Annotated in this window: 51 protein-coding genes and 1 other RNA gene (2 of these 52 running past the window's edge); 25 read left to right on the top strand and 27 right to left on the bottom strand. The window is 69.0% G+C overall.

Translation table 11 applies throughout. From position 1 onward, the window contains the following. The 5 genes from fsa to ACF66B_RS00510 form a co-directional block, all read left to right on the top strand. Window positions 1-584, top strand: the 3' portion of a protein-coding gene (gene fsa, locus ACF66B_RS00530) for a fructose-6-phosphate aldolase (protein WP_111428751.1). Its footprint begins 67 nt before the window's first position; the window shows 584 of its 651 coding nt (coding positions 68-651); its start codon lies beyond the left edge, outside the window; the stop codon is at window positions 582-584. Window positions 585-614: 30 nt separating this feature from the next. Next, the gene (locus ACF66B_RS00525; RefSeq protein ID WP_111428960.1) at window positions 615-1,340 is read left to right on the top strand and encodes a DUF484 family protein; all 726 of its coding nucleotides are present in this window, start codon (window positions 615-617) and stop codon (window positions 1,338-1,340) included. A gap of 35 nt (window positions 1,341-1,375) precedes the next feature. Next, the gene (locus ACF66B_RS00520; RefSeq protein WP_111428961.1) at window positions 1,376-2,278 is read left to right on the top strand and encodes a tyrosine recombinase XerC; all 903 of its coding nucleotides are present in this window, start codon (window positions 1,376-1,378) and stop codon (window positions 2,276-2,278) included. Between the two features lie 93 nt (window positions 2,279-2,371). Beyond that, the gene (locus tag ACF66B_RS00515) at window positions 2,372-2,995 is read left to right on the top strand and encodes a pyridoxamine 5'-phosphate oxidase family protein (protein ID WP_111428752.1); all 624 of its coding nucleotides are present in this window, start codon (window positions 2,372-2,374) and stop codon (window positions 2,993-2,995) included. 156 nt (window positions 2,996-3,151) lie between these two features. After that, entirely contained in the window at window positions 3,152-4,636 is a 1,485-nt protein-coding gene (locus tag ACF66B_RS00510; RefSeq protein ID WP_111428753.1) for an ankyrin repeat domain-containing protein, read from the top strand. Here the strand turns inward: ACF66B_RS00510 and ACF66B_RS00505 are convergent. The 3 genes from ACF66B_RS00505 to ACF66B_RS00495 form a co-directional block, all read right to left on the bottom strand. Further along, on the bottom strand, window positions 4,620-5,588 hold the full coding sequence (locus ACF66B_RS00505) for an MBL fold metallo-hydrolase (protein WP_111428754.1): 969 nt from the start codon (window positions 5,586-5,588) through the stop codon (window positions 4,620-4,622). The genes ACF66B_RS00510 and ACF66B_RS00505 overlap by 17 nt on opposite strands. 172 nt (window positions 5,589-5,760) lie before the next feature. Further along, an RNA gene (gene ffs / locus ACF66B_RS00500) (signal recognition particle sRNA small type) lies at window positions 5,761-5,859 on the bottom strand. Window positions 5,860-5,930: 71 nt separating this feature from the next. Continuing rightward, a complete protein-coding gene (locus tag ACF66B_RS00495; protein ID WP_111428755.1) occupies window positions 5,931-6,767 on the bottom strand; it encodes a universal stress protein in 837 nt (278 codons plus the stop codon). A 138-nt stretch (window positions 6,768-6,905) separates the two neighbouring features. On the opposite strand from ACF66B_RS00495, the gene ACF66B_RS00490 reads away from it, so the two are divergent. Then, the gene (locus tag ACF66B_RS00490; RefSeq protein WP_111428756.1) at window positions 6,906-7,121 is read left to right on the top strand and encodes a hypothetical protein; all 216 of its coding nucleotides are present in this window, start codon (window positions 6,906-6,908) and stop codon (window positions 7,119-7,121) included. A gap of 225 nt (window positions 7,122-7,346) precedes the next feature. Here ACF66B_RS00490 and ACF66B_RS00485 read toward each other — a convergent pair whose 3' ends face one another. Together ACF66B_RS00485 and ACF66B_RS00480 are read right to left on the bottom strand one after the other, a co-directional pair. Next, window positions 7,347-7,862, bottom strand: coding sequence for a GNAT family N-acetyltransferase (locus tag ACF66B_RS00485; protein ID WP_111428757.1), 516 nt, complete (start codon window positions 7,860-7,862; stop codon window positions 7,347-7,349). A gap of 40 nt (window positions 7,863-7,902) precedes the next feature. Continuing rightward, window positions 7,903-8,802 (bottom strand): LysR family transcriptional regulator, encoded by a 900-nt coding sequence (locus ACF66B_RS00480; RefSeq protein WP_111428758.1) that lies wholly within the window; start codon window positions 8,800-8,802, stop codon window positions 7,903-7,905. A gap of 108 nt (window positions 8,803-8,910) precedes the next feature. On the opposite strand from ACF66B_RS00480, the gene ACF66B_RS00475 reads away from it, so the two are divergent. Both ACF66B_RS00475 and ACF66B_RS00470 read left to right on the top strand, forming a co-directional pair. After that, the gene (locus tag ACF66B_RS00475; protein WP_111428759.1) at window positions 8,911-10,035 is read left to right on the top strand and encodes an alanine racemase; all 1,125 of its coding nucleotides are present in this window, start codon (window positions 8,911-8,913) and stop codon (window positions 10,033-10,035) included. Between the two features lie 161 nt (window positions 10,036-10,196). Beyond that, window positions 10,197-10,634: a PACE efflux transporter gene (locus ACF66B_RS00470; protein WP_111428760.1), complete on the top strand. Its 438-nt coding sequence runs from the start codon at window positions 10,197-10,199 to the stop codon at window positions 10,632-10,634. Window positions 10,635-10,734: 100 nt separating this feature from the next. Here the strand turns inward: ACF66B_RS00470 and ACF66B_RS00465 are convergent, their stop codons facing one another. The 4 genes from ACF66B_RS00465 to ACF66B_RS00450 form a co-directional block, all read right to left on the bottom strand. Then, window positions 10,735-11,535 carry an FRG domain-containing protein gene (locus ACF66B_RS00465; protein ID WP_111428761.1) on the bottom strand — a complete coding sequence of 267 codons (801 nt, stop codon included), beginning with the start codon at window positions 11,533-11,535 and terminating at the stop codon, window positions 10,735-10,737. Between the two features lie 321 nt (window positions 11,536-11,856). Beyond that, window positions 11,857-12,663 (bottom strand): iron chelate uptake ABC transporter family permease subunit, encoded by an 807-nt coding sequence (locus tag ACF66B_RS00460; RefSeq protein WP_111428962.1) that lies wholly within the window; start codon window positions 12,661-12,663, stop codon window positions 11,857-11,859. A 2-nt stretch (window positions 12,664-12,665) separates the two neighbouring features. Beyond that, a complete protein-coding gene (locus ACF66B_RS00455) occupies window positions 12,666-13,424 on the bottom strand; it encodes a metal ABC transporter ATP-binding protein (RefSeq protein ID WP_111428762.1) in 759 nt (252 codons plus the stop codon). Then, window positions 13,421-13,912 (bottom strand): Fur family transcriptional regulator, encoded by a 492-nt coding sequence (locus ACF66B_RS00450; RefSeq protein WP_111428763.1) that lies wholly within the window; start codon window positions 13,910-13,912, stop codon window positions 13,421-13,423. The genes ACF66B_RS00455 and ACF66B_RS00450 overlap by 4 nt, the downstream gene beginning before the upstream one ends. Before the next feature lie 108 nt (window positions 13,913-14,020). Between ACF66B_RS00450 and ACF66B_RS00445 the strand changes: the two genes are divergently transcribed. The 7 genes from ACF66B_RS00445 to ACF66B_RS00415 all read left to right on the top strand — a co-directional run bounded on the left by ACF66B_RS00445 (window position 14,021) and on the right by ACF66B_RS00415 (window position 20,790). Further along, the gene (locus tag ACF66B_RS00445; RefSeq protein WP_111428764.1) at window positions 14,021-15,046 is read left to right on the top strand and encodes a metal ABC transporter solute-binding protein, Zn/Mn family; all 1,026 of its coding nucleotides are present in this window, start codon (window positions 14,021-14,023) and stop codon (window positions 15,044-15,046) included. Window positions 15,047-15,121: 75 nt separating this feature from the next. Then, entirely contained in the window at window positions 15,122-15,778 is a 657-nt protein-coding gene (locus tag ACF66B_RS00440) for a DUF1007 family protein (RefSeq protein WP_111428765.1), read from the top strand. Beyond that, the gene (locus tag ACF66B_RS00435; RefSeq protein ID WP_111428766.1) at window positions 15,769-16,674 is read left to right on the top strand and encodes a hypothetical protein; all 906 of its coding nucleotides are present in this window, start codon (window positions 15,769-15,771) and stop codon (window positions 16,672-16,674) included. The genes ACF66B_RS00440 and ACF66B_RS00435 overlap by 10 nt, the downstream gene beginning before the upstream one ends. A 115-nt stretch (window positions 16,675-16,789) precedes the next feature. After that, window positions 16,790-18,067 carry a phosphopyruvate hydratase gene (eno, locus tag ACF66B_RS00430; RefSeq protein WP_111428767.1) on the top strand — a complete coding sequence of 426 codons (1,278 nt, stop codon included), beginning with the start codon at window positions 16,790-16,792 and terminating at the stop codon, window positions 18,065-18,067. Between the two features lie 33 nt (window positions 18,068-18,100). Continuing rightward, a complete protein-coding gene (locus tag ACF66B_RS00425) occupies window positions 18,101-18,739 on the top strand; it encodes a thiamine phosphate synthase (RefSeq protein WP_111428768.1) in 639 nt (212 codons plus the stop codon). Between the two features lie 89 nt (window positions 18,740-18,828). Further along, window positions 18,829-19,578 (top strand): SDR family NAD(P)-dependent oxidoreductase, encoded by a 750-nt coding sequence (locus tag ACF66B_RS00420; protein ID WP_111428769.1) that lies wholly within the window; start codon window positions 18,829-18,831, stop codon window positions 19,576-19,578. Window positions 19,579-19,791: 213 nt separating this feature from the next. Continuing rightward, window positions 19,792-20,790: an AraC family transcriptional regulator gene (locus ACF66B_RS00415; protein WP_111428770.1), complete on the top strand. Its 999-nt coding sequence runs from the start codon at window positions 19,792-19,794 to the stop codon at window positions 20,788-20,790. Here ACF66B_RS00415 and ACF66B_RS00410 read toward each other — a convergent pair. From ACF66B_RS00410 to peaA, 6 genes are read right to left on the bottom strand one after another with little or no spacing between them, the layout of a single operon-like run. Beyond that, complete coding sequence (locus ACF66B_RS00410; protein ID WP_111428771.1) at window positions 20,685-22,439, bottom strand: ABC transporter ATP-binding protein; 1,755 nt, start codon at window positions 22,437-22,439, stop codon at window positions 20,685-20,687. The genes ACF66B_RS00415 and ACF66B_RS00410 overlap by 106 nt on opposite strands. Beyond that, window positions 22,436-23,101, bottom strand: coding sequence for a S8 family serine peptidase (locus ACF66B_RS00405; RefSeq protein ID WP_392663640.1), 666 nt, complete (start codon window positions 23,099-23,101; stop codon window positions 22,436-22,438). The genes ACF66B_RS00410 and ACF66B_RS00405 overlap by 4 nt, the downstream gene beginning before the upstream one ends. Further along, window positions 23,098-24,183, bottom strand: a complete 1,086-nt coding sequence (peaD, locus tag ACF66B_RS00400; RefSeq protein WP_111428772.1) for a quinohemoprotein amine dehydrogenase subunit beta — start codon at window positions 24,181-24,183, stop codon at window positions 23,098-23,100. Before peaD ends, ACF66B_RS00405 begins: the two co-directional genes overlap by 4 nt. 4 nt (window positions 24,184-24,187) lie before the next feature. Next, on the bottom strand, window positions 24,188-24,514 hold the full coding sequence (gene qhpC, locus ACF66B_RS00395; protein WP_111428773.1) for a quinohemoprotein amine dehydrogenase subunit gamma: 327 nt from the start codon (window positions 24,512-24,514) through the stop codon (window positions 24,188-24,190). Then, window positions 24,511-25,944: a quinohemoprotein amine dehydrogenase maturation protein gene (peaB, locus tag ACF66B_RS00390; RefSeq protein ID WP_111428774.1), complete on the bottom strand. Its 1,434-nt coding sequence runs from the start codon at window positions 25,942-25,944 to the stop codon at window positions 24,511-24,513. Before peaB ends, qhpC begins: the two co-directional genes overlap by 4 nt. Before the next feature lie 9 nt (window positions 25,945-25,953). Then, window positions 25,954-27,510, bottom strand: coding sequence for a quinohemoprotein amine dehydrogenase subunit alpha (gene peaA, locus ACF66B_RS00385; RefSeq protein WP_111428775.1), 1,557 nt, complete (start codon window positions 27,508-27,510; stop codon window positions 25,954-25,956). A 229-nt stretch (window positions 27,511-27,739) separates the two neighbouring features. Between peaA and ACF66B_RS00380 the strand changes: the two genes are divergently transcribed. Further along, window positions 27,740-29,029: a pilus assembly protein CpaD gene (locus tag ACF66B_RS00380; RefSeq protein ID WP_111428776.1), complete on the top strand. Its 1,290-nt coding sequence runs from the start codon at window positions 27,740-27,742 to the stop codon at window positions 29,027-29,029. 945 nt (window positions 29,030-29,974) lie between these two features. Here ACF66B_RS00380 and ACF66B_RS00375 read toward each other — a convergent pair. Then, the gene (locus ACF66B_RS00375) at window positions 29,975-30,622 is read right to left on the bottom strand and encodes a glutathione S-transferase family protein (protein WP_111428777.1); all 648 of its coding nucleotides are present in this window, start codon (window positions 30,620-30,622) and stop codon (window positions 29,975-29,977) included. After that, window positions 30,622-32,304 carry an AMP-binding protein gene (locus ACF66B_RS00370; protein ID WP_111428778.1) on the bottom strand — a complete coding sequence of 561 codons (1,683 nt, stop codon included), beginning with the start codon at window positions 32,302-32,304 and terminating at the stop codon, window positions 30,622-30,624. Before ACF66B_RS00370 ends, ACF66B_RS00375 begins: the two co-directional genes overlap by 1 nt. A 120-nt stretch (window positions 32,305-32,424) precedes the next feature. Here ACF66B_RS00370 and ACF66B_RS00365 point away from each other — a divergent pair, with 120 nt between their 5' ends. The 7 genes from ACF66B_RS00365 to ACF66B_RS00335 all read left to right on the top strand — a co-directional run bounded on the left by ACF66B_RS00365 (window position 32,425) and on the right by ACF66B_RS00335 (window position 40,372). Beyond that, complete coding sequence (locus ACF66B_RS00365; protein WP_111428779.1) at window positions 32,425-33,057, top strand: TetR/AcrR family transcriptional regulator; 633 nt, start codon at window positions 32,425-32,427, stop codon at window positions 33,055-33,057. Then, the gene (locus ACF66B_RS00360) at window positions 33,039-34,202 is read left to right on the top strand and encodes an isovaleryl-CoA dehydrogenase (RefSeq protein WP_111428780.1); all 1,164 of its coding nucleotides are present in this window, start codon (window positions 33,039-33,041) and stop codon (window positions 34,200-34,202) included. Before ACF66B_RS00365 ends, ACF66B_RS00360 begins: the two co-directional genes overlap by 19 nt. Next, window positions 34,199-35,809, top strand: a complete 1,611-nt coding sequence (locus tag ACF66B_RS00355) for a carboxyl transferase domain-containing protein (protein ID WP_111428781.1) — start codon at window positions 34,199-34,201, stop codon at window positions 35,807-35,809. Before ACF66B_RS00360 ends, ACF66B_RS00355 begins: the two co-directional genes overlap by 4 nt. 14 nt (window positions 35,810-35,823) lie before the next feature. Further along, a complete protein-coding gene (locus tag ACF66B_RS00350) occupies window positions 35,824-37,806 on the top strand; it encodes a biotin carboxylase N-terminal domain-containing protein (protein ID WP_111428782.1) in 1,983 nt (660 codons plus the stop codon). A gap of 3 nt (window positions 37,807-37,809) precedes the next feature. Next, on the top strand, window positions 37,810-38,688 hold the full coding sequence (locus tag ACF66B_RS00345) for a hydroxymethylglutaryl-CoA lyase (RefSeq protein ID WP_111428783.1): 879 nt from the start codon (window positions 37,810-37,812) through the stop codon (window positions 38,686-38,688). After that, window positions 38,685-39,473: a crotonase/enoyl-CoA hydratase family protein gene (locus tag ACF66B_RS00340; RefSeq protein WP_111428784.1), complete on the top strand. Its 789-nt coding sequence runs from the start codon at window positions 38,685-38,687 to the stop codon at window positions 39,471-39,473. Before ACF66B_RS00345 ends, ACF66B_RS00340 begins: the two co-directional genes overlap by 4 nt. Window positions 39,474-39,577: 104 nt before the next feature. After that, window positions 39,578-40,372, top strand: coding sequence for an aldolase/citrate lyase family protein (locus ACF66B_RS00335; RefSeq protein ID WP_111428964.1), 795 nt, complete (start codon window positions 39,578-39,580; stop codon window positions 40,370-40,372). A gap of 24 nt (window positions 40,373-40,396) precedes the next feature. On the opposite strand, the gene ACF66B_RS00330 is transcribed toward ACF66B_RS00335, so the two are convergent. From ACF66B_RS00330 to ACF66B_RS00285, 10 genes are all read right to left on the bottom strand, one after another. Continuing rightward, entirely contained in the window at window positions 40,397-41,992 is a 1,596-nt protein-coding gene (locus ACF66B_RS00330) for an efflux transporter outer membrane subunit (RefSeq protein ID WP_111428785.1), read from the bottom strand. Between the two features lie 20 nt (window positions 41,993-42,012). Then, a complete protein-coding gene (locus ACF66B_RS00325; RefSeq protein WP_111428786.1) occupies window positions 42,013-43,158 on the bottom strand; it encodes an HlyD family secretion protein in 1,146 nt (381 codons plus the stop codon). 48 nt (window positions 43,159-43,206) lie between these two features. Continuing rightward, entirely contained in the window at window positions 43,207-43,566 is a 360-nt protein-coding gene (locus ACF66B_RS00320; RefSeq protein ID WP_111428787.1) for a DUF3302 domain-containing protein, read from the bottom strand. A 161-nt stretch (window positions 43,567-43,727) separates the two neighbouring features. After that, window positions 43,728-44,156 carry a glyoxalase superfamily protein gene (locus tag ACF66B_RS00315; RefSeq protein WP_111428788.1) on the bottom strand — a complete coding sequence of 143 codons (429 nt, stop codon included), beginning with the start codon at window positions 44,154-44,156 and terminating at the stop codon, window positions 43,728-43,730. Beyond that, window positions 44,153-45,529, bottom strand: a complete 1,377-nt coding sequence (locus tag ACF66B_RS00310; protein WP_111428789.1) for an MATE family efflux transporter — start codon at window positions 45,527-45,529, stop codon at window positions 44,153-44,155. Before ACF66B_RS00310 ends, ACF66B_RS00315 begins: the two co-directional genes overlap by 4 nt. A gap of 209 nt (window positions 45,530-45,738) precedes the next feature. After that, window positions 45,739-46,740 (bottom strand): C45 family autoproteolytic acyltransferase/hydolase, encoded by a 1,002-nt coding sequence (locus ACF66B_RS00305; protein WP_392663629.1) that lies wholly within the window; start codon window positions 46,738-46,740, stop codon window positions 45,739-45,741. Between the two features lie 8 nt (window positions 46,741-46,748). Further along, window positions 46,749-48,233: a biotin carboxylase gene (locus tag ACF66B_RS00300; protein WP_392664781.1), complete on the bottom strand. Its 1,485-nt coding sequence runs from the start codon at window positions 48,231-48,233 to the stop codon at window positions 46,749-46,751. Further along, window positions 48,230-51,010 carry an aminotransferase class I/II-fold pyridoxal phosphate-dependent enzyme gene (locus tag ACF66B_RS00295; RefSeq protein WP_111428791.1) on the bottom strand — a complete coding sequence of 927 codons (2,781 nt, stop codon included), beginning with the start codon at window positions 51,008-51,010 and terminating at the stop codon, window positions 48,230-48,232. Before ACF66B_RS00295 ends, ACF66B_RS00300 begins: the two co-directional genes overlap by 4 nt. 32 nt (window positions 51,011-51,042) lie before the next feature. Then, window positions 51,043-52,035, bottom strand: a complete 993-nt coding sequence (locus ACF66B_RS00290; RefSeq protein WP_111428792.1) for a carbon-nitrogen hydrolase family protein — start codon at window positions 52,033-52,035, stop codon at window positions 51,043-51,045. A gap of 385 nt (window positions 52,036-52,420) precedes the next feature. Continuing rightward, the gene (locus ACF66B_RS00285; RefSeq protein ID WP_111428793.1) at window positions 52,421-53,245 is read right to left on the bottom strand and encodes a MerR family transcriptional regulator; all 825 of its coding nucleotides are present in this window, start codon (window positions 53,243-53,245) and stop codon (window positions 52,421-52,423) included. A gap of 122 nt (window positions 53,246-53,367) precedes the next feature. Here ACF66B_RS00285 and ACF66B_RS00280 point away from each other — a divergent pair, with 122 nt between their 5' ends. Continuing rightward, window positions 53,368-54,669, top strand: coding sequence for a 4-aminobutyrate--2-oxoglutarate transaminase (locus ACF66B_RS00280; RefSeq protein ID WP_111428794.1), 1,302 nt, complete (start codon window positions 53,368-53,370; stop codon window positions 54,667-54,669). A 164-nt stretch (window positions 54,670-54,833) separates the two neighbouring features. Then, window positions 54,834-55,868, top strand: the 5' portion of a protein-coding gene (locus ACF66B_RS00275; RefSeq protein ID WP_111428795.1) for an NAD-dependent succinate-semialdehyde dehydrogenase. It continues 441 nt past the right edge of the window; only the first 1,035 of its 1,476 coding nucleotides appear in the window; it begins with the start codon at window positions 54,834-54,836; the stop codon falls past the right edge of the window.

Raw genomic sequence — 55,868 nt, 5'->3', positions numbered from 1 at the left:
ATGGCGTGACCACCAACCCGAGCCTCATCAAGAAATCCGGCCGTGATTTCAAGGAGGTCGTGAAGGAGATCTGCGACATCGTACCAGGCCCCGTAAGCGCGGAAGTCGTTTCGCTCACCTATGACGACATGATCGTGGAGGGCAACAAGCTCGCCGAGATCGCACCCAACATCGCGATCAAGGTGCCGCTGACCTGGGACGGGCTGAAGGCCTGCCGGACCTTCACGCAGGCGGGCAAGATGGTGAACGTCACCCTCTGCTTCTCCGCCAACCAGGCGCTTCTGGCCGCCAAGGCGGGCGCGACCTTCATCTCGCCCTTCATCGGCCGGCTCGATGACATCAACCTCGACGGGATGCAGCTCATCCAGGACATCCGGCAGATCTACGACAACTACGGCTTCGAGACCGAGATCCTCGCCGCCAGCATCCGCGGCGCCAACCACGTGAGCGAAGCCGCGCTCGCCGGCGCCGATATTGCCACCTGCCCGCCGAGTGTGCTCAAATCGCTTGCCGCGCATCCGCTCACCGACAAGGGGCTCGAGGGCTTCCTCAAGGACTGGGCTGCGACCGGCCAGAAGATCTGACAACCGAACAGGGGGAGCCCGGACGTGACGATGATCGACGAGAGCGGAATCACGGACATCCAGGAGATCAGGGACCGCATCCTCGAAGACCCCGGGCTCATCCTCGACGATCCCGACCTCATGCGCGGCCTGCTCAAGGCCGACCGCCGCGCGGCGGGCCGCAATGTGGTCGATCTGCGCGGTGTGCTCGTCGAGCGGCTCGAGGAGCGCCTCGACCGCCTCGAGGACACCCATCGCGAAGTGCTTGCGGCCGCCTACGAGAACGTCGCGGGCACCAACCAGATCCACCGCGCCTGCCTCGCCGTGCTCGATGCCGAGGATTTCGCGGGCTTCCTGCGGCTCATGACCGGCGATCTCGGCAACACGCTCTCGGTCGATACCGTCCGCCTCGGGCTCGAGGCCCCGGCCGCCGAGCCGGGCGCCGGGCTCGGGCCGGAAGGCCCGCTCCGGCATGCGGTGATCGCCCTGCCCGAGGGCGGGGCCGACACCTACGTCACCCATGGCCGCGGCCTCGGCGCGCCGCGCAAGGTGACGCTTCGCCAGCTCGCCAAGGCCTCTCCCGATCTCTACGGCGAGCGCGCGCCGCTGATCCGCTCCGAGGCTGTGCTGCGGCTCGATCTCGGCCCCGGCCGGCATGGCGGCCTGCTCGTCTTCGGCGCGACCGAGCCCGACCGCTTCCATTCCGATCAGGGCACCGACCTGCTCACCTTCTTCTGCGGCGTCTTCGAACGCGCGCTGCGCCGCTTCATCGCGTGACCGGCATCGGGCTCTCCGGCGGAGCCTATGCCCTGATGACGGACTGGCTCGCCCAGCTCGAGGCAGTGCGCGGGCTCAGCCCCAAGACCGTCGAAGCCTACCGCCGCGATGTCTCGGGCTACCTCGGCTTTCTCGCCCTGCACTGGGGCGGGCCGGCCGGGCGCACGGCGATCGCCGCCGTCACCACCGCCGACATGCGCGCCTGGATGGCGCATGAGCGCGCCCGCGGCCTCTCGGCCCGCTCGCTGGCGCGCGGGCTTTCGGCGGTGAAGAGCTTCCACGCCTGGCTCGCCGAGGCCGAGGGCCTGATCGCACCCGCCGTCACCGCCACCCGCGGCCCCAAGGCCAAGCCGCGCCTGCCCCGGCCCGTCGCACCCGAAGCCGCGCGCGATCTCATGGCCACCATAGAGGCCCAGAGCCTCGAGCCCTGGGTTGCGGCACGCGATCTCGCCGTGGTGACGCTGCTCTACGGCTGCGGCCTGCGCATCTCCGAAGCGCTCGGCCTCACGCAAGGCGACGCGCCGCTCACCGAGAGCGTCCGCATCCGGGGCAAGGGCGGGCGCGAGCGCATGGTGCCGGTGCTCCCCATCGCCCGCGAGGCGGTCGAGCACTACCGGGCGCTCTGCCCCTATGGGCCCGGCCCCGGCGCGCCGCTCTTTCTCGGGGTGCGCGGCGGCCCGCTCAATCCGCGCGTGGTGCAGAAGGCGATGCAATCGGCGCGGATGCAGCTCGGCCTGCCCGCCACCGCCACGCCCCACGCGCTGCGCCACTCCTTCGCCACTCACCTCCTCGAGCGCGGCGGCGACCTGCGCACGATCCAGGAGCTCCTTGGCCACGCCTCGCTCGCCACGACCCAGGTCTATACCGGCGTCGATCAGGTCCGCCTGATGGAGGTCTATGCCGCCGCCCATCCCAAGGCCCGCCGCGAGGGCGCCTGACCGGCGGGAAGCCCCTCCGCGCATCCCGCTTGTCCGCCCCCGCCCCGCGGGCGTATCATCGCCGGATCTCGTCCGGAGACAGGGGGGCCTACCATGGCCAGCCAGCTCTATCATGAGGGCAACCGCGCGCTGCAGGATGCCTTCGGCAGCCGCCGCATCGCCGACCGGCTCGAAGCGACCACCTTCCGGCAGGCCTTCACCGAGACGGACCGCAGCTTCATCGAGGGCGCCGGGTTCTTCTTTCTCGCCACCGCCGATGCCGAGGGGCGGCCCGACTGCTCCTTCAAGGGCGGCCCGCCGGGCTTTGTCCGGGTCACGGCGCCGGACGAACTGCTCTTTCCCGATTTCGACGGCAACGGCATGTTCAAGAGCCTCGGCAACATCCGGGTCAATCCCGCGGTCGGCCTGCTCTTCATCGCGATGGGCGCCGCCCCGGCGCGGCTGCGGGTGAACGGCACCGCGCGCGTCCTCCGCGACGATCCGCGCCGGGCGGGTTTCGTCGGGGCGCAGCTCCTCGTCGAGGTCCGCGCCCGCGCGATCTTTCCCAACTGCCCGCGCTACATCCCGTCCGACGGCGCGCCCTCGCCATATCTGCCGCAGGCGGGCACCCCGCCCACCGAACCGGCCTGGAAATCCTTCGAGACGTTTCGCGACGCCGTGCCGCCGCGCGCCCCCGCACCGGGCATCCCCGACCGCCCGGAAACGCGGGAGACTTGATCGGCGCCCCGGGGGCCGCTACTCTTTCCCGGCCTCCCGGGAAGGCATCCGGATCCGCGGACAGCGCCGCAGCGCATCCCCGAAGCAGAACGGAACCCCATGCGGTTCTTCCGGCCCGACCCAGCGGATCGACGGGCAGTTTTCCGGGAGAAACCGATGCCCCCGTCCCTCGACAGACTCCGCCGCGACGCAAAGACCCTGCACCGGGCCCATGCGGCCGGCATGAGCGACGCCCGCGACCGCCTGCGCGCCCATCCGCCCCGCCCCGAAGGCACCGGCCTGCGCCATGCCGACTATCTCCACGTCATCGCCCAGGAGCAGGGCTTCGAAAGCTGGCCGCGCCTCGTCTTCGCCGCCGAGACCATCGGCCTTGACCGCGCCGGGCGGCAGCAGGCGCTGAAGCGCGCGCTCTTTCACGGCCGCAACTGGCAGGTCGACCGCCTGCTCGCCGAAACGCCGGATCTCGCCGCCGGGCTCTTCGGCCTCGAGGTTGCCCTGCTCGACCGCGCCGCCGTCGAACGGCGCCTCGCGCAGGATCCCGCCGCCGCGACCCGCGAGGCCGGGCCGCGCCGCCCGATCCTGCACCTCGCCTTCTCCCGCCGGATCCACGCCGCCCCCGAACGCCACGCCGACATGCTGGCGATCGCCGGGCTGCTGCTGCGCCACGGCGCGGATGTGAACGATGCCATGCCCGCCGCCCCGGGCAGCACCGGCCGCCTCTCCGCGCTCTACGGCGCCCTTGGCCACGCCGGCAACCTGCCGCTCGCCGAGTGGCTGCTCGCGCAGGGCGCCGATCCGAACGACGGCGAATCGCTCTATCACGCCACCGAACTCGGCCATCACGACGGGCTGAAGCTGCTGATGCGCCACGGCGTTCGGGTCGCGGGCACCAACGCCCTCGCCCGGATGCTCGATTTCGACGATCTCGAGGGCGCGCGTCTGCTGCTGGACTACGGCGCCGATCCCGGGGAAGGCCTGCCGGCGCTGCACCACGCCGCGCGGCGGATGCGCGACGGCCGCTTCGCCCGGCTCCTCATCGCCCATGGCGCCGACCCCGCCCGCCGCTGGCAGGGCCACAGCGCCTACGGGCTCGCCCGGATCTTCGGCAACGAGGCCTTCGCCAGAGCCCTCGCCGCCGCGGGTCACGCGACCCCGCTCGATGCGGCCGAAACCGCGCTCGCCGCCTGTGCCGGGGGCGCGCCGGGCGCGAGCCTCGCAAGCCTCCCGCTCGGCCCCGAGGACCGCCTGCTCATCGCCCGCCTCATCCAGTTTCCCGGCCGGCTCGCCCATGCGAAGGCCCTGGCCGCCGCCGGGCTCGATCCGAATGCCGCCGACGAGACGGGGCTCACCCCGCTCCAGCTCGCCGGCTGGTCCGGGCTGCCCGCGGCGGTGGACTGGCTGCTCGCCTGCAGGCCGGACCTCCTGCATCGCAACGCCTATGGCGGCGGCATCGTCGAGACGATCCTGCATGGGGCCGAGAACGCACCGCGACCGGAGGGGGCGGATCACGCCGCCTGCCTCCGCGCCGTGCTCGCGGCGGGCGCGCCCGTGGCCCCGGGGCTCGCCCAGGCCGCGACCGATCCCGAGCTCGCCGATCTCCTCGAGGCCCGGAGGCCCGCCGGGCTCAGCTCACCGCGGTGAAGGCAAAGGCGCCGTCGTCCGTCGCCGCCACGGTGCCGACGCCCGGATAGGGCGCGTGATAGCTCAGGATCTGGTTTCCGTCCGCCGCGGCGCGCCCGAGCAGGCTGCGGCGGGTGGCAATCGCCATCTCGGGATCGAAGTCGAAGCCGAACACCCAGTCGGGATGCGAGACGTTGAAGGCCGGATCGCCGATCACGTCGCCGGTGATGATGAGCCCCGGCCCGCCCTCGACGAGGAGCGAGACATGCCCCGGCGTATGCCCGGGCGTGTCGATCACCGTCACCCCCGGCACGATCGCATCGCCCTCGCGCACCATGGTGAGCCGGTCGGTCACCGCCATGAGATCGCGCTGCGCCCCTTCCGCGAAGGGATGGAAATCCGCCGGCAGCACGGTGAAGATGTCCGGCGCCGTCCAGAAATCGAACTCCGCAGCGCCGACGAAATACTCGGCATTCGGAAAGGCGAGCGTCTTGTCGTCCTCGAGCAGCGTCCCCCAGACGTGATCGGGATGCGCATGGGTAAAGACGACCTTGGTCACATCGCCCGGATCGATGCCGTTGAAGGCGAGATTGGCGAGGAGCTTGCCCGCCGAGGGCTGGAACCGCGGCCCCGAGCCGGTATCGACCAGCACGAGGTCCGACCCGGCGCGGAGCAGCGCGTGATTCGTCTCGGGCTGGAACGTCTCCTGCACGCTCCCGAGCACTTCCGCGACGGCCGCGTCATGCTCGGCCCCGGTGAGGTTGGCGGCAATGACCGAGGTCGGGATCACCAGATGCCCGTCGCTCACCACCGTCACCTCGATATCGCCCATCGGAAAGACATGCGTCTCCGAGCCATGCGCCCAGGCCCCGCGCGCAAGCCCCGGCAGCGCGAGGGCGGCGCCCGACAGGGCGAGGAAGCGCCGCCGCCCCAGCCGCACGAAACGCAGATCCGAACCGGTACGAGATGTCATGGAAGCTCTCCTTCAACTGCCCATGGGAGGAGAGCTCACCCTAGCGAAGAAGAGGCCGCGCGCCAGTCACGATGGCTTGCACGCCCGCCGGAGAGCGACAGGCCCGAAGCCCGAACCAACGGGCGAAACCGCGCCCGAGGGCGCGGCGGTTCACCAGATATCTGGGGAGTTGAAGCGAGAGGCTGGACAACGGCCCAAGCGGGGCTCGTTACGGCTGCTTCCTTCCGGACCTGACCGGGTTGGCGAGGCGCCTGCCCGCGCCAACCTCTCGGGAGGCGATATAGCCCGGTGTCCGGGCAGGTTCAAGGGGCGCAAGAGGCCTTCCTGCGCCCGCCTGCGGCCTCAATGCGCCATCAGGACGGCGATATCGGTGCCCTTCATCATCGTCGTCGTCGTGCCGCCGAAGATGCGCTGGCGCAGCCGCGAATGCCCGAATCCGCCCATGACCATGAGATCGGCCCCGAGCTCCTCGGCGGTGCGGTGCAGGACCTCGCCGACCTCGTGCCCCTGCCGCGGCAGGCAATGCACCGTCGTCGAGATGCCATGGCGCGCGAGATAGGCGGCGAGATCGGCCCCCGGCTCCGGCCCGTGGCCGTCGAAGGTCGGCACCGGATCGATCAGCACCACATCGACCGCCTCGGCGCTCTGCATGATCCCGATCGCGTCGCGCACGGCCTTCGACGCCTCGACGCTCGCATCCCAGGCAATCATGACGCGCTTGGGCTCGGGAAAGTTCGACGCCCCCGCCGGCAGCAGCACGACCGGCCGGCCGGATTCGAAGAGCGCCCCGTCGCTCACGCAGCCGCGCAGCTGCTCGAAGCCATCGGCGCCCGGCGTGATGAGCGTGAGGTCGGCGTAGCGGGCGAAACGCGCCGAAATCGTCGCGATCGTGCCGCGATCGACGTAATTGGCCTCCACCGTCGCCGACCGGCCGGCTGCGGCGAGCTTCGCGCTGATCTCGTCGGCGCGCGCCTGCGCTGCGGCCTGCCCCTCGGTGATCTCGCCCGCCCAGATGTCGTTCGAGACCACGCCATAGGGCGAGGCGGGCGGTGGCGGCGCGACCCCCACGACGAGAACCATGAGATGGGCATCCAGCTTGCGACAGATTTCGACGGCTCGGTCGATCTCCGCGTCGTCCTGCCGGACATCGACCGCGGTGAACAGGGTCTTGAAGGACATGGCACATCTCCTCTTGATGCGGTCGTACGAGAATAGGCTCCGCTCCGTCCGAACGGCCTTGCGCTACATCAATCACAGTGCGCAAACTGGCGCCACCCTTACGGGATAGGAATATCGGCCTTTCGGCAGGAGGATACCATGGCCTTGGAGGAATTCCGGATCCAGATCGCGATGCTGCTCGACGCGATCTCGAACCAGCCGGAGGACATGCACGAAGCGCAGGAAAGCCTGCGCGAGAAACTGGCCGAAATGCGCGCCCTCGGGCTGCCGCTCCCCGAAGATCTCGTCAACCTCGAGGACTATCTCGAGGACGAGTTCGAACAGGAGGAGCATGACAAGGGCGAGATGGGCTGATCCATCCCCCGAACCGCGGCCTTCGAGCACGACCGGATTGCGCAATAGACCTGTGCCTTCACCGGCGATGACGGTCCCGAGGCGGGCAGCTTCACGGGCTATTCGAGCCATGTCTTCGAGAACGGCGACAGCCTGAACCTCCCCGAAAGCCGAGAATCGCGCACGCGACGCGCCGGGGGGCAGAGACCACCGCCGCACCCGCCCCGCGGGTGCAGCCCCGGCCGCTCAGCCGAAATGCCGGTAGACGAGATCCGCCGGATCGGGCCGCGGCGCCTGCGGGTCCGGCACCGCGCCAAGCCGTTCGGCAAGGCGGCGCGAGCGGGTGTTGCCCGCATCGACATAGCTCACCAGCGTCTCGAGCCGGCGCTCCTGCCGCGCCCAGTCGCGCAAGGCCGCGGACGCCTCGAAGGCGATTCCCCGCCCCTCCGCCTCGGGAAACACGAGCCAGCCCATCTCGTGCTCCGGAAAGAGCGGCCCCGCGTTGATCGCAACCTGGCCCAGACAGGCGCCGGTCGCGCGCTCCTCCACCATCAGCGCCCCGCAGCCGAAGAAATCCCATTGCGCGTGATCGGCGCAGAACATCCCCCAGGCCGCGCGCGCCGCAAACGGCCCGCCCATGTGCCGGGCCCGGGCCGAACCCATCAGCGCCGCATAGGGCGGCCAGTCCCCGGCCCGCATCGGGCGGAGCAGCAGCCGCGCGGTCTCGAGCCTCGGGATCCGGCACGTGCAGGGCCCCTCCATTCCTCTCTCCTCTCCCCGGATGCCACCGGCCCGCGCCACCTCAGCCGCCACCCCCGATCACCTCCGCGAGCCGCGCGACGAAGGCCTCGATCCGCAGCGCGCGGACAGCGCGGGGGTTCAGCAGCGCCACGATATCCGCATCCGGCAGCGACCAGCCGGGCAGAACCCGGACGAGCCGCCCCGCCGCGAGATCCGCCCGCACGCTCCACTCGGAGCGCTCGACGATCCCGAACCCGTCGCAGGCCCAGGCCCGCAGCACCTCGCCATCGTTGCAGGCAAAGACCGGCCGGACGCGCAGGTTCTCCTCCGCGCCCCCGGGCCCCCTGAGCGGCCAGAGCGTGGTGTCGGCCCGGTTCTCGCGCACCACCCCGACCCGATGCCCGGCCATCTCGCCCGGATGCCGGGGCAGCCCCGCACGCGCCGCATAGGCGGGCGACGCCACCAGAAACCGCCGGTTCGCCCCGAGCTTGCGCTGCGTGATCCGGAGATCCGGCAGCCGCCCGACATGGACGAGCACATCCCAGGGCCCGGCCCGCATCGCACCGAGCGGATCCTCGCTGAGGCCGAGCTCCGCGCGAAGCGCCGGGTTTTCCTCGGCAAACCGCGCCAGAACCGGCGCCACATGCAGCCGCCCGAAGCCGAAGGGCGCGATGACATGCAGCGGCCCCTCGATCCGCCCCGCCCGCGCCGCCATCTCCTCGTCAAGCGCCTCGAGCGCGTCAAGCACCCCGCGCGCCCGCTCGACCAGCAACGCCCCCTCCGCCGTCAGCCGGAGCGGCCCGCGGCCGCGCTCGACCAGCCGCAGCCCAAGCCGCGCCTCGATCTGCGCCAGCCGCTGCGACACCGCAGGCGGCGTCACATCGAGCCGCCGCGCTGCCGCCGCAAGGCTCGGCGCCACGGCAAGCGCCGTCAGAAACCGCAGGTCCGCCAGATCAACCATTAAGCCCCAACTTAATCCAGGATTGCCTCCGGATGAATATCACCTGAAGGCCGCCACTGCTATCCTCGCCCCGCACCGGACACAACACCCGACCGAAGGAGCCCGCCCATGCCGCCCGCCGCCGCCGATCTCGCCCGCCTCGACACCCCCGCCCTGCTGCTCGACGAAGCGACGATGACGCGCAACATCGACCGGCTGGCGGTGCGGGCGCAGAGCCTCGGCGTCACCCTGCGGCCGCACCTGAAGACCGCGAAATCGCCCGAGATCGCCCGGCGGGTCGGCGGCGGCGCGCCCGGGCCGATCACCGTGTCCACCCTGGCCGAGGCCGAGACCTTCCACGCCGCCGGCCACCGCGACATCCTCTACGCCGTCGGCATCGCGCCGGCAAAACTCGCCCGCGTCACCGCGCTGCTCGCCCGGGGCTGCGACCTCACCGTCCTCCTCGACAGCCCCGAACAGGCCCGCGCCACCGCCGCCGCCGGCGTGCCCGCCCTGATCGAGATCGACAGCGACGGCCACCGCAGCGGCCTCCGCCCCGGCGATCCGGCCCTCATCGAAACCGGCCGCATCCTCGCGGCCAGAGGCACCCTCCGCGGCGTGCTGGCCCATGCCGGCGAGAGCTATGCCGCCCTCGGCATCGCGGCCCAGGCCGACTGCGCCGAGGGCGAGCGCCGCGCCGCGGTCGCCGCCGCCGACGCCCTGCGCGCCGCCGGGCTCGCCTGCCCCACCGTCAGCATCGGCTCGACCCCCACGGCCCATGCCGCCCGTGATCTCACCGGCGTCACCGAGCTGCGCGCCGGGGTCTACATGTTCTTCGACCTGGTGATGGCGGGGATCGGCGCCTGCCGCCTCGAGGACATCGCGCTGAGCGTGCTCACGACCGTCATCGGCCACCAGCCCGACCGCGGCCGGATCATGATCGACGCCGGCTGGATGGCGCTCTCGCGCGACCGCGGCACCGCGGCGCAACCGGTGGACCAGGGCTACGGCCTCGTCTGCGACCTCGAGGGCCGCGTACTCCCCGATCTCATCGTCAGCGCCGCCAACCAGGAGCACGGCATCGTCACCCGCCGCCCCGGCACGAACGGCCCGCTCCCCGAGCTGCCCCTCGGCGCGCTCCTCCGCATCCTGCCGAACCACGCCTGCGCCACCGCCGCCCAGCACGAGCGCTACCACGTCCTGCCCGCGACCCCCGGCCCGCTCATGACCTGGCCGCGCTTCCGCGGCTGGTAGCCCTCGGGCACGGGCGGCAACCCGGCACCACATCCCGCCCGAAGACGCCGCGGTAGGCTTGAAGCCCGGCGCCGGGGCTGCCATATCCCCCGCCAAGAGGACGACCTCGCCAGATGATCCGTCGCCGGGACGACCCGGCACCATCCCAAGAGGTTGCCCCGATGCGCACCCCCCTCGACCGCCTCCGCCACGCGCTCGCCTTCGAGATCGTCGCCCTTGTCCTGATCATCCCCCTCGGCGCGGCGGCCTTCCACCTGCCCATGGGCGACGCCGCCGCCGTCGGCCTCGCGAGTGCTGCCATCGCGACGCTCTGGAACATGGCCTACAACTACCTCTTCGACCTCGGCCTCCGGCGTCTCACCGGCACCACGCGCAAGAGCCTCGGCCTCCGGCTCCTCCACGCCATCCTCTTCGAGGCGGGGCTGCTCACCGTCCTCATGCCGTTCCTCGCGTGGTATCTCGGCATCTCGCTCTGGCAGGCGCTGGTGATGGATATCGCGTTCGCGCTCTTCTACGTGGCCTACGCCTTCGCCTTCAACTGGGCCTACGACCGCCTCTTCCCCCTGCCGGAATGGAGCCGCGCGGAGCGGGCGGGGTAACATCTTCTTCGCTGCGGATCTCTGTCCCACGGCGTGTTCCCCCTCCCGAAAATAGCACGGCAAGAAGGTTAAATGGATATTTTGGCCATAACGCCGCACTTCATTTATTAAAAAAAGTACTCCCGTAGCGAAATTTCAATATCTCAGCCACAGATTCGATCGACTGGAATAACGCCCCATGGTGGACTCCCACCGCGTAAAGCTCCTTAAGTATTGGTAGTTTTCTCTGGGCTGGGATGAACGCCCTTAGCAAGCAAGCACTTCTATTTCGACGAACGAAATTAATCTTATCGATACCTTTCTCCTTTTTGCCGTGGATGGTGAACACTCCAGACTGTGCATTGGACCGGCGGAATCGATGGAATGGCCGAATTGCTATCGGCTGCTCCGCCCGAACCTCTCTTGGAACCGAGCTATCCGACAGATCGATCACATAGTCTCTCAGAATTTCGGCATCGGTTGGTGGCACGGAGTGCAAGGAGACAGTCGTCCTGTTTAACTCCCAAGGATTGAGTGCCCAAACACAGGCGTCAGTTGATCTCGCATGATTCAGACAGGAGAAGTACAGCGAAACTAAGGGGTTTTCCGTCCAATCCAGTAGTCGAGTTGGCAAACCGTGATGCTGCGCAATAAACAGCCAATCTATATCTAAGCGTTCCCTGTTCTCTAAGAACTCATATGCATAAGATCGGAAATCCCGTAGCATTTCTCGTTCAAGGTATTTATCAAAATCTCCACGATATAATGCTGGCTTCAATGGCCATTCAATATCGCCTTGCCCCCTGAACCACGGATTGAGTGTCGCACTTCGAAGTCCAAATCGCTTAGAGCAAGCGCGAGACCACACCACGAACTCAGAGAGGTTATCTACGGTGCTTTCACCGTATAACATTTCTGGCATTCCCGTCGTCTCCTAAACGATTGATCTTCCGGCGTTACACTTCTCGTTGGGCCAAGGACATCGTCGCCGCAAGTAGAGCTCTATTCAATCAATAGCTCACGAAACTTGGCGGATGCCTACCCTAGGGGAAGTCGTCTATCTGCTTAGTCTTCTTGCCGTGCGATTTTCGGAGAGGAGGAACACCCTTTGGGACGGAAATCTGCAACGCTAACGTCGCAACCAGCCAATTCATGATTTGTAAATAACAAAATTCAACGAAATCAAGGGCGTTTTCGCATTTTCACGGTGAAACGCCCCTTTTCACGGTCCGGGCGGGCCCCGTCAGGCCCGTCTTCCAGCCCGCCGGAGAAGGGCGCCTGCGAGGTTGACCGAGAGCAGCAGGATCATCGCCGCCGTCACGATCGAGGGCCCGGCGGGCGTGTCGAACCGAAGCGATCCCTGCAGGCCCAGCACGACCGAAACCGCCCCCATCCCCACCGCCTGAACCACCATAGCCTCCGGCGTCCGGGCATGGACCCGCGCCGCCGCGGCCGGAATGATCAGCATCGCGGTGATGAGCAGCACCCCCACGACCTTGAGCGCCACCGCGACGAGAAGCGCGAGCGCGAGCGTCAGCACCAGCCGTTCCCGGCCGGCATCCACCCCCGCCGAGGCCGCGAGATCCTCGTTGAGCGTCGCGAGCAGCAGGTTGCGCCAGCGCCAGGCCAGCAGCGCCGCCACGATGGCCGCCCCGCCCCAGATCACCCCGAGATCGGCGCGGGTGATCGCGAGGATATCGCCGAAGAGAAAGCCCATCATGTCGATCCGCACGTTCGGCAGCAGGCTCACCGCCACCATCCCGAGCGCCAGCGCGCCGTGGGAGGCCACGCCGAGCATCGTGTCCATCGCATAGGTCCGGCCCGTCGCGATCGAGACCGTCAGCGCCATCGCCAGCGCCGCGATCGAGACCCCGGCCACGATCGGCAGGTTCGAGGCGAGCGCGAGCGTGACCCCGAGCAGCGCCGCATGCGCCGTCGCATCGCCGAAATAGGCCATCCGGCGCCAGACCACGAAACAGCCGAGCGGCCCCGAGGCCGCGGCCACGCCCAGCCCGCCGAGGACGGCGCGCAGGAAGAAATCGTCAAGCAGGTTCATGCGCCGGGATCCGCGTGCAGGTGGTGGTGCCCCGTGGCGCCGTCGCCATGGGAATGGTCATGCTTGTGCTGGTAGAGCGCCAGCGCGCCTTCCGATCCGAGCCCGAAGAGCGCCCGGTATTCCGGCGTCGTCGAGACGACGAGCGGCGTGCCCTCGCAGCAGATATGGCCGTTGAGACAGATCACCCGGTCGGATGCCGACATGACGACATGCAGGTCGTGGCTCACCATCAGCACCCCGCAGCCGATCTCGCTACGGATCTCTTCTATAAGGCGGTAGAACTGCGCGATCCCCGGCTGGTCGAGCCCCTGAGCCGCCTCGTCGAGCACCAGAAGGTCGGGTTTGCGGAGCAGCGCCTGCGCGAGCAGTACCCGCTGGAACTGCCCGCCCGAGAGGTCGATCATCTGCCGGTCCTGCAGCCCTTTCGAGCCCACCCGCACAAGCGCCGCCCGCCGCGCGCCCGCCTCGGCCCCGGTGAGCCCGAGGAAGCGCTCGACGGTGATCGGCAGGGTATGGTCGATCGCAAGGCGCTGCGGCACATAGCCGATCCGAAGCCCCCGCGCCCGCCGGATCTCCCCCTCGCCCGGCCGCACCGCGCCGATCAGGAGCTTCAGGAGCGTCGTCTTGCCCGAGCCGTTCGGCCCGACGATCGTGAGGATCTCGCCCCGTTCGACCCGCAGGTTCACCCCCGAAAGAATCCGGTGCCCGCCGATCGCGAGCCCGAGCCCCTTCGCCTCGAGAAGCGGCCCGCTCACGCCCCGGCTCCGGCACAGCGGGCGCAGAGCCCCTCGACCTCGATCGCGACCCGCTCGACCCGGAAGGCATGTTCGGAGGCCTCCGCCTCGAGATTGCGGGCAAGCGCCGGCAGGCTCGCCTCGGCCACCTGCCGGCAGGCGCGACAGACCAGGAAGACGGCCTCGTGCGCCCCCTCGCCATGGGTGCAGGCCACGAAGGCCGACAGCCGCTCGATCCGGTGGGCGAAACCGTTGGCGAGCAGGAAATCGAGCGCGCGATAGACCACCGGCGGCTGGCTCCCGAGCCCGGCCTCCCGCAACCGGTCGAGCAGCTCGTAAGCCGTCATCGCCCGGTGCTCCTCCAGCAGGGCCTCGAGAACGCAGCGCCTCGGCGGCGTCAACCGCAGCTTGCGCGCGGAACATTCTGCCAGTACCGCGGCCAGCGCCTCCTTGCGGCAGCGCCGATGGTCATGGGGCTGGAACACGTCGAAGGAAGGGGCCTCCGTCATCGCCGGTTGCGCTCCAAGTTTGTTACGTTATAACAGATCGCGACATCAGGGTAGTACTCCGCCCTGCCGCTTGCAACCACATTCAGAGACCGCCTGGAGATCCGACTCATGAACTTTCGTCTGCACACGCTTCTCACAACGACGGCGCTCGCGGCCGCGGCAGGCCATGCCGGGACGGCCGGGGCCGCGCCGCGGGTGGCGGCCGATATCCTGCCGGTGCAGTCCATCGCCGCGCGGGTGATGGCCGGGGTCGGCGCGCCTGACCTCATCGTGCCGCCCGGCGCCTCGCCGCACGGCTATGCGATGCGGCCCTCGGAAGCACGCATGCTGGGGGACGCCGACATCGTGTTCTGGAGCGGCAACGGGCTCGCCCCGTGGCTCGAAGGCCCGATCGAATCGCTCGCAGGCGATGCGATCGTGCTCGACCTGACCCAGGCGCCGGGCGTAAGGCTTCTGGCATTCCGCGAAGGGGCAACCTTCGAGCCTCATGTGCATGACGATGCGCATGACCACACCGAGGGCGCACACGACGAACACGACCATGACGAACATGGCCATGACGAGCACGGCGACGAGGATCACGCGCACGAGGCCGAGGCGGACCACCATCACGAAGGCAACGATCCGCATATCTGGCTCGATCCCGAGAATGCCGTCGCGATGGCCGAGGCAATGGCGGATGTGCTCGCGACGAGCGACCCGGACAATGCCGAGACCTATCGCGACAATGCCGCCAGCTTCCAGGAAGACATCGCCAACCTCGAAACGGAGATCTCCGAGGAACTCGCCCCGGTATCGGAGAAGCACTTCGTGGTCTTCCACGACGGCTACCACTATTTCGAGGCGCGGTTCGGGGTCGAGGCCAGCGGGGCGATCTCGCTCAGCGACGCCTCGACACCGAGCGCGGCGCGCGTGGCCGAGATCCGCGACCGGATCCGCAGCGGCGACATCACCTGCGTCTTCGCCGAGCCGCAGTTCGACCCCGCGCTGATCCGGACCGTGATCGAAGGGACGGAGGCCCGCGCCGGCACGCTCGATCCGCTCGGATCGCATCTCACGCCCGGGCCGGATCTCTATCCCGAACTCCTCCGGAACCTCGCGGACAACATGAGCAGCTGTCTCGCGGGCGAGTGACTTGCCGAACGGGGCGGCGGCGGCCTAGAGAAGCGGGACGCACCGCCCTTTTGCCGAGACGCCGCCCCGTTCCCCATGCCCGAACCCCGCCGCGCCCGTTTCCGCACCGGCCTCGCGCTGGCCGCATGTCTCTCCGCCGGATCGGCGGCGGCGCATCCGCATGTCTTCATCGACGGCGGCGCAAATCCGGTCTTCGATGCCGAGGGCCGGATCACCGCGCTTCATGTCACCTGGATCTACGATCCGTTCACGTCGCTCTACATGGCCGAGGAACTGGGCTTGCCTTCCGATCCGGATACGCCGCTGAGCGCGGAGGAGCGCGCCAGCCTTGCCCGCTACCAGACCGAGTGGACCGAGGGTTTCGAGGGGGACAGCTATCTCACCCGCGACGGCACGCCGGTCGCGCTGTCCGGCCCGCTCGAGGCGGATGCCGAAATCTCGGAGGGCCGCGTGGTGATCCGTTTCCTCCGCCGGGTCGAGACGCCGTTCCGTCCCGCGCCCGAAGCCGAGATCGCCGTCTACGATCCGAGCTACTACACCGCCTATGCCATCACCGATGCGCCCGAAGCCGAAGGCAACGCGGCGGGGTGCAGTCTCACGCTCGATCCCTTCGAGCCGACACAGGATCTCGCCGCGCTCCAGCAGAGCCTCTTCGACATCCCGGCCGATGAAGATCCGGATCAGGACCTGGGCGGGCTCTTTGCCGACCGGATCGAGATCCGATGCGACTGACCGCCATTCTCGCGCTGCTCGTGCTTGCGGCGCTGATCGCCTTCGTCTGGTGGAGCGGCGCCTACCAGACCCTGCTCTGGTGGGCCGCGCGCCAGCAGCATGTGGTCCAGACGGCGCTCGCGAGCCGGATCCAGGCCCTGCGCTCGGGCGACGGCGCAGCCTTCTGGTCGCTCGTGGGGCTCTGCGCCGGCTACGGGTTTCTCCATGCGCTCGGCCCCGGACACGGCAAGCTTCTGGTCACCGGCGGCTCGCTTGCGACGCAGGTGAGCGCGCGGCGCATGGCGCTGATCGCGCTGGCGGGCAGCCTCGCGCAGGCCGGCGCCGCGATCCTCATCGTCTATGGCAGCCTCGCGCTGCTTTCGGGCACGGTGAAGGGCACGATGGCCGCAAGCGAGGGCTGGATCACCGCATTCGGCAATGCCGCCATCGCGCTTATCGGCGGCTGGCTGCTCCTGCGGGGCGCCCGCGGGATGCGGGCAGCGCTGCGCGCCGGGCACCATGCTCATGATCCCGGCCATGGCCCAGGATGCGGCTGCAGCCATGCCCACGGGCCGGATCCCGAGGCGGTCGCGCGCGCCGCGGGGCCGATGGATACGGCGCTGCTCATCTTCGGCATGGCGGCACGCCCCTGCACCGGGGCGCTGATGATCCTCGTCATCGCCTGGCGCATGGATCTGCGGCTGGCGGGCGTGGCCTCGGTCCTCGCGATGGGGCTCGGAACGGCGGCCTTTACCGCGCTCGTCGCCGTTCTCGCGGTCACGAGCCGCGACACCGCGCTCTTCGCCACCGGCGGCGGACAGGCGGGCCGCATCGCCGCGCCGGCGCTCCAGATCGGCGCCGGTCTCACGATTCTCGTCATCGGGGCCAGCCTCGCTTCCACCGCGCTGCCCGGGTAATTCCTGGCTTTTTCGCCCTCTCCCTCGTTCAAATTGCGGTTTTCACCGCGTTGCGAGTGGTCTAACAGGGTGCAATCGGGATGCTATGCAACGCGACCTTGGGAGCATGCTTAATATGTCAGTCATCATAGATATCGTTGGCCGAGAGATTCTCGACAGCCGGGGCAACCCGACGGTCGAAGTGGATGTGCTGCTCGAAGACGGCTCGATGGGCCGCGCCGCGGTGCCGTCCGGAGCCTCGACGGGGGCCCACGAAGCGGTCGAGCTGCGCGACAAGGATCCCAAGCGCTACGGCGGCAAGGGCGTGCTCAACGCCGTGCGCTCGGTCAACGGGCCGATCTCCGACGCGCTGACCGGGATGCCTGCCGTCGAGCAGGTGCATATCGACCAGGTGATGCGCGATCTCGACGGCACGGCCAACAAGGGCCGCCTCGGCGCCAACGCCATCCTCGGCGTGAGCCTCGCCTGCGCCAAGGCCGCGGCCCAGACCCTTGGCATGCCGCTCTATCGCTATATCGGCGGCACCAACGCCCGCACCCTGCCGGTGCCGATGATGAACATCATCAACGGCGGCGAGCACGCGGACAACCCGATCGACATCCAGGAATTCATGATCATGCCGGTCGGCGCCGAGAGCATCGCCGACGCGGTCCGGATCGGCGCCGAAGTGTTCCACACGCTCAAGAAGGAGCTGAGCGCCGCGGGCCACAACACCGGCATCGGCGACGAGGGCGGCTTCGCGCCGAACCTGCAGACCGCCAACGAAGCGCTCGACTTCATCATGAAGTCCATCGAGAAGGCCGGCTTCAAGCCGGGCGAGGATGTCTATCTCGCCCTCGACTGCGCGGCGACCGAGTATTTCAACGACGGCGCCTATCACATGAAGGGCGAGGGCGTGACGCGCTCGGTCGACGAGAACGTCGCCTATCTCGCGGGCCTCGTGGACAACTACCCGATCATCTCGATCGAGGACGGCATGTCCGAGGATGACTGGGACGGCTGGAAGAAGCTCACCGACGCGATCGGCGACCGCTGCCAGCTCGTCGGCGACGACCTCTTCGTCACCAACACCGAGCGCCTGATCCAGGGCATCGAGAAGGGCATCGCCAACTCGATCCTCGTGAAGGTGAACCAGATCGGCTCGCTCACCGAGACGCTTGAGGCCGTCGATATGGCGCACCGCGCGCGCTACACCGCCGTGATGTCGCACCGCTCCGGCGAGACGGAAGATTCCACCATCGCCGATCTCGCGGTCGCCACCAACTGCGGCCAGATCAAGACCGGCTCGCTCTCGCGCTCGGACCGGCTGGCGAAATACAACCAGCTCATCCGCCTCGAGGAAGATCTGGGCGCCAACGCGATCTTCGCCGGCCGCTCGATCCTGAAGCGCTGAGCTCAGGGCACCGGCAGATGTGGGCGTGACGACATGTCGGACAATCCGCTTGCGAGACTTTACCTTGTCGCGCCCGCGCAGCCGGGGCTGAGCCGTTTTCCCGACGTGCTTGCCCGGCTGCTCGACAGCCATGACATCACCTGCGTCCGCATTGCCGCAGGTGATGCCGCCGAAGAGACGATTGCACGGACGGCGGACACGCTCCGCCCCGTCTGTCACGAGCGGGACGTGCCGCTGCTTCTCACCGACCATTTCCGCCTTGTGACGCGGCTCGGCCTCGACGGGGTGCATCTCTCCGACGGATCGCGAAAGGTGCGGGCCGCCCGCAAGGAGCTCGCCAAGGACGCGATCGTCGGCGCGCATTCCCATGCCTCGCGCCATGACGGCATGACAGCGGGCGAGATCGGCGCCGATTACGTGAGCTTCGGCCCCCTTACGCCCTCGAGCCTCGGCGATGGCACCCTTGCCCCGCTCGAGCTCTTCCAGTGGTGGTCGGAGATGATCGAGGTGCCGGTTGTGGCCGAAGGCGGGCTCACCCCCGAGATCGCAGGCGATCTCGCGAGGATCACCGATTTCATCTGCCTCGGCGACGAGCTCTGGTCGGATCCGGACGGGCCGGAGGCGGCGATGCAGCGCTTTGCCGACAGCCTCACGGCGCGCGCGGCCGGCTGAACCCGGCTGCGGGGCCCATTTCCCTCCGGCCGGATGACAGGGCCAGCCGCGGATACCGGGCGGCCTGAAACGGGAGGAAGGGAGCAGCCATGCAGAAGACCATCTTCATCAGCGGCGTGACCGCAGGCTTCGGCGCCGCCACCGCGCGGCGCTTCATCGCGGAAGGCTGGCGCGTGGTGGGAACCGGGCGGCGCGCCGAGCGGCTTGCCGAACTGTCCGGGGAGCTCGGCCCGGACTTCCACGCTGCCCGCTTCGATGTCCGCGACGAGGCGGCGATGCTGGCCGCCATCGAGGCGCTGCCCGAACGCTTCGCGGCGCTCGACGTTCTGGTGAACAATGCCGGCATGGCACTTGGCACCGCGCCGGTGCCGCAGACCAAGCTCGAGGACTGGAAGACGACGATCGAGACGAATGTGACCGCCTTCGTCACCCTCACCCACCACCTCATCCCGCGCCTCATTGCGCGCAAGGGCCATGTGGTGAACCTCTCCTCGATCGCCGCAACCTGGCCCTATCCGGGCGGAAATGTCTATGGCGGGACAAAGGCCTTCGTGCGCCAGTTCAGCCTCGGCCTGCGTGCCGATCTCCACGGCACCGGCGTGCGGGTGACCTCGATCGAGCCGGGCCTCTGCGAGAGCGAATTCACGCTCGTGCGCACCGGTGGCAGCCAGGAGGCCTATGACGCGCTCTACAAGGGTGCGCACGCGATCCAGCCCGAGGATATTGCCGAAACGATCCATTGGGTGGCCAGCCAGCCGCCGCATGTGAACGTGAACGCGATCGAGATCATGCCGGTCAGCCAGTCCTGGGCGCCGCTGCGGGTGCATCGCGACACCTGACCCCGGCCGGCGCGACGCGGGCCCGCGTCGCCCGCCAGAGGCATCCTGCCCAAAGCATCGCCACACTGCGCCGGTTTGCGCATCAGTGCGGCAACCGCAGGCTGAATCATGCGCACCCATGCCGGACCGGACACATTTTCGCGAGCTTCACGCCCGACATGACGGTATGATGACCCCTTCGGGAATCGGGTATTTCGGGCGGCTGGCGCGGCAATGTTCAGCTCTTGGATCAGCGAGGATGCATTCTGCGAACTTGCCGGGCGGCCCGGCTCGGGCGCGGCCGCCGCACCGGAGGCCGCCGAGACAGGCCTGCGCCCCCTTGCCGATTTCGTCCGCCATTTCGAGGAAGACCGCAGCACGAGCGAGGACGGCGCGCGCTCCTGGGTTCGCGGCGAGGGCTGCGATCTCGCCCAGCTCGGCCCCCTCGGCCAGGCGGTTCTCGCAAGCCGCACGCTCGGCGAGGCGCTCCGCACCTTCCAGCGTGGCTTTCCGGTCCTGCAGTCGGCAACCGAGATGACCTTCACCCAGCGTGGCGACGAGGTTCGCCTCGGCTACCGCGTGCTCGATCCGCGCATCTGGCCGCGCCGGGCCGATGCCGAACTCTCTCTGGGCGTGGTCCGCACCATCGCCGCACGCTACGGCGTGCCGAAGGATGCGATCGTCTCGGTCTCCTTCGAGCACGCCCCCGACCGCGACCCGCGAGGCCTTGCCCGGCATATTGGCCGCCTGCCGCGCTTCGGCGAGCCGGAAAACGCCGTGACCTTCGCCGCCCGCGCGCTCTCGGCCCGCCCCGTCGCGCCCCCGGCCCCGAACCGGCCTTTCGAGGAGCTCTGGGCCGCGATCGAGCATGCCCTGAAAGCCCGGCGCGCCGGCGACCCCGCTGCGCTGCGCGTCCGGCAGGCGTTGCTTGGCCGCATCGGCCGGGGCGATGTGAGCCAGCAGAGCATTGCCGCAGCACTCGGCCTCTCCGAACGCTCGCTGCGCCGGGCGCTCGCCGATGAGGGCGTCACGTTCAAGGAGGTGCTGGCGGAGTGCCGCAAGCTCCAGAGCGTTGCGCTGCTGCGCTATTCCTCCAAGGCGCTGAGCGAGGTGGCGCTGCTGCTCGGCTATTCCGACCAGACCGCGTTTTCCCGCGCCTTCGCGCGCTGGTACGGCATGTCGCCGAGCGAGTTCCGCCGCAGCGGTGCGGCCTCCGACAGCACGATCGTCTGAGTGAAGGCGCCCTCGCGCGCGGGGCCTGCATGGGCAATGAAGATTCGCAGCCGTTCACCGTGGGCCGCATCGATCCGGGTAAGGATGCGGCGGCAGGCGGCGGCATCGATCTCGGAAAAGCTCTCGTCGAAAATGAATACCCCGGAGGGCCGGAGCAGAGCGCGGGCAAGCGCGATCCGCTGGCGCAACCCGCCCGAAAGCGCGCTGCCGGTTTCGCCGAGCGCGGTGTCGAGCCCGCCGCGCGCCGCCGCCCAGTCCGCGAGATCGGCGACGGCCAGCGCATTCCAGAGCGCGACATCGGGGGCCTCCGGCGCACCGAGGCGCAGGTTCTCGGCAAGCGTTCCACGCAGGATCACCGGCCGCTGCGCCAGATGGGTGATGGCCAGAGCGCGGGAGGCAAGGCTCATCTCGGCCGCATCCCGCCCGTCGATCCGCACATGCCCGCCCGCCCGCGGCGCGCCGCCGTTGAGCAGCGCCATCAGACGCGACTTTCCGATGCCCGACGGCCCGTCGATCAGCACGCGCTCGCCCGCCCTGAGCGTGCAGCTCACCGGCGCGTGCCCGCCATCGGGTGCGGCGGCATCCTCGAATTCGAGCTCCTGCGGCCGGAGCGGGCAACTTGCCCCCGCCTCCAGCGGCGCCGCCGCGCCGATCACCCCCGAGAGCCGGTCGAGCGCCACGCGCGCCTTGGCCTGTGCGTGATAGAGACCGAGCAGGTTCCGCAGCGGGCCCGACATCATCGTGGCATAGGCGAGGAAGGCCACGAGCGTGCCGATCGGCCAGTCGCCGCGGATCACCAGCCAGCCGCCGACAAGCAGCACGGCTGAACGGGTGAGCGCCGAGATCATCTGGCTCACCGCACCGACCATCTCGCTCCACATCCGCTGGCGCGCGAGCACGCCGACCTGCTGTGTCTGCATCCCGTCGAACGCCGCCCGCCGCCGCCCGCCCGCACCATAGGCCCGCAGCGCGCCGAGCGTCGCGAGGCTTTCGGTCATGTGCGAGCCCAGCACGCCGCGCATCTCGCGCGCCTCCTCGGCACGGCTGTTGGTGCCGTCCCGGGCCCAGGAGAGAAAGGCAAGCTCGACCGGGGCCGCCAGCACCGGCAGGAGCGCGAGCCGCCAGTCGAGCAGCAGCATGAGCACCGTGCCGCCCGCAAGCCGGAACACCGCGTTGACCGCGACCAGCACCGAGTCGAAGGCAAAGCGCTGGATCTCTGCGCTGTCTCCGTCGATGCGGGCGACGGATTCCCCGAGCGGCAGATCGGGCAACAGCGGATCGCGGGCGAGCGCCGCGCCGAGCACGACGCCGCGCAGGTCCGCCAGCATGCGGGCGGAGGCGCGCAGATGCAGCATCCCGCTCACCATGCCGAGCCCGACGGAGCCGAGCCCGACCGCAAAGCTCACCGCCGCCCAGTGCAGGAGCGCGCCCATGTCCCGTGCCATGATGCCCTGATCGATGAGCGCCTTGGTGACCATCGGTGCGGCAAGCCCGAGCCCCGCCGCGACAAGCGCGCACAGAAGAACGAGCCCCGCGCCGGGCAGCGCGCGGGCCAGCACCGGCGCGATCCACTCGCCCGGCCCCTGCCCCAGAAGCCGCCCGGCAAAGGCGCTGGCGATCCGCGCGCCGGGTGCGGGCCGCGCGCTCATCCCGCGCGCCGCCGTTCCGGGCCGACGTGCCCGGCGCGACGCGCAAGCGCGGCGCGGGCCGCCGCAGGCGACGAGAGCTCGCCTTCCGCCGCCGCGATCGCCGCCAGATGGCCCGCGAGCCGCGCCGCGCCAAGGCTTGCGCCGGCCATGCCGCCGCCGCCCCGCTCCGGCGAATTGCACCACGCGCCGAAAAGCGCGGGCCCGAGTTGCGAGATCTCGTCCCAGCCGCAACGGGCATCGCCCGTCGCCGCGATGACGCCGGGATAGGCGGCCGGATAGCAGGGCCCGCCGCGCGCCGGGTGTGCGGCGACGATGACAAGCCCGGCCTCCACCGCCTCGGCGATCGCCGCACGCAGCACGGCACGATCGGCGCCGAGCCCGAGGCTGAGGCAGACGAGATCGGGCCGGGCGGAGCGCCCCGCGAGCCAGCGGAGGGCGGCGGCAACGCGCAGCGCGCTGGTGACGGGACGGTCGTCGAAGACCTGGGCATGCAGGATCGCGGCCCCCGGCGCGGCGCGGCGGATCATCCCTGCCACGGCGGTGCCATGGCCGAGCCGGTCCGGCCGCGCCGGGCGCGCGGACCCGTCGGGCGCGAAGCCGAGCGCATGGCCCGCCTCCGCCGCCGGGCCGCCGCTGTCGATCACGCCCACCCGGACCATCATTCGTCCCGCGTGAACATCCGGATGCTCGAGAGCGACATGGACGCGCCGCCCGGTATGTCGACCTGGCCCTTCTTCTCCAGGGTCTCCGCGTCATAGGCCGAGAGGTCCGAGAGCGCGCCACCGAGCCAGACCGTGCTTCCGTCGCTGCTCACGTTCACCGAATAGTAGCTGTGGGGCAGCGAGACGCGCTTGATCGAGGCGTTCTTCTCCAGATCGAAGCTCTCGAGCACGTTGTAGGCCCCGTAGGCGCGGGTCTTGTCCGGGCTTGCAGCGGTCGAGAAGTAGAAGACATCCATGATCCGCACCTCGCGCATGTCCATCGCGCCGGTCTCGAGATCGAGCGTGAGCATCCCCGTCCGCCAGGCCTCCGGATCCTCGAGGCTCATGTCGGCCCGCGCGGTGTAGAAGGGCGTGACCATCATGCCGGAGCTCTCGAACTGACTCCAGACATCGAGCACATCGGGCTGGAGATAGGTCTCGGCCTCCCAGGTCTGGATCGGCAGCGTGTCGATCTCCGCCCCGGTCTCGGCATCGAAGACATGCATCGCGCGCCCCATGCCATAGAGCTTGCTCCCGTCCTTCGAATACATCAGGAGCGTGATCTGCCGCGGTGCCTCGACCGTCGACTTCAGCTCGAGCGTCCCGGCATCATAGAACGCGATGCGGGTGGGCTCGACCTCGTAGCTCGTCATGCCGAGCTTCACCGGGCTCTGGTAGACCGCGAGCGTGGTGCCGTCGGGCGAGAGATCCAGGCCGAAGAGGCTCTTCACCCGCTCGCCCTCCGAGCTCATGTCGACCCGCGCCAGCGTCTCGCCGCTGACGAGGTCGACCTTCACGATGCTCTCGTACTTGTGGATGTTGACGAAGGCGCTCTTGCCGTCGGCGCTCACCACCGGCGTGCCCGGCAACGGCCCGGCGTCCTCGGGGAGATCGACCACATTGTCGATCTCCATCCTGTCGGCGCTGACGATCACCAGCTTGTTCGGCCGCACCGGCGCGAGCAGGTAGTCCGCGGCCCGGACCGGCAGGCCCGGCAGCACCAGCGTGGTGGCCAGCAGGGCGGAAAGCAGAGGTCGCGTCATGGGCTCAGCCTTTCGGTTCGGGGAAGACGGACTGGAGCTTGCGCCAGTCCTCGGTGACGTTCGCGGCCCCGTCGGTCCAGCCGGGATAGGTGTTGAGCGTGTCCGCCACCTGGGCCGGCCACCAGCAGGGATCGGCGCAGCCGTAGAGGTCCGCCTCCATCGGCTGGCAGAGATTGGACACCGCGCCGAAGGCATCGACCTCCCAGCCGGGATCGAAGGAGGTGGTGCAGCCCACGAGCGAGTTCATCGCGACGACCTCTTCCTCGCGGCCGTCCTCCTGGGCTTCGACGAATGCCTTTGCCTTCGCATTTGCAGGGGTGAGATGTTTCATGTCCTGGATTTCCTCGGCTCGAGATGGCTGCGGAAGAAGTCTGGGTTGGCCTGCATGATGCGCACATAGGCCTCGATGCCGAAATCGACCCAGTCCCGCATCAGATCGCAGTAGTGATAGACCGGCGCGAAGGGATCGCCCTGCCGCGCATAGGCTTCGTGATAGCACCCGCCCGCGCAGATCGAGCGGATCCGGCAGGTGCGGCAGCCATAGGCGCTGCGATCCTGCGCGCCCTCGATGAAGGCTGCGAGTTTCGGCACGTCGATCCCCTCGGCCACATTGCCGTAGGTCGGCTGGTCCGAGCCCACGAAGCGGTGGCAGAGATGCAGATCGCCCGCCTTGTCCACCGCCAGCATGCCGAGGCCCGCGCCGCAGGGCACCGCCTTCTTGGTGCCCTGGGCGATGTCGGTCAGCAGCTGGTGCATGTTCGAGAAGCCGATGTTCTCGCCCCGGCAGGCGGCTTCGGTGTAGCGCCGCCCGAGGGCCTTCATGTCCTCGAAGACCTGCGCCAGCGCCGGCCCGTCGAGATTGAAGACCGAGACCGGACCGGAGGTCGCCGGGCCGAAGCCCACCTCGGCAAATCCCAGCCCGTATTTCAGATGGTCGTGGATCGCGATCACATCGGTCACGCCGCGGGTGAGCGTCACCCGCGCGCCGACCGGGCGGCTGCGGTAGCGCGAGAGCAGCATCCGCACCTTCGTCGCCACCACGTCGTAGGTGCCCTTGCCGCCCACGGTGCGGCGGTTCACGTCATGGAGGGCCTTCGGCCCGTCCATCGAGACGGTGAGCGCGAAGTGATGCGCGTCGAACCAGTCGACCATCTCCTCGGTGAGCAGGGTCGCGTTGGTGGTGAGCGAGAAATCCACCACCTTGCCCTCCCGGGCCGCGCGCGGCCCGGCATAGGCGACCACCTCGCGGATGAGGGGCATGTTCGAGAGCGGCTCGCCGCCGAAGAAGACGACATTCACCCGGTCGCGGTCCCTCGCCTGCCGCATCAGCAGCTCGAAGGAGGCCCGCGCCGTCTCGAAGGCCATCTTCTCGCCCTTCGCGGGCACCGCGAGGTCTTCCTTGTAGCAGTAGGTGCAGGCGAGATTGCAGCCGGTGTTGACGTTGAGGATGATCGTCGAAAGCGGGATCTCCTCGACCCTGGCGATCGGGCGCGGGATCTCGGGCGTGGCCGCATCCCGCAGGAGATCGAGGGCGAGGAAGCTCTCCACGCATTCGGCGAGCGCCTCGGGCCCGTGCCGGCCGCCAAGCTCGCTGCGCATGATGTCGCTGTCGACCTGGGCATGGCGGCGGAAGAGGTCGTAGACGTCGCGGCTCGCGGCGTCGAGTTCGAAGAGGCTCGTCGTCGGCACATGCATCAGCATCGCATGGCCATCGACATCCACCCGATGGGCGTTGTGGCGGATGAGGGTCAGATCTCCCATGGCATCACCTCAGCGGATCGGAGTGTCGACGAAGCGCTGCACGGTCGCATAGAGATGCGCCTCGCCCGTCAGGCTCTCGCCGCCATCCTCGACGGTGGCGATGACCTTGAGGTTGCCCGCGTTGTTGGTCGACATCGGCCGCTCCGGGTTGGGGCCGGCATCGCCCGGCGTGAAGAGACCGGCCGCGTCGATCGTGCCCGCGAATTTCGCGTCCTCCATTTCGGCGGCGGCCTCGTCGAAATTGTCGACCGACCAGCCTGCCGGGAAGATGCCGACCGGAATGTCATCCTCGGTCGCCGGAGCGCCGTCCGGCCCGTTGAGCCAGCCCATGGCCTCGAACTGCGCCGGCACCTTCGGGATCGGGCCTCCATTGCCGCCGATGCGCGCCATGGTCAGCTCCGGCACCACCGAGATCCGGTCGAGCGTGTCGTAGACGACGAGCGGATCGGGCGCCTCGAGCCCGCCCAGGCCGATCGCGACCGGCCCGAGCGCATCGGCCGCCGTGAGGGACAGCACGACCTCCTCGGCGCTCGCGCGCACCACCTCGCCGCTCACCCCCTCGGGCAGGACGGGATCGCCCGAAAGCCCTGTGCCGGTGATCCGCACCTCGGCGGTCTCGCCGGCGCGAAGATGGGCGGGGCTGACCGCGAGGATCGCGGGCGCGGCGGTTTCGGGCCGCGCCACGAGGCGGCCGCCGATGACGTCATGCTCGGTCTCGAACCAGCGGCCCTCGAGCGTGCCGTCGGCGGTGAGCGCGAAGACCTGGCGGATCGGGGTCTCGCCATTGCTGAGCGCGGCACGCCATTCGCCCGCGCCGAGGAGCAGGCCGGTGCCGCTGTGGCTCGTGCTTCCGTCCGCGAAATCGAGCGCCATCGTCACGTCATACATGTCGCCCGCGGCGGCCAGCGTGAGGGTGCCGGAATAATCGCCGCGGCCGGGCATGCGGCCCGCGACGACCCAGGTGCCGGAAAGATCCGTCTCGGCCGCGGCAGGCGCCTCGCCCAGCGGGTAGTGTTCGGCGAGATAGGGGATGATCTCGGACTGCGCGATCCCCCACCAGTCGCGGTCGCGGGCGAGCGCCTGGTATTCGAGGGTCGGGAACTGGCCGAGATGGAAGTTCACCAGATGCTCCCAATCCTCCGGCGTCCGGCGCTGGAGCGCGACACGGGCGTAGGAATGGCAGCGGCCGCAGGTCTCGGTCATGAGCTGATCGGGGCCCGCGTCGGAGGCCACCGGCTCCTTCTCGAGGATGTAGCGCCAGCCGTCGGTCTCGGCGACGCTGAGGCCGTGGGTATCGGAGAGGTAGCGCACCACCGCGATGCGGTCCTCGTCGGTGAGCACGACGGCATGGTTGCGCATCATCCGCACCACGGTCATGTCCCAGGCTTCGGGGGTCTTGCGGACGGCGTCGATGCGCTCGTAGCCGCCGTCTGCGGTCTTCGCGTGGCAGCTGGAGCAGACGTTCTCCAGAACCTCGGCGCCGTCCTGCGCGACGGCGGCGGGCGCGAGGCAGAGCGCCAGCAGGGCGCAGCCGGTCCGGAGGGCGTTGCGGGTGGGGGATCTCATCGGGCAGTCTTCCTCTGGCTGGGCGGAAGGCGCGGTGTCGCGCGCTTCGCCGGCTGGTGTTCCGGGGGAGGCGTGTGATGCTGTCACCCGAGCGTCATGCAGACCGGCGTCGCATTTCTTGACATTTCCGGCCAAACTCGGCGCCGGGGCGGCATTGGCCGGAAATGTCAAGAAATCGGCCCGCCGCAGGGCGAGCCTTGCCGGAGAAAGCAGCAGAGGGACGGAACGGATGGGGCTTGCCTGCGATCTGGCGGTTCTGGGCGGCGGCCCGGCGGGGGCGGTTTCGGCGCGGCTCGCGGCACGGGACGGGCTTCGCGTGATCCTCGTCGACCCCGGGCGCGGACCCCGGCGCATCGAGGGCATGAGCCCGCGCCTGCACCGCTGGCTCGCGGGCGAAGGGCTGCTCGAGGGGCTCGACGGGCTGATCGGCCCCCTGCCCCGGCAGACCGACTGGTCGGGGCTCGGCGCGGCGGTCAATGGCGAATTCCTGGTCGAGCGCGCGGCCCTCGACGCCCATCTCCGCGCCGCGGCCGTCGCGGCGGGGGCGGAGGAGATCCGCGGCAGCGGGCGGCCGGAGCCGGGCGGGATCAGGCTCGCGGACGGGCGGTGGATCGCGGCGGCGCAGGTGCTCGATGCCCGCGGCCGGGCCGCCCATGGCGCGGAGGCCGCGGCACGGCGGGGGCCGGTGCCGACCCTCTCGATCTGCGCCTTCGTCCTGTCGGAGCGTGGGCCAGAGCACGGGCCGGTCGCGCCGGGGCTCCGGATCAGCGCCCTGCCCGAGGGCTGGATCTGGCGGGCGGCGCTGCCCGACGGGCGGATCTGGGCGCAGCTGACCGTCGATGCCGCATCGCCGCTCCCGCCCGAGGCGCGCCTGCGGACCGCTCTGGCCGCGAGCGCGCCCGAGCTCGGGGACCCGAGGCTCGAGGGCGCGCCGCTGGTGCGGGCTACCGCGCCGGTGCTGCCCGCACCGCTCGACGATCTCGCCTGCCTGCCGGTCGGAGATGCCTTTGCCGCGATGGATCCGCTCTCGGGGCACGGCCAGTTCTGGGCGGTGTCGAGCGCGCTGGCGGCGGCGGCGGTGCGGCGGACGCTGGCGGCGCGGCCGGGCGCCGGGAGCGAGGCGCTCTGCCGCCGGTTTCTCGCCGAGCGGGCACAGGAAACCTGCCTGCGCAATGCCCGGATCGGGCGCGATTTCCTGCGCCTCGAGACCCGGTTCGCGGATCGGCCGTTCTGGGCGGCGCGGCGGGACTTCCCGGACGACCGGCCCGCCCATGACCTGCCCCCGGCGATCCGCATCGAGACGGCGGCCGTGGTCCGGGGCGGGCTCGTCGAGGAGATGGAGATCCTGAAGACGCCGCGCACCCCGGCCGGCATCGGCTGGTTCGGCGAGATCCCGGCGGCGGAGGCCTTCCGCATGCTCCGCGACGGTCGGGCGGAGGCCGAAAGCCGGGCGCGCTTCGGGCTCGCGCCGGAGCGGCTCGCGGCCCTCCTCGCGCGGGAGGAAACGCCGCTCCTGTAAGGCCACGGGGGCGGTGAAAGCGGGGCGTTTCACCGTGAAAATCAAAAAACTCCTTTGTTTTTACTATATTTTCCTAGTTAACATATCATGAATGGCGGGGGTGGACCGGCCTTTTGCCCGTGTGGCGGGAGGGGACGTCGCGCCCTCTCTGGCGGCTGTCGTTTCGCGGGAAGGAAGCACCTGCGCGTATTGGGCGGGGGGCGCTGCACGACCGGGATGAAAAGCGGGTCGGCGCCCGGGGCGGGGAAGAGCATTGCCCTGTCTGACGCGTCCGCCCTGTGGGGAGGGCAGCGCCCGACCCTGGGGGGCGCGGAAGCGCCCTCCCTGGGGGAGGGTCGGGCGCTGCCCGGCGCGGGCGCCGGGCGGGACGGTGGAGATGGGTCCCACGGCTCAGGGGAGGCTGGTGCCCATGCTGGACCTGTCGGGATGCGGCCACGGTATCGCTCATGGCCTTCGGGCGCGGCACGCGCGGGATGGTGGAGATGGGTGGGCCTGGATCAGGGAGCGTTGCGCGCACGACGGACCTGTCGGGATGCGGTCGCGGTGGCGCTCAGGGTCATTGGGCGCCGGGCACGAACGGCGGACGGGACGGTGGAGATGGGTGGGCCCGGATCAGGGAGCGTTGTGCGCAAGACGGACCTGTCGGGATGCGGTCGCGGTGGCGCTCAGGGTCCTTGGGCGCCGGGCACGAACGGCGGACGGGATGGTGGAGATGGGTGCGCCCGGATCAGGGAGCGATGTGCGCGGGCCGGACCTGTCGGGACGCCGCCGCGGTGGCGCTCAGGATCCTCGGGCGCTGCCCGGCGCGGGCGTGGGGCGGGAGGGTGGAGATGGGTGCGGCCGGATCAGGGGGCGGTGTGCTTGGGCCGGGCCTGTCGGGACGCCGCCCTTGGGGAGAGCGGCGGCCGGGATTCGGGCGGGGTGGTGGCACGCGGGGGGCGCGGATCAGGGGGCGAGGAGTTCGGCGAGGCTCGAGCCCTGGGCGCGTTTGGCGGCCTGAAAGCCGGGGCGGGCCTGCAGGCGCTGCCAGTAGGCGGTGACATTGGGGCCGAAGCGCGGCGCCAGGCCGAGGAAATCGGCCAGCAGCAGCGCGAAGCCCACGGAGATGTCGGCGCCGGTGAAGCGATCGGCGCAGAGCCAGTCCCGGCCCTCGAGCCCGGCCTCGACCCGGCGCAGGCGCGCGCCGAACCAGCGGCCGTAATCCTCCGCCGCCTGATCGGCGCGGCCCGGCTCGAACCGGGTGTAGCGCAGGACGATGGCGAGCGGGAAGGTGAGCGCGGCCTCGCCGAAATGCAGCCAGTCAAGCCAGGCGCCGAACTCGGGCTCGGAGATCCCGAGCGCGAGCCCCGCCTCCGGGTAGCGCTGCGCGAGATACTGCACGATGGCGACGCTCTCGAGCATGAGGACCGCGCCCTGCCGGAAGGCGGGCACGGTGCCGAGCGGATTCACGGCGAGATAGTCCGGCGCCTTCGCCCGCGGCGGAAACGGCAGCGGGTGAAGGGTGTAGCCGACGCCGATTTCCTCCAGCGCCCAGAGCACGCGAAAGGACCGTGTGTCCGCCGCATGCCAGAGTTCGATCGGCGTATCGGTCATCACGCGGTCTTCTCGCCCTGAAGCCCGAGGGTTTCGCTCACTTCCGAGCGCAGGATGAACTTCTGGATCTTGCCGGTCACGGTCATCGGGAACTCCTCGACGAACTCCACATAGCGCGGCACCTTGTAATGCGCGATCTGGCCGCGGCAGAAATCGCGCACCTCCTCGGCGGTGAGCGAGAGATCGCTGGTGATGATGCAGGCGCAGAGCTCCTCGCCGTATTTCTCGTCCGGCACGCCGATCACCTGCACGTCGCGGATCTTCGGGTGGGTGTAGAGGAATTCCTCGACCTCGCGGGGATAGATGTTCTCGCCGCCGCGGATCACCATGTCCTTCGAGCGGCCGACGATGTTGCCGTAGCCCTCCGCGTCGATCACCGCGAGATCGCCGGTGTGCATGAAGCCGTCGGCGTCGATCGCCTCGCGGGTGCGCTTCTCGTCGTCCCAGTAGCCCTTCATCACCGAATAGCCGCGGGTGCAGAGCTCGCCCGTCTGGCCGCGCGGCACCGTGTCGCCGTTCCAGTCGACGATCTTCACCTCGCAATGCGGCTGCACGCGCCCGACGGTGGAGACGCGGCGCTCGATCGGGTCGTCCATGCTGCTCTGGAAGGAGACGGGGGAGGTTTCGGTCATGCCGTAGGCGATGGTGACGTCTTCCATGCCCAGCTCGCCGATCACCTTCTTCATCACCTCGATCGGACAGGGGCTGCCGGCCATGATGCCGGTCCTGAGGCTCGAGAGATCGAGCGCGGTGCGGTCCGGGTGGTCGAGCACGGCGATGAACATGGTCGGCACGCCGTAGAGGCCGACGCAGCGCTCCTCGGCCACCGCCGCGAGCACGGCGCCGGGCTCGAAGGCATCGGAGGGATAGACCATGGTGGCGCCGTGGGTGAGGCAGCCGAGATTGCCCATCACCATGCCGAAGCAGTGGTAGAGCGGCACCGGGATGCAGAGCCGGTCGCCGGGGGCGAGCGCGATCGCCTCGGCGACGAAGAAGCCGTTGTTGAGGATGTTGCGGTGGGTGAGCGTCGCGCCCTTCGGCGCGCCGGTGGTGCCGGAGGTGAACTGGATGTTGATCGCGTCGGTGTTCTCGAGCGTCGCGCCCAGCGCCTGGAGGGCGTCGCGTTCCTCGGCCGTGGGCGGGGCGAGCAGATCGTCGAAGCGCAGGAAGCCCGGCGCCGTCTCCGCGCCGAGGCTGATCGGGAATTCGAGGCTCGGGAGCCGCGCGGCGGCGAGTTTCGGGGCGCCCTCGGCGAGTTCGGGCGCGAGATCGTTCAGCATCGCGACATAGTCGCTCGACTTGAAGTGCCGGGCGGTGATGAGCGCGCGGCAGCCCACCTTGTTGAGCGCGTATTCGATTTCCGAGCGGCGGTAGGCCGGATTGATGTTGACGAGGATGAGGCCCGCCTTGGCGGTGGCGAACTGGGTGAACACCCATTCGGCGCAGTTGGGCGCCCAGATCCCCACCCGGTCGCCCCGCTCGAGCCCGAGGCGCAGCAGGCCGCAGGCGAGCGCATCGACCTTCTCGCGCAGCTCCGCCCAGGTGAGCCGGATGTCCTGGTGGCGCGCGATCAGCGCGGGCGTCTCGGCATGGCGCGCGGCCTGCGAATCGAAGAAGGCGCCGATCGTCTCCTCGATCAGCGGCACGTCGGTACGGCCCTTCACATGGGCGAGTTCAGTCATGGGTGTCCTCCCGGTTGTGCCGTGTTTCCGGCGGGTTCGTCCGCGCCCTGCCGCCTTCCCTGTTGCATTCGGGGTTTGAAGCTGGCATAGGTGAATGAACGATCGTTCACTGGAAGATAGATGAACAGCGACGCAAACACAAGACGCAAGGACACGCGCGGCGAGATCAGCGGCTGTGCGCTCCGGCTTTTCGCCGAGCGCGGCTATGCGGCGGTCTCGATGCGCGACATTGCCGAGGCGGTGGGGGTGCGGCAGGGGGCGATCTACAATCATTTCGCCAGCAAGCAGGAGCTGCTGGCCGAGCTGATGACCAGCCATCTCGAAGCGGTGCTGCGCGCCCACGAGGCCGCACTTGCCGGCGTCGCCGGGCCGGTCGCGCGCCTCGAGGCCTTCGCGCGGTTCCATGTCGGCTACCACCTCGACTACCCGGCGGATGTCTTCATCGCCTACATGGAGCTCCGCAGCCTCGAGCCGGAGGGCTTCCGGCGGATCAACGCGATGCGGAGCCGCTACGAGGGCACGCTCCGGGCGATTCTCGCCGAGGGCGCCGCGGCGGGGCTTTTCTCGATCGGCGACCCGGCGGTCCATGCCCGCGCGCTGCTCGCCATGCTGACCGGCGTGACGGTCTGGTACCGCGAGGGCGGCCGGCTCGATCGTGCAACCATAATCGAAGACTATGTCCGGGCCACGCTGCAGAGCGTCGGGCTGCGGATGCCAAGGGGAGGAGACAAGGAATGTTCGACGCAACCATGAATTTCGCGCTCGGCGAGGATGTTGCCGCGCTGCGCGACACCGTGCGCCGTTTCGCGCAGGACCGGATCGCGCCGCGGGCGGCGGAGATCGACGCGACCAACACCTTCCCGATGGAGCTCTGGCGCGAGTTCGGCGAGCTCGGGCTGCTCGGGATCACCGTGCCCGAGGAATTCGGCGGCGCGGACATGGGCTATGTCGCCCATTGCGTCGCGATCGAGGAGATCTCGCGCGCCTCCGCCTCGGTGGGGCTGTCGTACGGGGCGCATTCGAACCTCTGCGTGAACCAGATCAAGCGCAACGGCAACGCCGCGCAGAAGGCGAAATACCTGCCGAAGCTCGTCTCGGGCGAGCATGTGGGCGCGCTGGCGATGAGCGAGCCCGGTGCGGGCTCGGATGTCGTCTCGATGAAGCTCCGGGCCGAGAAGAGGAACGACCGGTTCGTGCTCAACGGCAACAAGATGTGGATCACCAACGGGCCGGATGCCGACACGCTCGTCGTCTATGCCAAGACCGATCCGGCGGCCGGGCCCAAGGGCATCACCGCCTTCCTGATCGAGAAGGACTTCACGGGGTTCTCGACCGCGCAGAAGCTCGACAAGCTGGGGATGCGCGGCTCGAACACCTGCGAGCTGGTGTTCGAGGATTGCGAGGTGCCGTTCGAGAACATCCTCGGCGAGGAAGGCGGCGGCGTGAAGGTGCTGATGAGCGGGCTCGATTACGAGCGCGTGGTGCTCGCCGCCGGGCCGCTCGGGATCATGGCGGCCTGTCTCGACGTGGTGGTGCCTTACGTCCACGAGCGCGAGCAGTTCGGCCGGCCGATCGGGACCTTCCAGCTCATGCAGGGCAAGCTTGCCGACATGTATGTGACGATGAACGCCTGCCGGGCCTATGTCTATTCGGTGGCGGCCGCCTGCGACCGGGGCGAGACCAGCCGCAAGGACGCCGCGGGCTGCATCCTCTATGCCGCGGAGAAGGCGACGCAGGTGGCGCTCGAGGCGATCCAGGCGCTCGGCGGCAACGGCTACATCAACGACTACCCCACGGGGCGGCTGCTGCGCGATGCCAAGCTCTACGAGATCGGCGCGGGCACGAGCGAGATCCGGCGGATGCTGATCGGGCGCGAGCTTTTCGCGGAAACCGCATGAGCCGGGTTCTGAAAAGCCATGTCTCCACCCGCTCGGAGGGCTTTGCGGCCAACCGGGCGGCGATGGAGGCGCAGCTCGCCACCGTCCGCGAGGCGGCCGGGGCAGCGATGGCGGGCGGCGGCGAACGCTCGCGCAAGCGGCACCTCGCGCGCGGCAAGATGCTGCCGCGGGACCGGGTGCAGAATTTCCTCGACCCCGGCGCCCCCTTCCTCGAGGTGGGGATGCTGGCGGCGAACGGGCTCTATGACGGCGAGATCCCGGCGGCGGGCGCCATCGCGGGCATCGGCCGGGTCATGGGCCGCGAGGTCATGGTGCTTGCCAACGACGCGACCGTGAAGGGCGGGACCTATTTCCCGCTCACGGTCAAGAAGCACCTCCGCGCCCAGGAGATCGCCGAGCAGAACCACCTGCCTTGCGTCTATTTCGTCGACTCGGGCGGGGCGAACCTGCCGAACCAGGACGAGGTCTTTCCCGACCGCGACCACTTCGGCCGGATCTTCTACAACCAGGCCAACATGAGCGCCAAGGGCATCGCGCAGATCGCGGTGGTCATGGGCTCCTGCACCGCGGGCGGCGCCTATGTTCCGGCGATGAGTGACGAGACGGTCATCGTGAAGGAACAGGGCACGATCTTTCTTGCCGGGCCCCCGCTCGTGAAGGCCGCGACCGGCGAGAGCGTGACCGCCGAGGAGCTTGGCGGCGGCGATCTGCACACCCGGCTTTCGGGCGTGGCGGACCATCTGGCGCAGGATGACGCGCATGCGCTCGTGCTCGCGCGCCGGATCGTCGGCAATCTCGCCCCCGGCCGCCCGACGCCTGTCCGGCTCGAGACGCCGGAGCCGCCGGCCTATGACCCGGCCGAGATCATGGGCATCGTGCCGGCCGATCCGAAGATCCCCTACGACATCCGCGAGGTGATCGCGCGCATCGTCGATGGCAGCCGGTTCGACGAGTTCAAGGCCCGCTTCGGCGAGACGCTGGTCTGCGGCTTTGCCCATCTCCACGGCATTCCGGTGGGCATCATCGCCAACAACGGCGTGCTGTTTTCCGAGAGTGCGGTGAAGGGGGCGCATTTCGTCGAGCTCTGCTCGCAGCGGAAGATCCCGCTCGTGTTCCTGCAGAACATCACCGGCTTCATGGTCGGGCGCAACGCCGAGGCCGGCGGGATCGCCCGTCATGGCGCGAAGCTCGTCACCGCGGTGTCCACCACCGCCGTTCCGAAGATCACCATGCTGGTCGGCGGCTCCTATGGCGCGGGCAACTACGGCATGGCGGGCCGGGCCTATTCGCCGCGCTTCCTCTGGACCTGGCCCAACAGCCGCATCGCGGTGATGGGCGGCGAGCAGGCGGCGAAGACGCTTGCGATCGTCAAGCGCGAGGCGATGGCCCAGCGTGGCGAGAGCTGGACGGATGCCGAGGAGGAGGCCTTCCGCCGCCCGACGGAGGAGATGTTCGCCCGGCAGAGCCACCCGCTCTATGCCTCGGCCCGGCTCTGGGACGACGGCATCGTCGATCCGGCGAAGAGCCGGGAGGTGCTGGCGCTCTCGCTCGCCGCAACGTTGAACGCGCCGATCCCGGATACCCGGTTCGGCCTCTTCAGGATGTGACGGGGGAGACCATCATGACCATGCGAAAGCTGCTGATCGCCAACCGCGGCGAGATTGCCTGCCGCGTCATCCGCACCGCGCGCGAGCTCGGCATCGCCACCGTCGCCGTGCATTCCGACGCCGATGCCCACGCCCTCCATGTCGCGATGGCCGACGAGGCGGTGCGGATCGGCCCGGCGCCGGTGTCCGAAAGCTATCTGCGGGGCGATGCGATCCTCGCCGCGGCGCAGGCCACGGGCGCGGATGCTATCCATCCCGGCTACGGGTTTCTTTCGGAAAACCCGGATTTCGTCGAGACGGTCGAGGCGGCGGGGCTCACCTTCGTCGGGCCCTCGGCGGCCTCGATCCGCGCCATGGGGCTCAAGGACCGGGCGAAGGCCCTGATGGAGGAGGCGGGCGTGCCGGTCGTGCCCGGCTATCACGGCGAGGAGCAGGACCCGGACTTCCTGCTCGGGCGCGCCCGCGAGATCGGCTTCCCGGTGCTCGTGAAGGCGCGCGCGGGCGGCGGCGGCAAGGGCATGCGGCGCGTGGATCGGGAAGAGGATTTCCGCGAGGCGCTGGCAGGCGCGCAGCGCGAGGCCCGCTCGAGCTTCGGCGATCCGGCCTGTCTCATCGAGAAATACATCCTGAAGCCCCGCCACATCGAGGTGCAGGTCTTCGGCGATGCCCATGGCCATGCGGTGCATCTCTTCGAGCGCGACTGCTCGCTGCAGCGGCGGCACCAGAAGGTGATCGAGGAGGCTCCGGCCCCCGGCATGACGCCGGAGATGCGCGCCGCCATGGGCTCGGCGGCGGTGCGGGCCGCGCTGGCGGTCGGCTATCGCGGGGCGGGAACGGTGGAGTTCATCGTCGATGGCGCGCAGGGGCTCTCGCCCGACCGCTTCTGGTTCATGGAGATGAACACGCGGCTCCAGGTCGAGCATCCGGTGACCGAGGCGATCACCGGGCTCGATCTCGTAGCACTTCAGATCGCGGTGGCGGAAGGGGCCGCCCTGCCCTTCACCCAGGACGATCTGGCGATCTCGGGTCATGCCTTCGAGGCGCGGCTCTATGCCGAGGATGCCGCCGCCGGGTTCCTGCCCGCGACGGGCCATCTCGAGCGGCTGGCCTTTCCGGAGGCGGGCGTGCGGATCGACACCGGCGTGCGGCAGGGCGACATGATCACGCCGCATTACGACCCGATGATCGCCAAGGTGATCGTCCATGGCCCCGACCGGGCGAGCGCGCTGCGCCAGCTCGAGCGGGCGCTGGCCGGGACGGTGGTGAGCGGTTCGGTGACCAACCGCGCCTTCCTGGCCCGGCTCGCGGCGGATGCCGATTTCGCCGCCGGGCGGGTCGATACCGGGCTCATCGAGCGCAAGCAGGCCGCGCTCACCGAGGCCCCCGCCCCGGATGCCGAGGATCTGGCGGCCGCCGCCCTTGCGGTGCTGCTCCACGGGCAGGCCGGCGCCGCGGCGCCGCCCTTCGCGGCCTTCGCCGATTTCCGGCTCTTCGGCCCGGCGCGGCAGGCGGTGACCTTCGAGGGGGTCGATGCCTCCGTCATCGTCACGGTCGAGACGCGGGCCGATGGCGGGCGGCGGGCGGAGACGCCGCTCGGCACGGTCGAGCTCAGCGACGTGCGGCTCGAGGCGGGCCGGCTCTTCTGGCGCGCGGGTGGCGTGCGGCGCGAGGCGGCGGTCTTCCTCAAGGGCGCGCTCGTCCATGTCCAGCGCGGCGCGGCGGCGCATGACTTCCACCTCCATGAGGCGGGCACCGAGGCCGAGGACGGCACGGGCGATGCGATCTCGGCGCCGATGCCGGGCCTCGTGCGGCAGGTGAGCGCGGCCCCCGGCGACCGGGTCGAGAAGGGCCGGACGCTCATCGTGCTCGAGGCGATGAAGATGGAGCATTCGCTCACCGCGCCCCGCGACGGCACGGTGGCGGAGGTGATGGTGGCGGAAGGCGATCAGGTCGATCAGGGCGCCTTCCTGCTGCTGCTCGAGGAAGAGGAGGCCTGAGCCATGGCCGACAAGGTTCTCGTCTTCGAGATGTCGCCGCGCGACGGGCTGCAGAACGAGACGGCGATGATCGCGACCGCCGACAAGGTCGCGCTCGTCGATCTTCTCTCGGCGGCGGGGTTTGCCAAGATCGAGACGGCGAGTTTCGTCTCGCCGAAATGGGTGCCGCAGATGGCCGATGGCGCCGAGGTGCTGGCCCGGATCACCCGGCGGCCCGGCACGGCCTATACCGCGCTCACCCCGAACCTCCGGGGCCTCGAGGCGGCGCTTGCGGCGGGTGTGGACGAGGTCGCGGTGTTTGCCGCGGCCTCCGAGAGCTTCAGCCGCAGGAACATCAACTGCTCGATCGCGGAGAGCCTCGCGCGGTTCGGCCCGCTGATGGAGGAGGCGGCGGCGGCGGATGTGCCGGTGCGCGGCTATGTCTCCTGCGTGACCGACTGCCCCTATGAGGGGCGGATCGCGCCGGAGGCGGTGGCGCATGTGGCGGCGGCGCTCGCAGCACTCGGCTGCTACGAGATCTCGCTCGGCGACACCATCGGCCAGGGCACGCCGGAGACGGTGAACGCGATGCTCGAGGCGGTGATCGATCGGCTGCCCGCCGAGCAGCTCGCGGGGCATTTCCACGACACCGGCGGGCGGGCGCTCGAGAACATCCGCGTCTCGCTCGCCCGTGGGCTCAGGGTCTTCGATGCCTCCGCAGGCGGGCTCGGCGGCTGCCCCTATGCGCCGGGGGCGCGGGGCAATGTCGCGACCGAGGCGGTGGTCGCGATGCTGGAGGCCGAGGGCCTGGCAACCGGGATCGACCGGGAGGCGCTGGCCGCGGCGGCGCGTTTTGCCCGCGCGCTGCGCCCGGGCGACCAGGAGGGGGACCTAGAAAGATGACAGGCCAGGAAACCATCCGGGTCGAGACGGATGCGCGCGGCGTGGCGCGGCTCACGCTCGCCCGCCCGGAACGGAAGAACGCGCTTTCGGCGCAGATGATGGACGAGCTCACCGATTTCGCCCGCGCCGCGGAGGCCGATCCGGCGATCCGCGCCGTGGTGCTGTCGGGCGCGGAGGGCACGTTCTGCGCCGGGGGCGATCTCGGCTGGATGATGGCCCAGATCGAGGCCGACCGGGAGGGCAGGATGCGCGAGGCGCGCCGGCTCGCGGGCATGCTGAAGGCGCTGAACGAGATGGCGGTGCCGCTCATCGGCCGGGTCGAGGGCGCAGCGCTCGGCGGCGGGATGGGCATGGCGGCGGTCTGCGACATCGCCATCGCCGCGGAGGACTGCCGCTTCGGCTTCACCGAGACGCGGCTCGGCATCATCCCGGCGACCATCAGCCCCTATGTCATCGCGCGGATCGGCGAGGCCGCGGCGCGGCGGGTCTTCATGAGCGCGCGGGTCTTCGGCGGCCACGAGGCGGCGGATCTCGGGATCATCGCCCGCGCCGTCGCGCCCGGCGATCTCGACGCCGCCATCGAGGCGGAGGTCGCGCCCTACCTCGCGCTGCCGCGCGGGGCGGTCGGCCGGGCCAAGCGGCTCGCGCGTTCGCTGGGGCCGCGGATCGATGCCGACGTGATCGAGGACACGATCCGCCAGCTCGCCGATGCCTGGGAGGCCGAGGAGGCCCGCGAGGGCATTTCGGCCTTCCTCGAGAAGCGCAAGCCCCGCTGGGCGGAGTGAGCCGCCCCCCCGGGCGGCCTTTCCGCCCGAACCGGTTTCGTCCAGGATGATCGCCCGCGGCCCGCGGCAGCGGCGGGCGGGAGATGGCAGAGGAGGCGCGCGCCATGTTCACCAACAGGCTCAGGCAGATCTGGGCGGAGGGGCGGCCCGCGCTCAACGGCTGGCTCTCGATCGGCAATGCCTTCACCGCCGAGATCATGGCGGCGCAGGGCTATGACAGCCTGACGATCGACCTCCAGCACGGCGCGCTCGACTACGCGGCCCTGCTGCCGATGCTGCAGGCGATGCGGGCCTCGGGCGTGACGCCGCTTGCCCGCGTGCCCTGGCGCGAGCCGGGCGCGATCATGAAGGCGCTCGATGCGGGCGCGCAGGGCATCATCTGCCCGATGGTGAATTCGGCGGAGGAAGCGGCGGAGTTCGTGAGCTACCTGCGCTATCCGCCCGAGGGCCAGCGCAGTTTCGGCCCGACGCGCGCGGCCGTGGCCTATGGCGGCTACGGCACCGCGGCCAATGGCGAGGTGCTGGCGCTCGCGATGATCGAGACGGCGGCGGGCGCCGAACGGCTCGACGAGATCGCGGCGACGCCGGGGCTCGACGGGCTCTATATCGGCCCGGTCGATCTCACCCTCGGCACCCAGGGCGGGCGGCTGGCGCCCGGCTTCGACCGGGAGGAGCCGGAGATGATCGCGCTCATCCAGCGCATCCTCGCGGCCTGCAAGGCGAACGGGCTGGTGGCCGGGCTCCATTGCGGCACGCCGGACTATGCCGCGCGCGCCGTCGGCTGGGGCTTCGATCTCACCACGGTATCGGGCGACACGCGGCTTCTCGCCTCGGCTGCAGCGGCCTCCGTCGCACGCTGGCGCGCGCTGGCGGAGCGCGGCGCGGCCGAGACGCGGTGAGCCCGGTCGCTGCGGCGCGTCGGCTCAGCCCGGCGCGCCGGCGGCGGCGGCAGCCGGCTCCGCGGCGCGGGCCGGTTCCTTCAGGAGATCGCCCCAGTCGGTGCGATAGGCCATCTCGGCAATGACATCGTCGGGCAGGAATTCGCGGCCCGCCCGGATTTCCCAGCCGCCGCCGAGCCCCTTGTAGAGCGCGACGAGGTTTTCCGAGACCTGGGCACGGGCATCGACGAGGGCGGCCTCGATGCGGAGCGCGGCCTCCTGGGTGTTGAGCACGCGGCTGTAATCGGCGACGCCGTCGCCATATTGCGAGAGCGCGATCTCGGCGGCCTTGCGTGCCGCCTCGGAGGCGGCCTCGAGATAGCCGACCTGGGTGCGGGACTTCTGATAGGCGACGAGCGCGTTCTCGACCTCGGCATAGGCTGCGAGCACGGTGTTCTGGTAATTCGCGACGAGGCCCTGGAAGGCGGCGTCCTGCGCGCGGACGTTGTTCTGGATCCGGCCGTAGTTGAGCACGTTCCAGACCACGCCGGGGCTTGCGAGCGACGTGACGCTGTTGGCGGCGAAGAGATCGTTGCCCGAGCTCGCCATGGTGCCGATGCTGCCGGTGAGCACGAACTGCGGGTAGAGGTCGCTGATCGCGACGCCGACATTGGCCGATTGCGCCGCGGCCTCGAGCTCGGCGGCGCGGATGTCGGGCCGCCGCCGCAGGAGCTCGGCCGGGATGCCGACATCGACCTTGCCGTGCGCCCGCGGGATCGGGCCGGAGCTGCCGAGCAGCTTCGTCATCCGCGACGGCGGCTGGGCGAGCAGGACGGCAAGCGCGTTCTTGGCCTGCTGCAGGTCGCTCTCCAGCATCGGCACCATGGCGCGGGTGCGGTTGAGAAGCGCGGTCGATTCCTGCACGTCGAGATCGGTGGTCACGCCCTCGTCGAAGCGGTTGCGGGTGAGGTCATTGCCCTGGGTCTGGAGCGCGATGTTGGCGCGGGTGACGCCGAGCGTCTGCTGCAGCGCGCGGATGTTGATGTAGACCGCGGCGACATCGCCCACGAGGGTGACGAGCGCGTCGTCGTAATTGGCGACCTCGGCGGCAAGGTTGGCGCGCGCCGCCTGGACCCCGCGGCGCTGGCCGCCCCAGACGTCGAGCTCCCATTGCGCATCGAAGGCGGCCTCGGAGGTGGCGAAGGTGAGATCGAGCGGCACGAAGCGCTCGATGTCCTGCACCGGGCCGAGGTTCTCGCTGATCCGGCGCCGGGAATAGGCCGCCCCGACGGCCTGGGACTGCGGGAATAGCTCACCATGGGCGATGCCGAGCTGGGCGCGGGCCTGCATCACCCGCGCGCCCGCCATCTGCAGCGTGAGGTTCTGGGCATAGGCCTCGGCCACGAGCCCGTCGAGCACCGGGTCGCGGAAGGTCTCCCACCAGCGCACCACCGGCGCGCTGCGGGTGGTGAGGCCGGTTGCGGCATCCGGGCCCGGGGCGTTTTCCTCGATCCAGCGGTCGAGGACCGGGCTCGAGGGGCGGGTGAAATCCGGGCCGACCATGGTGCAGCCGGCGAGGAGGCCCGCGACGGCGGCGCTCCGGAGGAGCACGCCGGCGCGGCTGCGGAACGATCGTCTCATCTGCCCTGCCCTCCGTGCCATCAGATGTTCAGCGGGCGAATGAAGTTGCCGAACGAGTAGATGCGGATGTTGATCCGGCGGAGGAACTCGAAGCTCGTGGCGCCACCGGTGTAGATCGCCACCGCCGCATGGGCGCCGGCCGGGATCTCGCGGCCGTCGGGCGGATCGAGGCGGATCTGCACCGCGATCCGGCCCGGCAGCTTCGGCAGCATGAAATGCGGCAGCCGCCCCGAGGGCAGGAGCTGGCCCTGCGAGGTGGCCCACCAGACCGCCTCGACCTTGCCCGGAATGATGTCGCCCGGATAGAGATCGAGCGCGACCTCGACATCCTGGCCCGGCTGCACGAACTTGAGGTTCTGCTGGCGGTAGGTCGCGAGCAGGTAGGGGTCCTCGGCGGTCACGAAGCTCGCGATCGCGCCGAGCCGCATTTCGCCCACCACGAGCCCCGGGCGGGCCTGCTGCGAGACGATCATGCCGTCTTCGGGGGCGTTGATCGTGGTGTTGTCGAGAAAATACTGCGCCTCGGCGAGCTGGGCCTTCGCCGCGGCCACGTCCGGGTTCACCCCGTCGACATTGGCATCGACCGCGAGCTGGGCCTTCTGCTGGTTGGCTTCGGCCTCGGAGACGGCGGCCTTGTCCTGCTCGACCTGGGCGTTCCAGCGGTCCAGCTCGTCCTGGCGCGCGCCGCCCTTGGGCACGAGGTTGCCGTAGCGGGTCTGCTGGGAGAGCGAATAGGCGAGCTGGGCGTTGGCGCGCGTCACCGCATCCTTCGCCGCGGCGAGATCCTGCTGGAGAATGAGCACGTTCTGCTCGGCGGAAGCGAGCTGCGCGGTCGCCTGCTCGACCTGGCGGGCGAAGACGGTCTGATCGAAGCGGTAGAGCGGGTCGCCCTTCTTCACCGGCACGTTGGGCTCGACGACCACTTCGGTGAGGATCGTCGGCTGGGTGAGGCGCGGGATGATCTGGATCGTGCTGCGGATGACATGGGCGTCCATCGAATATGGCTGATAGAAGCGCAGCGTCACGAGGAAGATCAGCATGAGATGCGCGCCGACCCAGAACGAGACCACGCCCCAGACGATGCTGAACTTGAGGAGCTTGAGCTTGAAGAAGATCAGCCAGACGAAAATGATGTAGAAAAGCGTGATCCCGACCGCGATCAGCATGTGCGGGCCTCCTCTGCTGCCCCGGCGCCGGGCCGGGCGATGTGGCGCTCAGCCTTCCTGCGGACCGGCATCGTCGCCCCCGGGATTTTCGGCTTTCGGTTTGCCGCCGAGCCGCGCGATTTCCGCGCGGACGTGATCGCGTTCCTCTTTCGGCGTGCGGCGCAGATCGACGGTCATGGAATCGTGGAAGGCCCACATGAAGGCATGCACCCAGGGCACGACGGCGAGGAAGCCCATCCAGCCCATGATCTTCACCGCCTCGGCATGGGGATGGTTGCGCGCAATAGCGATGCGCCCCGGCAGACCCATGATGAAGAGAATGATCGCGAGAAGGACGACGATCATCAGTATGATCGCGGCGAACGTCAGGTAATCGTAAATATTCAGTGAACGGTCGAGCAATTCCATCGCCAGCCTCCCGTGCGTGGATGGATCTGGTGTTCCGGTGTTTCTCTCTCTTGGGTAGACCGCACCTTTGAGAACACAAAAAACTTTTGGCGGATGTTTTTCCTTTGAGGTGGAAGCTGTTGCAGATCGGTGCCAGTCCCCGGCATGCCGGAGGGGCCCGCTCAGAGCTCGATTTCCAGATGCGGCCGCCCGTCGGCGGTGCGTTCGCGCGAGGTGCCTGCCGGGCCGACAGTGCCCCGCACGCGCCGGCGGAGGTTCGAGAAGCTCGCGAAGGTCACGACATCGACCGGGCGGTCGAGCGCGAGCTCGAGCCGGTACCAGCCGGGCCGGAGCCGGGCCGCGCGCAGCACCGTCGCCTCGAAGGGCTGGCCGAGGTAGTGGCCGCGCACCCGGCCGCCGGGCACGAAGCCCGCGGGCGGGCGGCGGGCGATGGCGGCGTGGAGCGCGTTCCAGTCGCGGAAGCCCTGCGCCCGGGCCACGCGCTCGAGCGCCTGCCCGTGGCTGATCGCCACGCCCTCGGCGGCGAGGGTCGTGCGCAGCCGCCGGGCCTCGGCCTTGGCTTCGGCCGGGGTGAGACGCGCCGCGCTCATGGCCGGACCGCCCTGGCCCGGGCAGGGTTGCGGGCGCGGATGGCCCGCCAGAGCACCGCGAGCGTGAGGAGCGCAAGCAGCGCCTCGGCCCCCGGCATCGCCCACCAGATCGCCCGGGGGCCCAACAGATGCGGCAGCAGCACGATCAGCGGCAGGGTGAAAAGATAGGGTTTCGCGAGGCCCAGAAGCGCCGCGCGCGGCGCATCGCCGAGCGCCTGGAACCAGGCCGCGACCATCATGTGCGGCCCGGTGAGCACATAGAGCGTCACCATGACGGGCAGGATCGCCGCGACCTCGGCAATGACCCGGGGATCGGCGACGAAGAGCCCGCCGATCGGCGCGGCGAAGCCCATCGCGAGGGCCTCCACCGCCGCGCCGTAGACGAAGGCGCAGCCGAGCGCGAGGCGGACCGCGCCGCGCACCCGCTCCGCCAGCCCGGCGCCGTGGTTGTTGCCGACGATGGACTGCATCGCCTGCGACAGACCGAGCAGCGGCAGGAAGGCGAAGGTGAGGACGCGCGTGACGATGCCATAGGCCGCCACCGTCGCGGGATAGTCCGGCAGCGCCAGCGTCTGCAGCCTGAGCAGGATCGCCGAGGAGACCAGCGCGATGCCGAGAAAGCCGAGGCTCTGCGGCGCGCCGAGCGCGAGCATGCCGCCCGAGCCTGCGAGGGTGGCGTTCCGGCGCAGGGCCGGGAGACCGAGCGCCATGCCGCCGCGCGCGCGGGCGGCGAGGATGATGCCGAGCGCCAGCGCCTGGGCGAGCACCGTCCCGAAGGCCGAGCCCGCCACGCCGAGATCGAGCCTTGCGATCAGCAGATAGTCGAAGGCAATGTTGCCGAGCGAGACCAGAAGGCTCGCCGCCGCCATGAAGCCGGCGCGGCCCTCGCTGCGCAGCGCGTCGGAATTGACCGCGAGCAGGAACTGGAGCGGTGCGAAGAGTACGAGGATGCGCAGGTAGAGCGCCGCCGGTGCGGCCAGCGCGGGATCCGCGCCCGCGACCCTGACGACGAGTGCGCCGCCGAGGAGCGCATGAAGCGCGATCAGCGCCACACCGGCCGCCAGCGCGAGCCAATGGGCGCGGGCGAAGATCTCGCGCGCCGCATCGCGCCGCCCTGCCCCGAGCAGCCGGGCGAGAATGCTGGCCATGCCGCTCGCGACCAGCGTCGCGAGTGCGACGATCAGCATGTAGAGCGGGAAGATCAGGGTGACGGCCGCCAAGGCGGCCTCCCCGGCAAAATGCCCGAGGAAGAGGGCATCGACGACGGTCAGGAGGCCGTTCATGCCCATCACGAAGATGATCGGCAGCGCCGTGCGGGCAAAGATCGCGGGCAGCGCCCCGCGAAGAAACGGATTGCGGGCAGGTTCGGGCATCGCGCGGCATTCCTCATGCGCGCATCTCGCGGATACCGGATGGATCCCGCATTGCCATCCGCGCGAGACGCGGAAAGGACTGCATTTCGAGCGAATGTCCCCGGCAGACCTTCACCAGGACCCTTGCGGGCCCGCGGGAGGCAGGCGTCTGCAGCCTGACCCCGCGCTACCGCGAAGGTGACGCGCGCGTCAAGAGGCGCGGGCGCGGCTCAATGGGGATGGGCGTATTTGTCCGGCGCGTCCTCCGGCAGGACGATCAGCTTCGAGGCGGGCGTGAAGGCGCTGAAGCTCTGGTTCCAGACGTGATCGGGCCACCAGAGCTGCATCGCCCCTTCCCGCGGCAGGTAGGCGGCGGTGTAGAGCGTGCCGAAGCCCGAGGAAAAGGCCGTGGAATAGAGCGGCGGCATCAGGAAGGCGGAGATGAAGCGCTCCTCCGATTCCGGATGCTGGGTCAGCCGGTTGAGCAGGAAGCGTTCGCGCTCGACGGTTGCGGTGAACCGGGCGTGGCTCGACCATTCGACGCGCTCCTGGTGGTTGGTGGCCACCGGGGTGTTGGAGATGATCGTCGGGCGGTCCGGGGTGAGATAGGCGGTGACGTAGCGCCGCGCCGGATCGAGCACGGTGACGTTGTAGCTCATGTGGCAGGGCACGCGGCAGAGCACCGCGACGGCCTCGTCGAGCGTCGAGCAGGTCTGCAGGATATAGCGCAGGATGAGCGGCACGCCGAAGCCCTCGCCCACCTCGCGCCGTCCGCCGAAGGTGAGCGAGACGACGAGGCCCGCGTCGTTCATGCCGTCCACGAGACCGAAGAGCCCGTCGCTCATGCCGATCACCTGCCGCCCTCCCCAGGCGGTCCGGAGCAGGATCGCGTCGAAGGCCCGCGGGTGGTAGTCGTAGTTGCGCACCAGGAGCGGCCGGTCGCCCTGCCAGATCGCCTGGCTGCAGCCGGAGAGATAGCGCGGCGGGCAGTAGAAGCTCAGGAACCGCGCCTGGCTGTCGCTGCCGCCGACAAGCTCGCAGAGCGTCTCGTAGAGCGGCACAATCTCGGGCATGTGGGTCCGGAGCGCCCGGAGGCACTCCAGATAGGTTGGCCGGGCCGCGAGCCCCTCCCGCCCCCACCATCGCCGGTAGGCGGGCCAGAACGTGTTGAAAACCCCGGCCCAGATCGGGCCGGGTTGGTCTTCGCTGATGCCGCGGAACCGGATGTTCATGAGGTGTTTCACATGATCTTGAAGGCAGGCTCCTCGAAGGCCCTGGCGGCGCTGAGCGGGCGTGCCGAGAACGAGTTCTTGATGCCGTCGATCCAGGCCTTGGCCCGGTCGGTCAGCTGGAAGGACTTCGTCATCGAGCGGCCGCGCATCACGAGAATGCCGAGATCGGCGCCCTCGTAGCGGTAGTCGCCATCCTTGAGGATGCGCAGGAAGAACGCCTCGTCCTCGGTTTCCACCGCGCGCCGGTGATAGTCGAAGCGGTCGAAGGCCACGGTGCCGTCCGGATGCATCTTGTAGATGCCGCTCTGCGGCGCCTCGGTGATGATGTCGACGCTGTCATCGGTGTGCTTGATCACCATCTGCGTCCAGCTGTCGATCATGTCGGGATCGGACCAGCGGGCGTTGAGCTCCTCGACGTCGAAGCGGAACGGCTTCTTCGAGAATTCCAGCAGGTGGAACAGGAAGAGCGGCGCGTCGGCATGGGCGAAGGCGGCGTGGTTGGTCATCGAGCTTGCGCCGGTGATGCGCGGGTTGAGCTCGCCGAGCCAGAGTTCGCCCGTCTTCTTGTCGATGAGGAAGTCGAGCTCGAAATAGCCGCGGTAGCCGCCCTTGCGGAGCTGCTCGCCGAACTTGAAGGTGAGCTCGCGCGCCTGCTCGCGGACCTTGGGCTGGAAGGCGGTCGAGAAGATCTCGTTGCCGCACCAGCCGCCGCGGTAGGGCGTGAGCTCCTTGAAGCCCACGAGCTCGGTCATCAGCGGCCCGACGATGGTGCCCTCGCTGGTGGTGCAGGCCTCGATCGCCGAACCGCGGCAATCGATGCGCTTCATGATCTTGATCTCGCCCTCGCCGACGATCTCGTGCCCATGCTTGCCGAAATCGGCTTCGGACTTGATGAAGAAGGTGGTGTGGCCGCTGTCGCCGAAGGCCGACTGCAGCACGAGGTCGTGGCCGAGGCCCGCCTTGTCGCAGATCTCCTGGAGATGCGCATAGCTCTTCACCTCGGAGAGCGTGTTCGGCACCGAGGGCACGCCCGCCTTGTCGCCGATCCGGACGGTCTCGATCTTGTTGTCGCAGCGCTCGCGCAGGCTCGCCTTGGGGAACCAGATCTCGCCGCCGAGTTCCTTGACCAGCGCCTCGGTCTTCTCGTTGAACATCAGGAAGACGAATTTCGGCTTGCCGCCGCGGGCCTTGACGAAATCGACGACTTCCTTGTGCTGCAGCAGGTAGTTGTTGATGTCCTCGATGGACTGGAACTCGTCATGCGGCATCTCGGAGGGCACGAGCACGTTGGGGTGCCGCCCGTCGAAGCAATCCATGTAGCAGATATACTTGAAGTTTTTCACCCACTCGTCGATTCCGAGCAAGTTGAAGTTCGTCGCCGACACGAAATATATCGGGTCCTCGTTGGTGTGAAAATACCGCCTGATTTCAGATATGTTCTTCAGGGTTTTCTTCGGCATAGTCTTTTCCTCTTGTCCCTCGGTCTGTTTCAGGTTTGGGCGACGGAATTCAGGGCCTCGGTCGTGAAGACGCGAAGCCCGAGGTCAGGCCGGTAGCCGTGAATCTCGCTCACATCGAGTGCACGCATGAAGGTCAGGATCTCGCGGCTGATGACCTGGCCCGGAACCAGGATCGGAAATCCGGGCGGATAGGGAATGATGAACGACGCGGAAACCAGCTCCTCCCCGCTTTCCAGCTTCTGCAGCAGCTCGCCGTTCAGATCGAGATAGTCGCAATTGTCCTCGTCATAGGCGAGGAAGAACGCGGAGCGGATATCGCCCTCCGGGGTATCGCTCTTGCGGAACGCGGAGTGGAACCGGCTGAAGTCCGGCAGCGGCGGCACATGCTCGACAAGGCTCTTCACACGGTTCTCGAAGGAGCGCCGCTCCATCTTGGAGGCATCGTCAAGGAGGTCGTCCAGATCCTTCGCGATGCCCACCAGCACCTCGATCAGATAGGCGATCGAGGAGCGTGTCGTGCCGATGTTGGTCATGAAGAGCACGCTGTTGCGCGAGGTCTTGTTGATCTGGATCCCGTGCTTGTCCATCAGGATCTGGGTCTTGAACGTATCACCGTCCCAGCCCGTCCCGCCGACGGCGAGCGTGATCTTGGTCGGATCGAGCACGAACTCGTCGGTGGCCCAGCTGTTCCAGGCATCGGTCCAGCCGTGCTGTGCGTCGTAGTAGGACTCGAGCCCGCTGTCGCGATACTCCGGCGGGATCATGTCGGCGACCGTCAGCACGCGGAAGTATTTCTGCAGCAGCGGATGAGACCCGATCGCCCGGCGCAGCGACATCGCGCTGTCGATCTGGCGCTGCACGAACTCGTAGCCCTCGAGCTCGACCTGGCGCCGGCCGACATCGAGCGAGGCGATGATCTGGTAGTTCGGCGAGGTCGAGGTGTGGGTCATGTAGGCCTCGTGGAAGGCCTGTTCCGTCTCACCCTTGAAGTCCTGGTCGTAGACATGGATCATCGAGCCCTGCCGCAACGAGGTCAGGGTCTTGTGGGTCGATTGCGTCGCATAGACCCGGACCCGCGCATCGGGTGGCGCGATGAGCCGGGTGTTGAGGCGGATGTCGCCATCCTCGTCTTCCGCAAGCCGCGCCTGCTGCTCCTCGTAGGCCTGGACCCGCTCCGGGGTCCGGAGCACGCGGCGCAGCGACGCCGCAGCGTGCATTGCCGTCCGCTGGCGATAGACCGGATTGAAGCGCGCGAAGGCGAACCACGCCTCGTCCCAGAGGAAGATCAGGTCCTTCTTGATCGCAAGGCATTCCTCCATGACGCGCTCGACATTGTAGATGAGCCCGTCGAAGGTGCAGTTCGTCAGCAGCACCATGCGCACCTTGTCGAGCTTGCCCGCGGCCTCGAGCTCAAGCAGCTTGTGCTTGATCTCCCGAAGCGTGACCGCGCCATACATGGAGTGTTCGTTCAGCGGATAGCTGTCCATGTAGACGACCTTGGCCCCGGCCAGCACCATGCCGTAGTGGTGCGACTTGTGGCAGTCGCGGTCCACGAGCACGATGTCGCCGGGCCGGACCAGCGCCTGCACCACGATCTTGTTGCAGGTCGAGGTGCCGTTGGTGGCAAAGAAGGTCTGCTTCGAGCCGAAGGCACGCGCCGCCGCCTCCTGCGCCTTCTTTATCGGGCCGCGCGGCTCGAGAAGGCTGTCGAGGCCGCCGCTCGTCGCCGAGGTTTCCGCAAGGAAGATGTTGGGGCCGTAGAAGGCGCCCATGTCCTGGATCCAGTGGCTCCGGGTGATCGACTTGCCGCGGCTGATCGGCATGGCGTGGAAGACGCCCGTCGGCTGCTTGGAATATTCCTTCAGCGCCGTGAAGAACGGCGACTTGTAGCGGCTGTTGACGCCGCGCAGGATGTTGAGGTGTAGCTCGAGGAAGTCTTCCTGATTGTAGAAGACCCGGCGGCAGCTGCCGAGATCGAGCCCCGCGATCGCCTCCGCCGAACGGTCGGTGACGAGATAGGTGTCGAGCTCGGGCCGGATCTTGGCGATGAGCCGGCAGGTCTCGGGCCCGTATTCCTCGGGCCGCAACCCGTCGAGATCCTCTTCCTCGCTGGCCGATCTGAGATATTTGCTCAGCAGCGAGAGGTTGTTGCGCGACTTGAGCGTGAGGCCGGGCCGGACGACCACGGCCTGAACGTTGTAGTTGAAGAGGATACCGATCAGGGCGTCCTCGAGGCTCGGCACGACGACCGCCTCGTAGATGAAGGCGTCCTCCGGCCTGCGGACATGCTGAAGACTGGTGCGCAGCCAGCGCTCCTGCTGATCGCCGAGACTGTCGACGATCAGCACCTCGAAATAGGGTCGGCCGAGCGCGCGGGCCTCGGGGGAGAGGGCGACCTCGTCCTCGAAATCCTCGCTGTCGCTGTCTTCCGCGACGAGGGGAATCGTGCGGCGGCGATAGGCGCCCGAGGTGAGCGCCCGCACCACGCGGCGGACCGCGTGGGAGAAATCGTCGATCTTCCGCTGCTCGAGGAGCCGCCGCATGTATTCGTAGGCGGTCGCCCCCGGAAAGGCCCAGTAGGTCTCGATCGGGGCAAGCGCCGACATGAGCTCGTCGGCGTCCTGCAGCAGCTTCTTGCCCTTGCGGCTGTCGAGACTGGTGACGGAAAGACCCTCGACGGCGGCGCGTAATGCGCTCCAGCGGTCGGCGCGGAGCTGCGTTGCACTGTAGTAGTCGCCGATCGAGGGCAGTTGACGCTCTGCGGCCTCAGTGGCCGACAGAGTCGATGCGGTGTTTGGCGGTTTGTTCATTGATCTTTTTTGCTCCCTGTCCTTTTCACCCGTCAGCCTGATGCGTGACTGTGAAGCGGAGGCTGGGGCGCCATCGCCTCATCGCCCTGACCTGCCCAGTCGGCATCGGCCTTGGCTTCGGTCACGCTCAGCATGGTACGCGGGTCGGCGCTGGCAAGCCCAGCACGCGAGCCCTGCCGCTGGATCTCCAGCGGGCCGAGCCGCTGCAGATAGGCATCCGCGCCGCTGCTTCGGTCATAAACCGGGAAGTCGACCTCGCGGTCGCGGAAGCTCTTCAGCACCTGCCCGAGGCCGCGGAGGCCGAATTCGCGCTGGCGCCGCACGAGGTCGAGGTCGATCTCGATCGGGAACATGTCGTCCTGACCGGCCGACTGGTGCAGCACCGCGGCGGAGGGATCGACGACGAGCGAACGGCCCATGCCGCCCGAGCCGAGGCCGTTGATGTCGAAGACGTAGCACTGGAACTGTGCCGCGGTCGCGCGCGCGATCGAGATCTCCGCCTCGCGGTCGGTCGTCCCGGTCAGCACCGGATGCAGAAGCACCTCGACGCCCTGGCTGGTGAGGTGGCGCGTCGTCTCGGGGAACCAGATGTCGTAGCAGATCGAGAGCCCGAAGCGGCCGACCTCCGGCACGTCGAAGATGCAGAACTCGTTGCCCGCCGAGATGCCGACCTCGTAGGGCCGGAACGGAAACATCTTCGAGTAGCGTGCGACGATCTCGCCCTCGGGGTTGATGACCACGGAGGTGTTGAGAATGCGGCCGTCGTCCTTGCGCTCGAACATCGAGCCGGGAACGAGCCAGAGCTTGTGCTGGTGCGCCTTGTGCTGGAAGCGCTCGATCGCCTCGTTCGGAAATGGCTTGGCGAACCGGTGCAGCGGCCCATAGGGCGCCAGTTCGCTGAAGACTGCCATCTGCGTCCAAGGGAAGCGCGCCATCAGGATGTCGGTGCGATGAAGCATCGCCTCGACGTTCGACTGAAGCGCATCGACCTGCATCTGGATGCCGGCAATCGCGAAGGGTGTCATGCTAGTTCTTGCTCCTGTGGGGACCGGGCTGCGCCGGCTCGTTGGTGAAGGCTTCCTGCCGGCGCGGGCTTCCGCTGCCCGTCTGCTGTCGGCAGAAACACGTTCGCTTCGAGGTAGCTCCGTTCGCGGCACAGGCCAAACCGCCGCGAGAGCGGAAGGCCGGCCGGGTCCTGCCCGGTAGAACGGAGCCGATTTCCTGGCATCTGTGCCACCCCCAGCGCTTCGTCCTCCCCAGTGACGAAGCCGTGCTTCGAGGCCAGTCTGTGACATCTCGGCAGCGGAAGATAGGGGTGACAACACCATGACAGGTGAAAATGCTGCACTTTCGGGCAGCAATTACGGGACGTCCGGGTTCGCATCGCGACGGGAATGGCGGAACCCGACATCAGAAACTGCGCGGCGTGTTGATCCAGAGCAGGACCGTCACGTCATCGTGAGCGTTGCTCCAGGCATGTTTCCGGCGGCTGCCGAAGTAGAGCGAGTCGCCTGGACCAAGCACGTGAAATTCCTCCTCGTCGAGCACGATCTCGATGCATCCCGAGAGCACGTGGAGGAACTCTTCGCCGTCGTGGCTGTAGGCCCCCTCGCTCGCCGCGCCCGGCGCGAGGACGAAGCGGTGGCAATCCATGCTGCGCTCGCCTTCGGCCAGCAACTGCACCGTGACGCCCGACGAGCTCTCCGGCCAGACCTGCCATTCCCCGGCCCGGACGAGCGCGCGCGCGCAGTCCTGCTCGCCCGAAAGCGTCGAGACGGTGGTGCCGAAATATTCCGCAAGGTCGTGCATGAGCCGGAAGCTCACCCCCTGCGAGGTGCGCTCGAAGGTGGAAACGACGGAGGCCGAGGTGCCGAGATCCTCGGCGACCTGCTCGAGCGTAAGACCGGCGGAGCGGCGGAGTGCCCGCAACTTGCCGCCGATCTCGATCGGCCGCAGCGGCTCGAAGAGCGCGGCATTTTCAAACTCTTCGCCCTCCGCGGCAAGCGCCTCGCGGATCGCCGCGGGATTGAGCCCGCGCCGCGAGCGATACCAGCAAATGCGCTGCGCCCGCCGCACGTCCTTGGCGCGGTACTGCCGGTGGCCCGTCGGCGTACGCTCCGGCGTGATCAGTCCCTGATTCTCCCAAAGCCGCAGCGTCGAGGCGGAAACGCCAGCCAGACGCGCGACTTCGGTGATCTTGAACACGGCCGGGGCCGCCTGGCTCGTCTCCGGCATCTTTCCTCGATTTTCGGCTGCTGAAAATTCCGATTGCGTTTCCAAGACAAAAATGTAAACACCGCCGGTGTCAATAAGCTACAGAATAAATGCAAAAATTCTGTCGAGATTCAGAGGTTCCGATGACCGCAGCACCGTTGACCGACCGCAAGAACGCCGCGATTGCACGCGGTGTCGCCATGGCAACCCAGATCTACGCCGAACGCGCCCAGAACGCCGAGCTCTGGGATACCGAAGGCAAACGCTATATCGATTTCGGCACCGGCATTGCCGTTCTGAACACCGGCCATCGCCATCCGAAGGTCATGGCGGCGGTGCAGGATCAGATCGACCGCTTCACCCATACCTGCGCGCAGGTCGTGCCTTACGAGAACTACGTGCATCTGGCCGAGCGGCTCAATGCGCTGACCCCGGGCGACCATGCGAAGAAGTCGATCTTCCTCACCACCGGCGCCGAAGCGGTCGAGAACGCGATCAAGATCGCGCGCGCCGCAACCGGCCGGCAGGCGGTGATCGCCTTTGGCGGCGGCTTCCACGGCCGGACCTTCATGGGCATGGCACTGACCGGCAAGGTCGTTCCCTACAAGGTGGGCTTCGGCCCGATGCCGGGCGATGTCTTCCACGCCCCGTTCCCGAACCCGCTGCACGGCGTCAGCATCGAGCAGTCGCTCGACGCGATCGCCCGTCTCTTTGCCGCCGATGTCGAACCGTCGCGGGTCGCTGCGTTCATCATCGAGCCGGTTCAGGGCGAAGGCGGGTTCTATCCCGTGCCCGCGGCCTTCATGCGGGCGCTGCGCGAGATCTGCGACAAGCACGGCATCCTGCTCATCGCCGACGAGATCCAGACCGGCTTTGCCCGCACCGGCAAGCTCTTCGCGATGGACCACTACGATGTGATCCCCGATCTCATGACCATGGCCAAGAGCCTCGCGGGCGGCTTCCCGGTTTCCGCCGTCACCGGCCGGGCCGAGCTCATGGACGCCCCTGCCCCCGGCGGCCTCGGCGGCACCTATGCCGGCAGCCCGATCGGCATCGCCGCGGCCCATGCCGTGCTCGACGTCATCGAGGAGGAAGGGCTCTGCGCACGCGCGACCGTGCTCGGCGACCAGCTCAAGGCACGCCTCGAATCCCTGCGCGGAAGGGTGCCGGAAATCGCCGATATCCGCGGCCCGGGCTTCATGAACGCCATCGAGTTCAACGATCCCGAGACCGGCGCGCCAAGCCCCGAGTTCACCACGGCCTTCCGCCTCAACGCACTCTCCAAGGGTCTGATCCTGCTGAGCTGCGGCGTCTTCGGCAACGTCATCCGCTTCCTTGCGCCGATGACGATCGAGGACGACGTGTTTGCCGAGGCGCTGGACATCATCGAGGCTTCCCTGCTTGAAGTCTCCCAGGGCGCGAAGGCCCTCGAGGCCACCGCCTGAGACCGCCGACGCGGGATCGCCCCTCCGGGGGCGGCCCTGCGCAATGGCTGCCGCGCGCGCGCGGGGGATCGCCCGCGCCCCGGCCGGAAAGGCGCCGGAACCCGTGACGGGGGCTGCGCGCTTCTTCTCCTCCCAGCATTCGAACTGAACCAACAGGACGAACCATGACCACCCAGAAGCTCGCCGACCGGCTTTCCAACCCCGACCTGCTCGTATGTTCCGCCCTTGTGGGCGGCAAGTGGATCGACGCCGCCTCCGGAAAAAGCTTCAATGTCACCAACCCGTCCACGGGCGAGGTGATCGCGACGCTGCCGGACCTCGGCGTCGAGGAAGCCCGCACGGCAATCGACGCGGCCGAAGTTGCCCAGAAGGACTGGGCGCGGAAGACCGGCAAGGAACGCGCCGCGGTCCTGCGCAAGTGGAACGACCTCATGGTCGCCAATGCCGACGATCTCGCCGCCATCCTCACCGCCGAGATGGGCAAGCCGCTGGCCGAAGCCCGCGGCGAGATCCTCTACGGCGCCTCGTTCATCGAGTGGTTCGCCGAGGAGGCCAAGCGCGTCTATGGCGACGTGATCCCCGGCCATCAGCCGGACAAGCGCATCATCGTGCTGAAGCAGCCGGTGGGCGTCGTCGCCTCGATCACGCCCTGGAACTTCCCGAACGCGATGATCGCGCGCAAGGCCGCCCCGGCGCTTGCCGTCGGCTGTGCCTTCGTCTCGAAGCCCGCGGGCGAGACGCCGCTCTCGGCGCTCGCGATGGCGCGGCTCGCCGAGGACGCGGGCCTGCCCGCCGGGCTGTTCAGCGTTGTCACCTCCTCGCGCTCCGCGCCGATCGGCGAGGAATTCTGCTCGAACCCCAAGGTGCGCAAGCTGACCTTCACCGGCTCGACCGAGGTCGGCCGCATCCTGATGCGCCAGTCCGCCGAGCAGATCCAGAAGACCTCGATGGAGCTTGGCGGCAACGCGCCCTTCATCGTCTTTGACGATGCCGATCTCGACGCCGCGGTCGAAGGCGCGATGATCTCGAAATACCGCAACAACGGCCAGACCTGCGTCTGCGCCAACCGCATCTACGTGCAGTCGGGCGTTTATGATGCCTTCGCCGAAAAGCTGGTTGCCGCCGTCGGCAAGATGAAGGTCGGCGACGGCTTCGAGGACGGCGTCGTCGCCGGGCCGCTGATCTCGCCCAAGGCCATG

It is taken from the genome of Amaricoccus sp. B4 (assembly GCF_043226085.1).
GTDB lineage: Bacteria > Pseudomonadota > Alphaproteobacteria > Rhodobacterales > Rhodobacteraceae > Amaricoccus.
The sequence above is the reverse complement of the archived record's forward strand: the minus strand, read 5'-3'. Positions and strand labels throughout refer to the sequence as shown.

Coding starts and splice junctions, on each gene's coding strand:
- ACF66B_RS00525 (WP_111428960.1), top strand. CDS start 615: ATGATCGACGAGAGCGGAATCACGGACATCCAGGAGATCAGGGACCGC.
- ACF66B_RS00480 (WP_111428758.1), bottom strand. CDS start 8,802: ATGGTTGATCTGGCGGACCTGCGGTTTCTGACGGCGCTTGCCGTGGCG.
- ACF66B_RS00515 (WP_111428752.1), top strand. CDS start 2,372: ATGGCCAGCCAGCTCTATCATGAGGGCAACCGCGCGCTGCAGGATGCC.
- ACF66B_RS00310 (WP_111428789.1), bottom strand. CDS start 45,529: ATGCCCGAACCTGCCCGCAATCCGTTTCTTCGCGGGGCGCTGCCCGCG.
- qhpC (WP_111428773.1), bottom strand. CDS start 24,514: ATGAAACATCTCACCCCTGCAAATGCGAAGGCAAAGGCATTCGTCGAA.
- ACF66B_RS00495 (WP_111428755.1), bottom strand. CDS start 6,767: ATGTCCTTCAAGACCCTGTTCACCGCGGTCGATGTCCGGCAGGACGAC.
- peaA (WP_111428775.1), bottom strand. CDS start 27,510: ATGAGATCCCCCACCCGCAACGCCCTCCGGACCGGCTGCGCCCTGCTG.
- ACF66B_RS00450 (WP_111428763.1), bottom strand. CDS start 13,912: ATGACGGAGGCCCCTTCCTTCGACGTGTTCCAGCCCCATGACCATCGG.
- ACF66B_RS00350 (WP_111428782.1), top strand. CDS start 35,824: ATGACCATGCGAAAGCTGCTGATCGCCAACCGCGGCGAGATTGCCTGC.
- peaB (WP_111428774.1), bottom strand. CDS start 25,944: ATGGGAGATCTGACCCTCATCCGCCACAACGCCCATCGGGTGGATGTC.
- ACF66B_RS00290 (WP_111428792.1), bottom strand. CDS start 52,035: ATGACACCCTTCGCGATTGCCGGCATCCAGATGCAGGTCGATGCGCTT.
- ACF66B_RS00355 (WP_111428781.1), top strand. CDS start 34,199: ATGAGCCGGGTTCTGAAAAGCCATGTCTCCACCCGCTCGGAGGGCTTT.
- ACF66B_RS00445 (WP_111428764.1), top strand. CDS start 14,021: ATGAACTTTCGTCTGCACACGCTTCTCACAACGACGGCGCTCGCGGCC.
- ACF66B_RS00470 (WP_111428760.1), top strand. CDS start 10,197: ATGCGCACCCCCCTCGACCGCCTCCGCCACGCGCTCGCCTTCGAGATC.
- ACF66B_RS00335 (WP_111428964.1), top strand. CDS start 39,578: ATGTTCACCAACAGGCTCAGGCAGATCTGGGCGGAGGGGCGGCCCGCG.
- ACF66B_RS00345 (WP_111428783.1), top strand. CDS start 37,810: ATGGCCGACAAGGTTCTCGTCTTCGAGATGTCGCCGCGCGACGGGCTG.
- ACF66B_RS00320 (WP_111428787.1), bottom strand. CDS start 43,566: ATGGAATTGCTCGACCGTTCACTGAATATTTACGATTACCTGACGTTC.
- eno (WP_111428767.1), top strand. CDS start 16,790: ATGTCAGTCATCATAGATATCGTTGGCCGAGAGATTCTCGACAGCCGG.
- ACF66B_RS00465 (WP_111428761.1), bottom strand. CDS start 11,535: ATGCCAGAAATGTTATACGGTGAAAGCACCGTAGATAACCTCTCTGAG.
- ACF66B_RS00375 (WP_111428777.1), bottom strand. CDS start 30,622: ATGACCGATACGCCGATCGAACTCTGGCATGCGGCGGACACACGGTCC.
- ACF66B_RS00380 (WP_111428776.1), top strand. CDS start 27,740: ATGGGGCTTGCCTGCGATCTGGCGGTTCTGGGCGGCGGCCCGGCGGGG.
- ACF66B_RS00360 (WP_111428780.1), top strand. CDS start 33,039: ATGTTCGACGCAACCATGAATTTCGCGCTCGGCGAGGATGTTGCCGCG.
- ACF66B_RS00510 (WP_111428753.1), top strand. CDS start 3,152: ATGCCCCCGTCCCTCGACAGACTCCGCCGCGACGCAAAGACCCTGCAC.
- ACF66B_RS00435 (WP_111428766.1), top strand. CDS start 15,769: ATGCGACTGACCGCCATTCTCGCGCTGCTCGTGCTTGCGGCGCTGATC.
- ACF66B_RS00405 (WP_392663640.1), bottom strand. CDS start 23,101: ATGATGGTCCGGGTGGGCGTGATCGACAGCGGCGGCCCGGCGGCGGAG.
- ACF66B_RS00305 (WP_392663629.1), bottom strand. CDS start 46,740: ATGAACATCCGGTTCCGCGGCATCAGCGAAGACCAACCCGGCCCGATC.
- ACF66B_RS00425 (WP_111428768.1), top strand. CDS start 18,101: ATGTCGGACAATCCGCTTGCGAGACTTTACCTTGTCGCGCCCGCGCAG.
- ACF66B_RS00325 (WP_111428786.1), bottom strand. CDS start 43,158: ATGCTGATCGCGGTCGGGATCACGCTTTTCTACATCATTTTCGTCTGG.
- ACF66B_RS00420 (WP_111428769.1), top strand. CDS start 18,829: ATGCAGAAGACCATCTTCATCAGCGGCGTGACCGCAGGCTTCGGCGCC.
- ACF66B_RS00315 (WP_111428788.1), bottom strand. CDS start 44,156: ATGAGCGCGGCGCGTCTCACCCCGGCCGAAGCCAAGGCCGAGGCCCGG.
- ACF66B_RS00490 (WP_111428756.1), top strand. CDS start 6,906: ATGGCCTTGGAGGAATTCCGGATCCAGATCGCGATGCTGCTCGACGCG.
- ACF66B_RS00340 (WP_111428784.1), top strand. CDS start 38,685: ATGACAGGCCAGGAAACCATCCGGGTCGAGACGGATGCGCGCGGCGTG.
- ACF66B_RS00415 (WP_111428770.1), top strand. CDS start 19,792: ATGTTCAGCTCTTGGATCAGCGAGGATGCATTCTGCGAACTTGCCGGG.
- ACF66B_RS00440 (WP_111428765.1), top strand. CDS start 15,122: ATGCCCGAACCCCGCCGCGCCCGTTTCCGCACCGGCCTCGCGCTGGCC.
- ACF66B_RS00285 (WP_111428793.1), bottom strand. CDS start 53,245: ATGCCGGAGACGAGCCAGGCGGCCCCGGCCGTGTTCAAGATCACCGAA.
- ACF66B_RS00520 (WP_111428961.1), top strand. CDS start 1,376: ATGACGGACTGGCTCGCCCAGCTCGAGGCAGTGCGCGGGCTCAGCCCC.
- peaD (WP_111428772.1), bottom strand. CDS start 24,183: ATGACGCGACCTCTGCTTTCCGCCCTGCTGGCCACCACGCTGGTGCTG.
- ACF66B_RS00295 (WP_111428791.1), bottom strand. CDS start 51,010: ATGAACAAACCGCCAAACACCGCATCGACTCTGTCGGCCACTGAGGCC.
- ACF66B_RS00505 (WP_111428754.1), bottom strand. CDS start 5,588: ATGACATCTCGTACCGGTTCGGATCTGCGTTTCGTGCGGCTGGGGCGG.
- ACF66B_RS00280 (WP_111428794.1), top strand. CDS start 53,368: ATGACCGCAGCACCGTTGACCGACCGCAAGAACGCCGCGATTGCACGC.
- ACF66B_RS00365 (WP_111428779.1), top strand. CDS start 32,425: ATGAACAGCGACGCAAACACAAGACGCAAGGACACGCGCGGCGAGATC.
- ACF66B_RS00370 (WP_111428778.1), bottom strand. CDS start 32,304: ATGACTGAACTCGCCCATGTGAAGGGCCGTACCGACGTGCCGCTGATC.
- ACF66B_RS00410 (WP_111428771.1), bottom strand. CDS start 22,439: ATGAGCGCGCGGCCCGCACCCGGCGCGCGGATCGCCAGCGCCTTTGCC.
- ACF66B_RS00330 (WP_111428785.1), bottom strand. CDS start 41,992: ATGAGACGATCGTTCCGCAGCCGCGCCGGCGTGCTCCTCCGGAGCGCC.
- ACF66B_RS00475 (WP_111428759.1), top strand. CDS start 8,911: ATGCCGCCCGCCGCCGCCGATCTCGCCCGCCTCGACACCCCCGCCCTG.
- ACF66B_RS00485 (WP_111428757.1), bottom strand. CDS start 7,862: ATGGAGGGGCCCTGCACGTGCCGGATCCCGAGGCTCGAGACCGCGCGG.